This is a genomic window from Pseudomonas neuropathica (assembly GCF_051174785.1).
GTDB lineage: Bacteria > Pseudomonadota > Gammaproteobacteria > Pseudomonadales > Pseudomonadaceae > Aquipseudomonas > Aquipseudomonas neuropathica_A.
This window is the reverse complement of the sequence record NZ_CP195111.1, coordinates 3,441,277-3,492,500: the sequence shown is the minus strand read 5'-3', so window position 1 is coordinate 3,492,500 and position 51,224 is coordinate 3,441,277. Positions and strand designations below refer to the sequence as shown.

Genomic DNA, 51,224 nt, shown 5'->3' with positions numbered 1-51,224 from the left:
CAAAAACATCCATATATAGCTAGAAAACACGATCCCTTCTATATAGAAGGGATCGTCAGAGCACCCCAGCCGCCTTCAACTCAGCCACCGCACCCGCCCCCAGGCCCAGCACACTCTGCAGAACCTCCAGCGTATGCTCACCCAATAAAGGAGGCGCTCGGCGATATTCAACCGGTGTCTGCGACAGACGAATCGGGCTAGCCACTTGGGGCACCATCCCCGCCAATGCATGCGGTAGCTTTATCGCCAGGCCACGCGCTTTTACCTGCGGATCCTCAAACACCTGCGACAGATCGTTGATCGGCCCACATGGAACCCCTGCCTGCTCCAACTCGGCAACCCACTCAGCAGTCGTCTTGAACACTGTCGCCTGGCGAATCAGCGGAATCAAAACCGCGCGGTTAGCCACCCGCAGCTTATTTGTCGCGAAGCGCGGATCATCCGCCCACTGCGGCTGCCCCGCCACTTCGGCAAACTTGCGGAATTGCCCATCATTACCCACGGTAAGAATGAAATCACCATCGGCCGTAGGAAAGTCCTGATAAGGCACGATGTTTGGATGCGCATTGCCTAGGCGCTTCGGGGCATTGCCCGTCGTCAGGTAGTTCATTGCCTGGTTAGCCAAACACGCAACCTGCACATCCAGCAAAGCCATATCGATGTGTTGACCACCACCGTCGTGATCGCGATGAGCCAGCGCCGCCAGAATCGCCACCGTCGAATACAAACCGGTGAGGATATCCGTCAACGCCACACCCACCTTCACCGGCCCGGCACCTTCATCACCTTCGGGACGACCGGTCAGGCTCATCAGCCCTCCCAGCCCCTGAATCATGAAGTCATAGCCGGCACGCCTGGCATAGGGCCCGGTCTGGCCGAAACCGGTAATCGAGCAGTAGATCAGATTCGGATTGATTGCCTTCAGCGACTCATAATCCAGACCATAAGCCGCAAGCCCACCCACCTTGAAGTTCTCGATAAGGATGTCCGACTTCGCCGCCAGCTCGCGCACCAGCTTTTGCCCTTCAGGGCGGGTGAAATCGATGGTCACCGATTGCTTGTTTCGGTTCGCCGACAGGTAATAAGCCGCCTCCGACGTATTCTCGCCATAAGCGTCCTTAAGGAAAGGAGGTCCCCAGGCGCGAGTGTCGTCACCATTACCCGGGCGCTCGACCTTGATCACTTCGGCGCCAAGGTCGGCGAGGATCTGCCCGGCCCACGGCCCGGCCAACACTCGCGATAGATCCAGTACCCGCAGATGCGACAGCGCGCCCATGGTCACTCTCCTATTAATAGAACGCCTGCAGACCGGTTTGCGCACGTCCGAGAATCAGCGCGTGGACGTCGTGAGTACCTTCATAGGTATTCACCACTTCCAGGTTGACCAGATGACGGGCCACGCCGAACTCGTCGGAGATGCCGTTACCGCCGAGCATGTCACGCGCCATACGAGCAATATCCAACGATTTGCCGCAGGAGTTGCGCTTCATGATCGAAGTGATTTCGACCGCAGCGGTTCCTTCGTCCTTCATGCGCCCCAGACGCAGGCAGCCTTGCAGGGCCAGGGTAATCTCGGTCTGCATGTCAGCCAGCTTCTTCTGAATGAGTTGAGTAGCGGCCAATGGACGACCGAACTGCTGACGATCCAGCGTGTACTGGCGAGCGGTGTGCCAGCAGAATTCGGCAGCGCCCAGTGCGCCCCAGGAGATACCGTAACGGGCGGAGTTGAGGCAGGTGAACGGCCCCTTCAGACCACGCACGTCGGGGAAGATGTTCTCTTCCGGCACGAACACGTTGTCCATGACGATTTCACCAGTGATTGATGCGCGCAGACCAACCTTGCCGTGAATCGCCGGAGCACTCAGACCTTTCCAGCCTTTTTCCAGAACGAAGCCGCGGATGTCGCCAGCATCGTCTTTGGCCCAGACCACGAACACATCGGCGATCGGGCTGTTGGTGATCCACATTTTTGCGCCGGTCAGGCTGTAGCCGCCGTCGACTTTACGCGCCCGGGTGATCATCGCGCCCGGGTCGGAGCCATGATTCGGCTCGGTCAGACCGAAGCAACCGATCCATTCACCGGAAGCCAGTTTCGGCAGGTATTTCTGTTTCTGTGCTTCGGTACCGAATTCGTTGATCGGCACCATTACCAGCGACGACTGCACACTCATCATCGAGCGATAGCCGGAATCGACACGCTCCACTTCGCGAGCAATCAGGCCATAGCTGACATAGTTGAGGCCGCTGCCGCCGTACTGTTCAGGTATGGTCGCGCCCAACAGGCCGACTTCACCCATTTCGCGGAAGATCGCCGGATCAGTTTTCTCATGACGAAAGGCTTCGAGGACACGCGGCGCGAGGCTCTGTTGAGCGAACTGCTCGGCGGTGTCGCGGATCATGCGCTCTTCTTCAGTGAGCTGTTGATCCAGCAGCAGGGGATCGATCCAGTTGAAGCTAGCTTTAGCGCCCATGAGTGTCCTCGCAAATCGGCTGAATTAACGTGGCATTGATCCTAGGCGCGGTTCGCCGTCGCGGCAAACGAGGATTTCGCATTCTGTTGTGATAATTTCTCACTCCGAAACGTCGCGACATGCCTTTTATGCGGCGCATTAGTGAGATTGACGTACATGCGCAGAAAGATCCCCAGCACCACCGCCCTGATCAGTTTCGAAGCCGCCGCGCGACATGAGAGCTTTACCCGCGCTGCCGAAGAACTTTCCCTCACTCAAGGCGCCATTTGCCGACAGATCGCCAGCCTTGAGGAGTTCCTCAGTGTGGAACTGTTCCGACGCTCGCGACGCGGGGTAAAACTAACCGAGGCAGGACTTTCCTACAGTCGCCGTGTCGCCACGCAACTGGATGCGGTTGAGCGCGACACCCTCTCAGTAATGGGCCAGCAAGGTACCAACGTGATCGAACTGGCGGTGGTGCCAACCTTCGGCACGCAATGGCTGCTGCCACGGCTCAAGGATTTTCAGCTCAAACACCCGGAAGTCACGGTCAACCTGACCAACCGCACCCGCCCCTTCCTGTTTGCCGATACCGAATTCGATGCGGCGATCTACTTCGGCGATGCTGATTGGTCCGGTACCGAATCCCACAGACTGATGGGCGAAAATCCGATGCCGGTGTGCAGCCCGGCCCTACTCGGTGACAAGACACATCTGACAGCCGAGGCAATCGCCGAGCTACCGTTGTTGCAGCAGACCACCCGCCCTTATGCCTGGCGGCAGTGGTTCAACTCGCAACAGCTGAATATCCCCCGCGACATGACAGGCCCGCGCTACGAGCTATTCTCCATGCTTGCCCAGGCCGCCATGCACGACATGGGCATTGCGCTGATTCCACCATTCCTGATTCAGCGTGAGCTGGCCGAGAAACGCCTGATGGTTGCCAACCCCCAGGCACTCTCCAGCATCAAGGCCTATTACCTGATGATTCCCGAACGAAAGGTCGAATCAGCGTCATTGAAGGCATTTCGTGACTGGTTGGTAACTCAGGCGCAAAGCTACAGCCTAGAAGGATAAAGACTCGCAGCGATACCTGACCTCGTAGTCAGAAAAACAAAAGCCCTACAGATATAAGTATTTGTCGCAATTGAACAGACTGTATCCGAAAGTCGTACAGACGTCCCACAAGCGCCTGAAAACGTGGCTTTGAGCCTCCATTGGCGACTCATTACTGCCTATTCACGCCACCGATGAGAAATTTTTCGATATTCGGCCAGAATCCTTACAAGGCACGGCCTGCAAGGGATTCAGCCGGCCATCTGCGACATTCGGTCACGGGATGACTTGTAGTTAATTTTCCGTCACCCGTCATAATCCCTTGAAGGGCATAAAGTTCGCCTGCAAAATGCCGCGCCCCGCCCTGATTTGGCGGGATCGTGCTGATCGGCCGCCCCAGTCGCACCATCCGTAGTGCATGGGTTTACTCAATAAGATCACGTAGGAGATTTGACGTGCACATTGGTGTTCCTCTCGAAACCCAGACCGGTGAAACACGGGTTGCTGCAACCCCGGAAACCATTAAAAAGCTGATCAGCCAAGGTCATAAGGTCACTGTGCAAACCGGCGCCGGCGTAAAAGCCAGTGTGGTCGACAGTGCCTATGAAGCGGCAGGCGCAACCATTGGCAGTGCCAATGACGCGTTTGGCGCCGAGCTGATTCTCAAAGTGGTCGCCCCAAGCGATGCCGAGCTGACGCTGATCAAGCGCGGCACGGTGCTGGTGGGCATGCTCAACCCGTTCAACAACGAAACCATCGCGAAGATGGCCGAGTGCGGCATTACCGCGTTCGCCCTCGAAGCGGCGCCGCGCACCTCGCGCGCGCAGAGTCTCGATGTGTTGTCGTCGCAGGCGAACATTGCCGGCTATAAGGCTGTGTTGCTGGCCGCTCACCATTACCCTCGCTTCATGCCAATGCTGATGACCGCTGCGGGCACCGTGAAAGCGGCGCGCGTGCTGATTCTCGGCGCCGGCGTGGCCGGGTTGCAGGCAATTGCCACGGCGAAACGTCTGGGTGCGGTGATCGAAGCGTCCGACGTGCGTCCGGCGGTAAAAGAGCAGATCGAATCCCTCGGGGCGAAGTTCGTCGACGTGCCATACGAGACCGATGAAGAGCGTGAATGCGCCGTCGGTGTCGGCGGATATGCGCGGCCAATGCCGGCGAGCTGGATGCAGCGTCAGGCCCAGGCCGTGCACGAGCGCGCCAAGCAGGCTGACATTGTCATCACCACCGCGCTGATTCCTGGCCGCAAGGCACCGACGCTGTTGAGCGCGGAAACCGTGGCGCAGATGAAACCGGGCTCGGTGGTCATCGACCTCGCCGCTGCTCAGGGTGGCAACTGTCCGCTTACCGTGGCTGATCAAGTCGTGGTCGAGAATGGCGTGACCATTTGCGGCCCGACCAATCTGGCTGGTGAAGTCGCTGCAGACGCCTCGGCGCTGTACGCGCGCAACCTGCTGGACTTCCTCAAGCTGGTTTTCACCAAAGAAGGCCAGTTCGACGTCAACCTCGAAGACGACATCGTCGCCGCGTGCCTGATGTGCCGCGACGGCCAAGTCATCCGCAAAAACGCCTAAGCAGGGATTCAGACGATGGAAGAGCTTATCTCCCCCGGTATCTACAACCTGATCATCTTCGTGCTGGCGATTTATGTCGGTTACCACGTGGTCTGGAACGTTACGCCAGCGCTGCACACGCCGTTGATGGCGGTGACCAACGCTATCTCGGCGATCGTGATCGTCGGCGCCATGCTCGCGGCCGCACTGACCGTTACGCCGCTGGGTAAAACCATGGGCACCCTCGCCGTGGCACTGGCGGCGGTCAACGTGTTCGGTGGTTTCCTGGTCACCCGCCGCATGCTTGAGATGTTCAAGAAGAAAGCCCCGAAAGTAAAAGAAGAGGCGCCGAAGTAATGAGCATGAATCTCGTCACGACGCTCTACCTGATCGCGTCGATCTGCTTTATCCAGGCCCTCAAAGGCCTGTCGCACCCGACCACCTCGCGGCGCGGCAACCTGTTCGGCATGCTCGGCATGGCGTTGGCCATTCTCACCACCGTTGGCCTCATCTATAAGTTGGGTGCTGAACTGGCTACAGCCGGTATTGGTTACGTCATCGTCGGCCTGCTGATCGGCGGCACCGCCGGTTCGATCATGGCCAAACGCGTTGAAATGACCAAGATGCCGGAACTGGTCGCCTTCATGCACAGCATGATCGGCCTTGCGGCAGTGTTCATTGCCATCGCCGCCGTGGTGGAGCCGCAATCGCTGGGCATCGTTAAACAGCTGGGCGACTCGATCCCGGCGGGCAACCGTCTGGAGCTGTTCCTCGGTGCCGCGATCGGTGCAATCACCTTCTCCGGTTCGGTGATCGCGTTCGGCAAGCTCTCGGGCAAGTACAAGTTCCGCCTGTTCCAGGGCGCACCGGTACAGTTCGCCGGTCAGCACAAGCTGAATGCGGTGCTGGGCCTGGCGACGCTGGCACTCGGCCTGACCTTCATGTTCACCGGCAACCTCACCGCGTTCGCGCTGATGCTGGCACTGGCGTTCGTGATGGGCGTGCTGATCATCATCCCGATCGGCGGCGCCGACATGCCGGTGGTGGTGTCGATGCTCAACAGCTATTCGGGCTGGGCGGCGGCAGGTATCGGCTTCTCGCTGAACAACTCGATGCTGATCATTGCCGGTTCGCTGGTGGGCTCGAGCGGTGCGATCCTCTCGTACATCATGTGCAAGGCGATGAACCGTTCCTTCTTTAATGTACTGCTCGGCGGTTTCGGCAACACGGCTGATGCTGGCCCGGCCGGAGCAAAAGAAGCACGTCCGGTGAAATCCGGTTCGGCTGATGATGCGACCTTCCTGCTGACCAACGCCGACACCGTGATCATCGTGCCGGGCTACGGTCTGGCGGTAGCGCGTGCACAACATGCGCTGAAAGAGCTGACCGAGAAGCTGACCCATCGTGGTGTGACCGTGAAGTACGCGATTCACCCGGTGGCGGGTCGGATGCCGGGGCACATGAACGTTCTGCTCGCCGAGGCCGAAGTGCCTTACGACCAGGTGTTCGAGATGGAAGACATCAACTCCGAGTTCGGCCAGGCCGACGTGGTGCTGGTGCTCGGCGCGAACGACGTGGTCAACCCGGCGGCGAAGAACGATCCGAAGTCGCCGATTGCCGGTATGCCAATTCTCGAAGCGTTCAAGGCCAAAACCATCATCGTCAACAAGCGCTCGATGGCCAGCGGCTATGCCGGTCTGGACAACGAGCTGTTCTATCTGGACAAGACCATGATGGTCTTCGGCGACGCGAAGAAAGTCATCGAAGACATGGTCAAAGCGGTCGAGTAATCTATCGCTGCTGCACCGAACGCCCCGACTCGTCGGGGCGTTTTTGTTTGCGCAAAACGTCGGACAATTTGCCGCGTTGTTGCAGATCCAGTAACGGTGTTTTACTTCAAACCCGCTAAATAGACGCCTCGTTTGCGACCTTGGTAGCGGGACAGGCGCCCGTCAAATTCACTAGACTGCGCATCCTGCTACTCGTTGCCCGAGATAATAATCCATGTACCGTGACCGTATTCGCCTGCCTTTGTTGTTGGATAAAGTGATGAGCGCCGCCGACGCAGCTGCTCTGATTGAAGACGGCATGACCGTCGGCATGAGCGGTTTCACCCGCGCCGGCGAAGCCAAAGCCGTTCCCCACGCATTGGCCGAGCGGGCCAAGGTCACGCCGCTGAAGATCAGCCTGATGACCGGCGCCAGCCTGGGCAACGACCTCGACAAGCAACTGACCGAAGCCGGCGTACTGTCGCGGCGCATGCCGTTCCAGGTCGACAGCACCTTGCGCAAGGCAATCAACGCCGGCGAAGTCATGTTCATCGACCAGCACTTGTCGGAAACCGTCGAGCAACTGCGCAACCAGCAACTGAAGCTGCCGGACATCGCGGTCATCGAAGCCGTCGCCATCACCGAGCAAGGCCACATCGTGCCGACTACGTCGGTGGGCAACTCGGCGAGCTTCGCGATTTTCGCCAAACAGGTAATCGTCGAAATCAATCTGGCGCACAACGCCAACCTCGAAGGCCTGCACGACATCTATATCCCGACTTACCGTCCGACGCGCACGCCGATCCCGCTGGTAAAAGTCGATGATCGCATCGGCAGCACCGCGATTCCGATTCCGCCGGAGAAGATTGTCGCCATCGTCATCACTCAGCAGGCCGATTCGCCGTCCACCGTGTCGTCGCCGGATGTCGACACCAATGCCATCGCCGATCACCTGATCACCTTCTTCAAGCAGGAAGTCGACGCAGGGCGCATGACCAACAAGCTCGGCCCGCTGCAGGCCGGAATCGGCAATATTGCCAACGCGGTGATGTGTGGCCTGATCGATTCGCCGTTCGAAGAACTGACCATGTACTCCGAGGTGCTGCAGGATTCGACGTTCGACCTGATCGATGCCGGCAAGCTGAGCTTTGCGTCGGGCAGCTCGATTACGTTGTCGGAGCGGCGCAACAGCAACGTGTTCGGCAATCTGGAGAAGTACAAGGACAAACTGGTGCTGCGTCCGCAGGAGATCTCCAACCACCCGGAAGTGGTGCGCCGCCTGGGCATCATCGGCATCAACACGGCCCTGGAGTTCGACATCTATGGCAACGTCAATTCCACCCACGTCTGCGGCACGCGGATGATGAACGGCATCGGCGGTTCCGGTGACTTCGCGCGTAACGCGCATCTGGCGGTGTTTGTAACCAAATCGATCGCCAAGGGCGGCGCGATTTCCAGCGTAGTACCGATGGTCAGCCACGTTGACCACACCGAGCATGACGTCGACATTCTAGTGACCGAGGTGGGCCTGGCTGACCTTCGCGGCCTGGCGCCACGGGAGCGTGCGCGGGTGATCATTGATAACTGCGTACACCCGGACTTTCGTCAGGCGCTGAACGATTACTTCACGGCGGCCTGTGCAATCGGTGGTCACACCCCGCACATCCTGCGTGAAGCGTTGAGCTGGCACATGAATCTGGAAGAAACCGGGCGCATGCTCGCGGTCTGATCACACAGATAAACCGCCGACGCAAACACAGTTTGCGTCGGCGGACTTCCTCAAGCCTCCACCTCTGACAAAAACTGTACTGCTGTACCGGTCATTTCCTACAGGCGCCGCCTACCTTTTTGAGTGAATCGAGCAAAAATGCACCACTTTAGTGCGGATAGGTACAGTTTGTTCAATTTTGACCCGTACACCCCCATTAAACAGTTAACTGGTCACTCACAATACAGTTGAACTGTATCTAGAGAGACTTGGCAAACGAGAGGATCATGGGCACCAGTCAAACCACTACCTGATCCCGCCACAAGCGGAAGGATGTCAACCATGGAACGTACACTCAGTTCCGAACTGTTCTTCGAAGACAAAGCTGTAAACACCCAGGCTTCCCTGCCTCTGCGCGTTATCGCCAACCTGATGTTGTGGCAGCGCCGCATCTCCAGCCGCCATCAACTGGCTCGCCTGGATTCGCGTCTGCTGGCTGACGCCGGTATCAGCGAAGCGCAACGCTACGAAGAGCTGAGCAAGCCGTTCTGGCGCTAAGTAGCGTCGCTGGCTCTGGTCGTTAGACCCACCGCCAGCAACCCGAATTGAACAAGCAAAACCCGTCGTGGGAAACCACGACGGGTTTTGTCGTTTCCGGGAGTAGAAAATCCCGGTACACCTGCTGATACCGCCGACAGGTACAGTTTTATTTGATTTCAATCTGAACCAATACAATTTTGCTCGAGTGTATCTGCATCTCTTTCTATAACAGGCTCAACATGACCTTCCGCCTTCTCCGGTGAAAGGAATACGCCCATGAAAGACTTACAGGATGTTTCAGAAACTTCGAGCCTTCCGGTTGCTCGCCGGAACGCTCTGCGGCGCTTGTTTGGCGGTCTTTGGGAGTACCTGGAGCGCGCCAGAACGCGGCGAATGCTGGCTCAACTGGATGGCCGTGACCTCGCCGATCTTGGCCTCAGCCACGCCGATCTCCTCCATGAACTGGATAAACCCTTCTGGCGCTAGCATTCTGCCCACTGTGCGAATCTCGCTAAGCAGGCCTAATATCCACGCAGAACGTGGCGAATGCTGTGTCACTGGCGTCTGACTCCTCAGATACCGAGCCACCTCTCTCTACGGTTTATCCACAGGAGTTACATCATGTCCCGTCTTCGCCTGCTCAGTGCTGCCGCCCTGCTGGCCGTGGCTGCCAACGCCAGCGCCACCAGCTTCATCGTGACCACCGACGCCGTTGTCGGCGCTCTGAAATCCTCGTCCGACGCTACATCCGACGTCACCTCCTCGTTCCGTGACGACAAGATCGTTCTTGCCGCCCGTGACGACGCTGCCAGCTTCGTGGCCAGCGAAGGCGAAATCCGTGGGGTGAAACTGGAAAGCGCACTGGATCACATCCGTCACCAGGCGCCACAGCTGCAAGCTACCGACGCACAACTGGCTCAGGCCATCCTGACGATCTAAGCGCCAGGTACCACTCGGGACACGCCGGTCGTGTCCCGATGTTTCGGCGCTGGCTCTGGCCCGGGCATTGCGCTAGCCTTTCGGCTCACCAACAATTACCGAGTCCGATGCGCTTTCTTCCAAATCTACTGATTCCTTCCCTATTGTTCACCGCCTGCTGGACGGCGCCGGTCAATGCCTTTGATGCTTTCAACGCATCGACGCAAGGCACCGTCGTCAGTGGTTACGCCACCAGCATGGTGTCTTCCGCGCCTTTCGACCGTAAACTGCTGCTCGCCGCTCACGATGACGCGGCCGCGTTTGTTGCCAGTGATGGTGAATGGCGAGGTGCTCGTCTGGAATCCGCGCTGCATTACCTGCGCAAAACCCGGCCGAAACTTCATGTCAGCGACCTTGAACTGGCAGAAGCAATTCTCGTCCAATAGTTATCCTGTACCCCAGTTATCCTTGCCCTTCCGGAGTCGTTCCATGCGTAGCCCGCTGATTGCTGCCGCCCTTGGCCTGTTTTTATTGGCCGACGTGGCCCAGGCGCACACCCTGGTAGCCACCAGTAACATCATCGTTCGTGCCTCCCAGCGCACTATCGATTTCACCTCCGACACCACTACGTCGATTCGCGATTCGAAAATCATCCGTGAAGCCCACGACGACGCTGCCAGTTTCGTAGCGTCCAATGGCGATATCCGTGGCGCACACCTGGAAGCCGCGCTCAATACCTTGCGCACCCGCGTGCCGGAAGCGCGTGACGCCAGCGATCAGGTTCTCGCCGAAGCCATCCTCGCACTGTGAAGTCACTCGGCACCTGGCTGCTGGCCGGGGCGTTGTTGCTGCTTGGCAACAACGCCCACGCTGGCCTGCAATTGCGGCTCAAGACCGACGGTCTGAGCCCCGCCCAACAACAGGCCAGCCAGGCGCTGATCGATGAGGCGATGCAAAAGCTGCCGCCGAGCTTTATCGAGCGGCTGGATCGGCGCATCGATGTCGGCTGGACTGACGACATGCCTGCCAATGCCTACGGTCAGGCCACGCTGGTCTCTGAGCTTGATCTGAATCGAAAACTGCTCGCCGGTCTCACGGATGGCAGCGCCGCCAAAGAAAAAACCAATCGCCCCCACGGTACTGTGCGTCAGGAACTACTCGCCACGGTGCTGCATGAAATCACCCACATTTATGATCGCGCGCGCCTATGGCCGACTGCCGAGCGCACGCTGATCCAGCGTTGCACTCGACGCTTCAACAGCGCCGGGCTGATCGGCATTCCCGACGAGTGTCGCGGCCAGAACGGCCGTCGCTTCACCCTCAGTGACGACCCGCGCCTGCTCGACCTCGCCGGTTGGCAGCAATACGTCGGTCGCCGTGGCGAACGTGAACAACACAACAGGCAGATCGCCCGCAGCCCGGACCTGTACGAAATCTCCAGCCCCAAGGAGTTCGTCGCGGTCAACATGGAGTATTTCCTCCTCGACCCGAGTTACGCCTGCCGCCGTCCTGCGCTGTACCGCTATTACCAGCAACACTTCGGCTGGGCACCGCCGGCCAAGGACACCTGCAGCAAGACCTTCTCCTTCCTCAATGCCGGCAACGACTTCGCCAAACAACCTTTGGGGCAGGTCGATCCCGAGCGGGTCTATGCCGTCGATTACCTGCTGGCCGAAGCCAATCAGAACTGGGTCAGCCGCTGGGGTCACAGCATGTTGCGTCTGGTGATCTGTGCACCGGGCCGCCCGCGTGGGCCAGATTGCCGGCTCGATCTGGATCAGCATCTGGTGTTGTCCTACCGTGCCTTTGTCGGCGATGTACAGTTGTCGAGCTGGGATGGTCTGGTGGGCAAATACCCGTCACGGCTGTTCGTACTGCCGCTTGCGCAGGTCATCGACGAATACACCAAGACCGAGCTGCGCAGCCTCGCCTCAGTGCCTTTGAACCTGTCACGCGACGAGATCGAAGGCGTGGTTGAGCATGCCGCCGAAATGCACTGGAGCTACGACGGCAACTACTTCTTCCTGTCCAACAATTGCGCCGTGGAAGGCCTGAAACTGTTGCGCAGCGGCAGCAACAACGCGCAGCTCACCGGTCTCGATAGCATCATGCCCAACGGTTTGCTGGAAGTGCTCAAGGGCCGCGGTCTCGCCGATACCAGCGTATTGGATGACCCGAAAGAAGCGTTGCGTCTGGGCTATCGCTTCGACTCGTTCCGCGATCGCTATCAGGCGATGTTCGACGTGCTGAAGAAACAACTGCCGATCAAACAGACCACCGTTGAGGAATGGCTTTCACTCACTGCCGAAGAACGCCGTGAGTGGTTCGAGCGCGCCGACTTGCGCACCAGCGCCGCCCTGCTGCTGTTGGAGCAGGCCAGTTATCGACGTCAGTTGCTGCTGGCTCAGGATGAGGTCAAGCAGCGTTATCTCGGCGCGCGCGAGCTGGAAAACGGCGGTATGGACAAGGCAAACGCGACCTTGCAGGAAATTCTCGCCAACAGCGGCTTCCTCAGCCGTCCGGCGGAATTGCTCGACTCCAAGGGTTACGGATTGCCACATCCGACTGAGTTCAGTCGACTCGAAGCAGAGAGCAGTCAGCGGCAGAAGAAGCTGCTGGCACTGTCGGGTGATCTGGACGCCGAAGTGCGCAAGTTGCTGGAGCCGAAGCGGGCTGCGGAGATTGCCGCCAGCGAAGAGAATGTGAAGCAGATTGGCGCGCATCTGCGCAAACTGCACAAGGCCTCCGGCGGACTGGAGCTACCCTGAAAAAAAAGATCGCAGCCATTGGCTGCGGTCTTTTTTATTGCCTGCGGATCAATACAAAACGCCATCGAGAATTTCGTAGACGATGCCGGTGCCCACCGCGATCAGCACGATATCGCCTCCCGCCCGGCGCCATTCGTAACCCGGATACACCGGCAAACGACCTAACGCGCGATTATCCAGACGCTCGCCGTAATAGCCGCGCGGCAAAGGCCGGCCACGCTCCAGATGAATTCCCGGCGGCGGCGGTGCACCGCGTACAAAGTAGCCATGATTGTCACGTATGGTCTGGCGCACCGGCCCGAAGTCACGCGGCGGCGGGCCGCCACGGTGATCGTTCTGCGGGCCACGGTGGTCGTCACCGTGATTGTCGCCACGGTTATCGTAATGGCCCTGTTGCGGGCCGCCGTGGTCGTGATCATCGCGCGGGTCGGCACTGGCCAGCAGCGGCGTCGCGCTGATCATCAGCACGCCCAGTCCGGCAATCAGACGTTTCGGCATTTTCATCGGGTCTTTCCTCACGGCACAAACAGCAAAAAGGGCTGCAGAACGATGTTCTGAAGCCCTCGATCTTGCTCATTTAGTCTGTGCTTTGAGGTGCTAATTCCTCTGTATCAGGAACTTTACCTTCAGCTGACGCGGGCCTTACGCACGCCTTCGGAGAGTGCCGAACACAGGCTCAGTACACCGTCGACGGCTTGAGCTGGCGTGGTCGCGTTGGCAATGTGATCGATCAATGCCGAACCCACCACCACACCATCGGCCAGACGTGCGATGGACGCCGCTTGCTCCGGCGTACGGATGCCGAAACCGATGCTGATCGGCAGATCGGTATGACGACGCAGACGAGTCACCGCCTCTTCGACATGCTCCAGCGTCGCCGCGCCAGCACCGGTCACACCGGCGACCGACACGTAGTAAACAAAACCGGAGCTGCCATTGAGCACTTTCGGCAGACGCGCATCGTCTGTGGTTGGCGTGGTCAGGCGGATAAAGTCCAGACCGGCAGCCTGTGCCGGGTCGCACAGCTCGGCATTGTGCTCAGGTGGCATGTCGACGACGATCAGACCATCGACGCCGGCCTCTTTCGCCTCAGCAATGAAGCGCGGCACGCCGAACATGTGAATAGGGTTGAAGTAGCCCATCAGCACCAGCGGCGTGTCGCTGTTGCCTTCACGGAACTCGCGAACCATTTGCAGGGTTTTCACCAGGTTCTGCTTGGCGCCCAAGGCACGGATGTTCGCCAGTTGAATCGCCGGGCCGTCGGCCATCGGGTCGGTGAAAGGCATGCCCAGCTCGATCACGTCGGCGCCAGCACCCGGCAAACCTTTGAGGATCGCCAGCGAGGTGTCGTAGTCCGGATCACCGGCGGTGACGAAGGTCACCAGCGCGGCGCGGTTCTGTTCTTTGAGGTCGGCAAAACGGGTTTGCAGGCGGCTCATCAGTGTTTCTCCTGCTTCGACTGTTCCATATGGTGCATGACGGTCTGCATGTCTTTGTCGCCACGGCCGGAGAGGTTGACCACCATCAGGTGATCCTTAGGCAGCTTCGGCGCGCGCTTGAATACTTCGGCCAGGGCGTGGGCACTTTCCAGGGCAGGAATGATCCCTTCCAAGCGGCAGCATTTGTGGAACGCATCCAGCGCTTCGTCGTCAGTCACCGAGGTGTATTGAACGCGGCCGATGTCATGCAACCACGCGTGTTCAGGGCCGATGCCCGGATAGTCGAGGCCGGCGGAAATCGAGTGGGCGTCGATGATCTGGCCATCGTCGTCCTGCAGCAGGAAAGTACGGTTGCCGTGCAGCACACCCGGAACGCCGCCATTCAGGCTGGCCGCGTGCTTGCCGGTTTCGATGCCGTAACCGGCTGCTTCGACGCCGATGATCTCAACGCTCTTGTCATCGAGGAACGGGTGAAACAGGCCCATCGCATTGGAACCACCACCGATGCACGCCACAAGGCTGTCCGGCAGACGACCTTCCTGAGCCTGCAACTGATCGCGGGTTTCCTTGCCGATAACGGCCTGGAAGTCGCGAACCATCGCTGGATAAGGATGCGGGCCGGCCACGGTGCCGATCAGGTAGAAGGTGCTGTCGACGTTGGTCACCCAGTCACGCAGGGCTTCGTTCATTGCATCTTTCAGAGTACCGGTGCCGGCCACCACTGGAATCACTTCAGCGCCCAACAGCTTCATGCGGAAGACGTTGGCCTGCTGACGTTCGATGTCAGTGGTGCCCATGTAGATCACGCAATCCAGACCGAAACGTGCGGCCACGGTGGCAGTGGCCACGCCATGCATGCCGGCGCCGGTCTCGGCGATGATGCGTTTCTTGCCCATGCGCCGTGCCAGCAGGATCTGGCCGATGCAGTTGTTGATCTTGTGCGCGCCGGTGTGGTTGAGCTCTTCGCGCTTGAGATAAATCTTCGCGCCGCCGCAGAACTCGGTCAGGCGCTCAGCGAAGTACAGCGGGCTCGGACGTCCGACGTAGTCACGCTGGAAGTAGGCCAGTTCTTCTATGAACGCCGGATCTTCCTTGGCCGCTTCGTATTCGCGGGCCAGATCGAGGATTAAAGGCATCAGGGTTTCTGCCACATAACGGCCACCGAACGAGCCAAACAGGCCGTTATCGTCCGGGCCGTTACGCAGATCAGAGGTGTTCGAAGTCTGGGTCATGAGTCGCTCCAGGTGAATTCGGGTCAAAAGACAATGACGACCACTCTACCCCTGACGATCCAGACTGAAAACCGATAAGATCGCCACAACCCGTCAGGAAAACTCACAGATATCATGAGCCACGACCTTCCCCCGCTGAACGCCTTGCGCGCGTTCGAAGCAACCGCCCGTCTGAACAGTGTCAGCCAGGCTGCCGAGCAGCTTCACGTCACCCATGGCGCGGTCAGTCGTCAGCTCAAAGTGCTCGAAGAGCACTTGGGTGTCAGTCTTTTCGTCAAGGACGGGCGCGGCTTGAAACTCACAGATGCCGGCATGCGTTTACGCGATGCCAGTGGAGAGGCGTTTGACCGGTTGCGCAGTGTTTGCGCGGAGTTGACGCAAAGCACGGCGGATGCACCGTTTGTGCTGGGTTGCTCCGGAAGTCTGCTCGCGCGCTGGTTTATCCCGCGCTTGGGGCGATTGAATGCCGATCTGCCGGATTTGCGTCTGCATTTGTCGGCAGGTGAAGGCGATCTCGATCCTCGGCGTCCGGGACTGGATGCTTTGCTGCTGTTCGCCGAGCCGCCATGGCCGGCCGACATGCAGGTTTACGAATTGGCCGCAGAACGCATCGGTCCGGTCATGAGTCCGCTGTTTAGCGGTTATCAACGCCTGGAAACCGCGCCAGCCTCAGCACTGCTCAGTGAACCACTGCTGCACACCACCTCGCGGCCACAAGCCTGGCCGAGTTGGGCACAGCAAAGCGACCTCGACGCAAAAGCGTTGAAGCTCGGGCAAGGTTTCGAGCATTTGTATTATTTGCTGGAGGCCGCAGTGGCCGGTCTCGGCGTGGCCATCGCGCCGGAGCCGCTGGTAACAGAAGATTTAAAGGCTGGTCGCCTGGTTGCGCCGTGGGGCTTCTGTGAAACCCCGGCGCAACTGGCGTTGTGGCTACCCAAACGCGCCGCAGACGGGCGCGCTCGGCAACTGGCGCAATGGCTCAAGAACGAGCTGCGCCAGAACGATCACTCGCCGCGCTTGAACAGCAAGTAAGCCGCGAGCAGACCGATTGCACCGACCGCGACACCGGCGGTTGTCCACGGATGTTCCTGTGCGTAATCACGAGTGGCGATCCCGGTTTCGCGGGTTTTCACTTTGACTTCTTCATAGGCATCGCTGAGCAGGTGGCGCGAATGTTTCAGCGCACTTTCGGCATTGCTTTTCAGCGCCTTGAGGGTCTTGCGCGACTCGTCCGAAGCGTCGTCCTTCAGGCTTTCCAACGACTTGAGCAGACTCTCGATCTCGGCTTCCATGCTTTGCAACGAGGCTTTACGTAAAGAGGTGTTGGCCATGGTGGCTCTCCTGCATTGGTGATGAGTGGCGTGTGTTGGTTGGGACTTCAGCGGTTTGAGAAAGTGCAGAAAATCTGAACTTCGCCTGCGCGCAGCCGCCGAAATCAACAGTGCAGATTCACTGCTAGTCTCAATTCCACACGCCAAGGAGATCGCCATGAGTGACCATCACACGTACAAGAAAGTCGAGCTGGTCGGTTCGTCCACCAGCAGCATCGAAGACGCCATCAACAACGCGCTGGCCGAAGCCAACAAGAGCATCAAGCATCTTGAGTGGTTTGAAGTGGTCGACACCCGTGGCCACATCAAGGACGGCAAGGCTGCGCACTTTCAAGTGACGCTGAAAGTCGGCTTCAGGATTGCCAGCAGCTGAGTTTGGTCTAGTCTTCTGAACTTGCGCGCTGGCCGAGTGCCATAGGAATGGCAAAGCGCTACAGGGTGAGCGCATCGGGTGGATGACCTGATGCCCGCCTCTTTCAATCCGACCAGGGAGTGCGACCGATGAAGAAGTTCATGTTGGCAGTAGGTTTGTTGAGCCTTGCGGGTGGTGCGTTTGCTGCCGGCAAGCCATGTGAAGAGCTGAAAAGCGAGATTGCGGCGAAGCTGGATGCCAAGGGCGTTTCCGGGTATTCGCTGGAGATTGTCGACAAGGGTGCGGCCGCTGACGGCAAGGTCGTTGGCAAATGTGAAGGTGGCGCCAAGGAAATTGTCTACAAGCGCGGCTGATCGTGACTGAAATGCAAAAGCCGACGTGAAGGCGTCGGCTTTTTTGTGCCTGCGATTTGGGGCTTTTGGTGTGTTTGAAATCGAACCCCCTCACCCCAGCCCTCTCCCCCTAGGGGCGAGGGGGAAAGGGAGCCGATCGGGGGCTGTTCAAAACCTGAGTTCGACTCGATTTTTCAGGTCGATGTCGAGCGCGAGAACACCTCAATCAGTCCCCTCTCCCTCCGGGAGAGGGTTAGGGTGAGGGGCTTTTCAGCCCTTCATCACTTGCGCGAGCAACTCGTACGAATGCACACGATCAGCGTGTTCATACAAATCGCTGGTAAAAATCAGCTCATCGGCCTGAGTCTGCTCAACCAGCACCTCAAGCTTCGCGCGGATCTTCTGCGGGCTGCCCACCATCGCCAGCCCAAGAAAATCACCCACAGCCTCACGTTCATGCGGCAACCACAGGCCATCCATGGTTTTCACCGGCGGACGCTGCACCAGGCTCTGCCCGCGCATCAACGCGAGAATGCGCTGGTACACCGAAGTCGCCAGGTAATCGGCCTGCTCATCGGTATCCGCCGCCACCAACGGCACGCCGAGCATTACGTACGGTTTGTCGAGCACCGACGACGGCTTGAAGTGATTGCGATAAACGCGGATCGCCTCGTGCATGAAACGCGGGGCAAAATGCGAGGCGAAGGCGTAAGGCAAACCGCGCTCACCGGCCAGTTGCGCACTGAACAGGCTGGAACCGAGCAGCCAGATCGGCACGTTGGTACCGGTGCCCGGCATGGCGATCACACGCTGATCCGGGGTACGCGGGCCGAGGTAGCGCACCAGTTCGGCGACGTCTTCGGGGAAATCATCGGCGCTGCCGGAGCGTTCACGGCGCAGCGCCCGAGCAGTCATCTGATCGGAACCGGGCGCGCGGCCCAGACCGAGGTCGATCCGCCCTGGATACAGGCTTTCCAGTGTGCCGAACTGCTCGGCGATCACCAGCGGCGCATGGTTGGGCAGCATCACGCCGCCGGAGCCGACGCGAATGGTCGACGTCCCGCCCGCCAGATAGCCCAGCAAAACCGAGGTCGCGGAACTGGCGATGCCGTCCATGTTGTGGTGTTCCGCCACCCAGAACCGCGTGTAGCCGAACTTTTCGGCATGCTGAGCCAGGTCCAGCGAGTTGCGCAGCGATTGCGCCGGGCTGCCGTTCTCGCGCACCGGCACAAGATCGAGGGTAGAAAATTTTACGTCGGACAGTTGCTTCATAAACCTGCGTCTCCGAGTCAGGAGGCAGGTTGATGATACGAACGAAACCTGCCGAATTCATAAGCGTGTTTTATGCAATGAGGGCATATACCCGAGTTTCAATAGCCGAGTCGAAATTTCCTACTAAAAAAGTCAACGATTCAACCGGGCTGAACTTTGTTCCGGCGTCTATCCTCAGAAGCCTTGCAAGCAAAAACCACAACGACGCGGCGTTTCCGCGCCAGAGACGAGGAGGAAGACATGGCTATCGTGAAGAAAGCATCGGCACATTGGGCGGGTGATCTGAAAACCGGTATCGGCTCGATTTCCACTGAAACCGGCGTACTCAGAGAAGCCCCATACGGTTTCAAGGCGCGCTTCGAAGGCGGCAAGGGCACCAACCCGGAAGAACTGATCGGCGCGGCGCATGCCGGTTGTTTTTCCATGGCGTTTTCGATGATTCTGGGCGATGCGGGGCTGAAGGCCGACAGCATCGACACTCAGGCTGAAGTGACCCTTGATCAGGTAGATGGCGGCTTCGCGATCACAGCGGTGAAGCTGATCCTGAAGGCGAAAATCCCTGGGGCGACTCAGGCGCAGTTTGAAGAGCTGAGCAACAAGGCCAAGGAAGGGTGCCCGGTGTCCAAGGTACTTAATGCGAAGATTACTCTAGACGCCTCGCTGGTCAGCTAATTTGTCGCTGGCTGATCTGACGCCTTCGCGAGCAGGCTCGCTCCCACAGGGATTCGTGTGGCACACAGGCCCAATGTGGGAGCGAGCCTGCTCGCGAAGGCGATTTCGAAATCGCCACAGGTCTGAACCAAAAATACAAGTTGTGAGCGAAGTCAGAACCCTCGCTGTAAAAGTATGGTCGAATCGATGACAGCAGCTTCAGCGCACGCCCGTGCGCGCTGCCTCAGGGAGCTTCACTCATGAAACGTATTGGCTTGGCGATCCTCTGCAGTGCACTGGCCACCTCGGTAATTGCGGCACCCAAAGACTGCGAAGAACTCAAGAAAGAGATCGAAGTCAAGATTCAGGCCAAAGCAGTGCCGTCCTACACACTGGAAATCGTAACCAAGGAAGAAGCCGCAAAACATGACATCGCCATGGTGGTCGGTTCATGTGAGAGCGGCACCAAAGCGATCATCTATCAGAAGAACGACAGCTGAGTCGCCTCAGATAATGCAGTTGTACTCGCGATCCTCGGCGACGATTTCGCGTTTGGTGTTGTACAGCCGGGCGCTCGGTGTGAACCCCAGCGACCGCCCCTCCAGCACATAACGCTGCCCGGCCTCGAAATGGTCATAGCGGATGTACAGGTAGCACAGCCGCTCCACCGGCCCGTTCATCAAGCTGCCGCCACCACCAAACACTTCGAAATCGAAGCGCACGCGCAATTCATGGCTGCCCGGGGTGACCTGAAAGTAGCGCCCGTCATTCAGTCGCTGTTTGTCGAGGCGCTCGGCCATCAGCACTTTACCGCCGGGTGTCGGCGTTGAAAAATCGACCCAGGCCATCTGCGGATCGACCGGGGGCAATGGCGTCTGACAACCGGCCACGAGGCTGGCAGCAAGCAACAACAGCAACTGGCGCATGATGAATACCCACAGATCTGAATACTCAGCATAGCGCCGATCAGGTGCGCTGGCAGCCTGCCGGCGTGCCCTGGCCTACCACTTTGCGCTGCTCGTCATAGAGCTTGGCCCATGGCCGGAAGCCGATACTGCCGGCCTGTAACTGATAACGCTGGCCGGCGTTGAAATCCTTGAATTTCACGCTCAACTGGCAATCACGCCACAGCGGCTCGGCGTCGGGACCGATGTTGGTCGCTTCTACCGGGAATTGATAACGCACCTTCAACTCGTGGCTGCCTGGCTGCACTTCGAAGTAACGTTTGTCGTCGGTCACGCTGCTATCGACCTTCAGCGCTTGCAACGACGTGTCCTGCTGCCGGGCATCAAGGTCGATCCAGGCTTGCGAAGGGTCGGGGTCGGGCATTCCAAAACTGGCACAACCGGCCAGTGTCAGCAGGCCCCCTGTCAGCATCAACATGCGCATAGCGGTGCTCCTTTAGGCGGGATAGTCTTGCGGGCAGACTCTCCGGGGGATTTCTTATTTTGATCAGGCCGTTTCCAAGCCTTGGGTTACTTGATCGCGTTTTTCGGGTTTTGTTTCCGGGTGTGTTGTTTTTGTTGCTCAACGGTTGCGCCAGCGTCAGCTATTACGCTCAGTTGGCCAGCGGTCAGTTGCAATTGCTGCGGGCGCGGGAGCCGGTGGAAAAAGTCGTTGCCGACCCCAGCCGCGACGCGAAACTGCGCACACACCTGGCCCAGTCACAAAAAGCCCGGACGTTCGCCAGTGAGCAACTGCACCTGCCGGATAACCAGAGCTATCGCCTTTACGCCGACATCCATCGCCCGTATGTGGTGTGGAATGTGTTTGCCACGCAGGAGTTCTCCCTGACGCCACAGAACCATTGCTTTCCGATTGCCGGGTGTGTGGCCTATCGCGGTTACTACAGCCAGAGCGCGGCGCGCGGCGAAGCGGCGATCCAGCGATTGCAGGGCATGGACGTATCGATTGGCGGTGTCGAGGCCTACTCGACATTGGGCTGGTTCAACGACCCGATCCTTAATTCGATGATGGGCTGGGGTGATGAACGCCTGGCCACGCTGATCTTTCATGAGCTGGCGCATCAACGCTTCTATGTAAAGGACGACACCGAGTTCAACGAGTCCTTTGCCACGTTTGTCGAGCAGGAAGGTACGCGGCAGTGGCGGGCGTTTCGCGGGTTGCCGGTGGACACCGACTCACGGTTGAAGCAGCGCGATCAGTTTATTGAATTGGTACTCGATACCCGCTCACGGCTGGAGAAGCTTTATACACAGCCATTAGCGGCCGAGCAGATGCGCGAACGCAAAGCAACCGAGTTCGAACAGTTTCGCCGGGACTATCGGGTGAAGCGAGACACCCAGTGGGCTGGGGACAAGCGTTATGACGCTTGGGTGAATGCGCCGTTGAACAATGCGCGATTGCTACCGTTTGGGCTCTATGACCAGTGGGTGCCGGCGTTTGCAGCGTTGTTCAAAAAGGTAGGGGGGGATTGGCTGAGGTTTTATGCGGAGGTGGAGAGGTTGGGTCGGTTACCGGTGACTGAGCGAAAGGCGGCACTGAAAGCAATGGCACAATCCTAATGATCTCGGGGGCACAACAGGCCCCTTCGCGAGCAGGCTCGCTCCCACATTGGATCTGTGTGCCACAAGAATCCCTGTGGGAGTGAGCCTGCTCGCGAAAGCAATTTGATCAGCGCTGCAAAAAGGCCTGATGCAAATCGTCCAGCGTTTCAAAGTGATAAGCCGGCGCCTCGGCATTCAACTCTTCAAAACTGCCAAACCCATAACCGACCGCCGCTGCATCCAAGCCATTGCTGCGCGCGCCGATCAGGTCGTGCTTGCGATCGCCGATCATCAGCGTATTCGCCGGATCCAGCCCTTCTTCCTTCACTAGATGCGCAATCAGCTCAACCTTGTTGGTCCGCGTGCCGTCCAGCTCGCTGCCGTATATCACCTTGAAGTGCCGGGCGAAGTCGAAGTGCCGGGCAATCTCGCGGGCGAATTCCCATGGCTTCGAGGTGGCGATATACAGCTGCCGGCCCTGCCCGCTCAGGGTTTCCAACAACGGGGTAACGCCCTCGAAGACACGGTTTTCATAAAGGCCAGTGACCTTGAAGCGCTCGCGGTAGAAATTCACTGCCTGCCACGCCTTGGCCTCATCAAAGCCGTAGAACTGCATAAACGCCTGCAACAACGGCGGGCCGATGAAGTGCTCCAGTCTGGTCAGGTCCGGCTCATCAATCCCGAGCTTGGCGAGAGCAAACTGAATGGAACGGGTGATGCCCTCACGCGGGTCGGTCAGGGTGCCATCGAGGTCGAACAGTACGGTCTGGTAATGCATGAGAAATCCTGATCAGGTGTAAGGCGATTCAGAGTTGGTCGTAGCCTTCGGCCAGATGCAGTTCCTTGAGTTTCACGTAGTTCGCCGCGCTGTAGGTGAAGAAGGCTTTTTCCTTGTCGGTGAGTTCTCGCACCTGTTTCACCGGACTTCCCACATAAAGGAAGCCACTTTCAAGACACTTGCCCGGCGGCACCAGACTACCGGCGCCGATGATCACATCGTCTTCGACCACCGCGCCGTCCATGACAATGCTGCCCATGCCGATCAATACGCGGCTGCCGACAGTGCAGCCATGCAGCATGACTTTATGGGCGATGGTCACGTCGTCGCCGATCAGCAGCGGGAAGCCGTCCGGATTGAACGGGCCGGCGTGGGTGATGTGCAACACGCAGCCGTCCTGGACGCTGGTGCGCGCACCGATACGGATGCGGTGCATGTCGCCACGGATCACGGTTAGCGGCCAGACCGAGCTGTCTTCGCCGATTTCGACGTCGCCGATAACCACCGCCGAGCCGTCGACAAATGCGCCTTTGCCAAGGCTTGGGGTGTGATTCTGGTACTTGCGAACGGACACGATAATTTCTCTCTCTGTCGCCGATAGCTGCGGTGAATGCCGATTGTAATTAAGATGGTTGCATGTTTCCCCAGCCAAGGTGCCAACCGTGAGCGTGAACAACCCTCTGCTGCAGTCCTACGACCTGCCACCGTTCTCCACGATCCGTGCCGAACACGTCCTGCCCGCCATCGAAACGATCCTGGCCGACAACCGCGCCGCCATTGCCGAAATCCTCAAGACCCAAGTCCAGAATCCAACCTGGGCCGGTCTGGTGTTGGCGATGGACGAACTCAATGATCGACTCGGCGCCGCCTGGAGCCCGGTCAGCCACCTCAATGCCGTGTGCAACAGCGCCGAATTGCGCGAAGCCTACGAGTCGTGCCTGCCAGCCCTGAGCGCCTATTCCACCGAGATGGGCCAGAACCGCGAACTGTTCCAGGCCTATGAAGCGCTGGCCAACAGCCCGGAAGCCGCCGGCTTCGACGTGGCGCAAAAGACTATTCTGGAACACGCCCTGCGTGACTTCCGTCTGTCGGGTATCGACCTGCCGGAAGCCGAGCAGAAGCGCTATGCCGAAGTGCAGAGCAAACTGTCCGAGCTGGGCAGCCGCTTCTCCAATCAATTGCTCGACGCCACGCAGGCGTGGACCAAGCACGTCACCGATGAAGCCGCCCTCGCCGGCCTGACCGATTCGGCCAAGGCGCAGATGGCGGCCGCCGCACAGGCCAAAGGCCTCGATGGCTGGCTGATCACCCTGGAATTCCCCAGCTACTACGCGGTAATGACCTACGCGCAAGACCGTGCGCTGCGTGAAGAAGTCTACGCCGCCTACTGCACCCGCGCCTCGGACCAAGGCCCGAATGCCGGCCAGAACGACAACGGCCCGGTGATGGAAGAGATCCTCGACCTGCGTCAGGAGCTGGCCAGACTCTTGGGTTTCGCCAGTTTCTCCGAACTGAGCCTGGCGACAAAAATGGCTGAATCCAGCGATCAGGTGCTGAGCTTCCTGCGTGATCTGGCCAAGCGCAGCAAACCGTTCGCCGCACAGGATCTGCAACAGCTACGTGCCTATGCCGCCGAACAGGGCTGCGCCGACCTGCAAAGCTGGGACAGCGGTTTCTACGGCGAAAAGTTGCGTGAACAACGCTACAGCGTCGCCCAGGAAACCCTGCGTGCATACTTCCCGATCGATAAAGTGCTGGGCGGTCTGTTCGCCATCGTCCAGCGTCTGTACGGCATCGAAATCGCCGAACAGAAAGGCTTCGACACCTGGCACCCGGACGTGCGCCTGTTCGAGATCAAGGAAAACGGTCAGCACGTCGGCCGCTTCTTCTTCGATCTCTATGCCCGCGCCAACAAGCGTGGCGGTGCGTGGATGGACGGCGCACGCGACCGTCGCCGTACCGTCGACGGCGTGCTGCAAAGCCCGGTGGCCAATCTGGTGTGCAACTTCACCCCGGCCGACAGTGGCAAACCTGCGCTGCTGACCCACGATGAAGTGACCACGCTGTTCCACGAATTCGGTCATGGCCTGCATCACCTGCTGACCCGCGTTGATCACGCCGGTGTTTCCGGCATCAACGGCGTGGCGTGGGACGCGGTCGAGCTACCGAGCCAGTTCATGGAAAACTGGTGCTGGGAGCCGGAAGGCCTCGCGCTGATTTCCGGTCACTACGAAAGCGGCGAGCCACTGCCCCAGGACCTGCTGGAAAAAATGCTCGCAGCGAAGAATTTCCAGTCCGGCCTGATGATGGTCCGTCAGCTGGAGTTCTCGCTGTTCGACTTCGAACTGCACGCCACCCATGGTGACGGCCGCAGCGTGCTGCAAGTGCTCGAAGGCGTGCGTGACGAGGTGTCGGTGATGCGTCCACCCGCCTACAACCGCTTCCCCAACAGTTTTGCGCACATCTTCGCCGGCGGTTATGCGGCGGGTTACTACAGCTACAAGTGGGCTGAGGTGCTGTCGGCGGATGCCTTCTCGAAATTCGAAGAGGACGGCGTGCTCAACGCAGAAACCGGTCGCGCCTTCCGCGAAGCGATTCTGGCGCGCGGTGGTTCGCAGGCGCCGATGGTGCTGTTCGTCGACTTCCGTGGCCGTGAGCCATCGATTGACGCACTGTTGCGCCACAGCGGCCTGAGTGAGGACGCGGCAGCATGAGTGAGGCACCTGTGATTACCAAGAAACGCTTTATCGCCGGGGCGGTGTGCCCGGCGTGCAGCGAGCCGGACAAGTTGATGATGTGGAACGAGGACAGCGTGCCGCACCGTGAATGTGTGGCTTGCGGTTACTCCGACACGCTCAATGAACAAGGACTTTCGGTGCCGAAAGAGTTGGGCACGCGGGTCAACACCAGCGCGCTGAACAAACCCGCGCCGGACAAGACCGTGCAGGCCGTGCAGTTTTTCCCCAACCCGAAACTGAAAAAGAAGCCTGACCAGCCCAATTGAGCCGTGACGACCTCGCACCGAATCAGCGGTGCGAGGTGGTATCTATCTAATGCCTTGCCCTTGCGCTTTCTCCGTAGGCTGAATTTTTTCAACCTGCGGTCAAGGAAGACGCGATGCCTACCAATCCCCTGCTACAACGCTGGCAACTGCCGGCCTGGTCCGACGTGAAGGCCGAGCACCTGGCACCCGCCATCAATGCCATCGTGGCCGATAATCAGCGGATCATCGCCGAAGTGATCGCCACCCAGACCGACCATCCCAATTGGGATGATCTGGTGGTGGCCATCGCCGAAGCCGACGCACGGCTCGCTGAAACCATGGGCATCATCGACGTGCTCTCGACGGTCAAAAGTGCTGATGTCGACTGGATAGAGCAAAGCGCTCTGTGCAGCATTACTGCGGCACGCTATCGGGTGCAGAAGTCTGCCAACCTGGAGCTCTATCACACCTATCAACGTCTGCAGCAGAGTTCGATTGCCGACAGCTTCGATGACTTTCGCAAAGCGTCTTTGGCCAAGACTCTGCGCACTTTTCGTCTGTCGGGCATCGAATTGCCCGCCGAACAGCAACAGCGGTTAACCGCGATAAACCTCGACATCGAACTTCAGGAGCAATTGTTCCTGATCAATCTGGAGCGCAGCAATGCCGCCTGGAGCAAACAGATTGACCAGGCAGCGACGCTCGATGGCTTGTCAGCCGCATTCAAGGATCGGCTGGCGCTCAATGCGCGTCGAACGGGAAAAAGCGGCTGGTTGCTGACGCTGGATCGCAACACTTACGAATACATCATGAAAAATGCGCGAGACCGGGGTTTGCGCGAAGAGTACTTCCGCGCTTATTGCACCCGGGCCTCGGATCAAGGACCGCATGCTCTTCAGTTCGACAACGGTCCGGTCTTGCAAAAGTTACTCGGGTTACGCCATGAAAAAGCCAGGTTGCTGGGTTTCGAGAGCTTCGCCCACCTGCGGCTTGCAAATCACATGGCCAGCTCGCCCGCTCAGGTCGAACATTTTTTAAAGCAACAGATCGAGCACAATCGCGCCGCACTGGATCAGGACATGCAGGCGCTCCAAGCATTCGCCACAACGCAGGGCGTCGCAGAACTGCAGGCCTGGGATTTCGAGTTTTTTGCTGAGCAATTACGCCAGCTACGCTCGGCGAACACACTGAAAGGACTTCGCGAGTATTTTCCGCTGGATGAAACGCTGCGCCGGTTCTGCCAGTTCAATGAATACGTGTTCGGTATCAAATTGGCCGAGCAGCAAAACCTCAGCCATTGGCACGAGGATGTGCGCCTGTTGGAAGTCAGCGAATACGATCAGGTGATGGGGTACATCTACTTTGATCCGTTTCATCGTGAGGACGCCCCTGACTTTGCCTTGACCAATACCGTGCGCAACCGACGCATCAATGCCGAGGGCCGGCCGGCGCTGCCGATCGCCATCCTTCACTGCAACTTCCCGTCCGCGACCAGCGAGCATCCCTGCCTGCTTTCACACAAAGACCTGCGCGTGCTTTTCCATGAGTTCGGGCATTGCCTGCAACAGGTGCTGACCCGCTCGCCCCATCACAACCTGTCGGGAATCTCGCAACTGGGGCGTGATACGGGCGAGTTCGCCGGGCAACTGTTCGAACAATTAAGTCTTTCAGAGGAGCTGCTTCAGTGGCTGTCAGTACATTACAAAACCCGTGCCCCACTAAGCCGCACACGGCTAACGTCAGCGCTGGCCGCCATCGCGACGCACACCAGCCGCGATACCGCCACGCTGCTGCTTGAGGCCTTACTCGATCTGGAATTGCACCGCAGCGAGGAAAATGGCCGAAACGCGCAACAGTGCTTCGCAGCGGTGCAGCAACAAATACCGCAGCTGCAACTACCCGCCTATTGCCGCTTTGCCAACAGTTTCGATTATCTGGTGACCGGTTACGAAGCCTCGGTCTACGCCTACAAATGGTCAGGCGTACTGGCCAGCGAAGCGTTCACGCGCTTTGAGCGCGATGGAGTATTCAATGCGCAAACCGGCCGGAAATTGCGTGAAGCGTTCTTCTCCGGTGATTCGACTTCGCTGCTCGGCGCGCTGGAGACCTTTATGGGTCAGCCGGTAGCTGCTGATCTGGCAGCGCAACCGGACTGACGCGCCGATCACTCGACGTGGGCGGACTTGAACCAGCTTTTCATCGAACAGGTGGCGAAAGCACTGGTACTGCAATCGCCATTGGCCAGCGCCGTGCGCAATTTGTCGACATCCACCTGCATCATGTAACGAATACCATCCTTGAAGTGAGTACTGTCACCGAAACCGCCTTGGGTCATTTCGCTCAAGGCATCCTCTTTGCTCCAGCCCTGAATCACCACTCGATACATCGCCGACATCAGGCCGGTGCGGTCAGAACCGTGCTTGCAATGCATCAGCACCGGGCCATTGGCTTCGGCAGCCTGAATCGCACGCAGGGTTTTGAGCACGTCAGCGTCGTCGACATGATTGGTGCGGTAGGGCAACTGGACCTGGTTGATGCCAGGTTCGGACAGCCAACTGCTATCGGCTTCTGGAAGAAAGTTGATTACCGTGGCGACTTTGAGATTTTTCAGCAGTGGCACCGCACCGCCGTCAGGCAAAGCGCTGCGGTACAGGGTCGGCGACATCTGGAACAGGTTGTATTGCACTTCGACCGTCTGCGCCCAATCAGCCGGGCGGCCAGTGGCGGCGCCGGCAGCGGCCTGGACTGGCATCAGCGGCAACAGAGCGAAAAGCGACAGGCAGAAAACACAAAGAAAACGCACTCGGGACATGCTGGAGTAACCGTGTCGGAATTCATCGATGAGAGGAAACGCAGCATCGGCGTTGAGCGGTCAAAGCCCTGTGAGGCGCCTGTCAAAGAAACGTGAATCCGCACGCTTTCCAGCACTGTCTAAAGAAAACCGGTGTTTTTTCCGCTGAATCGGTTTATCCGGAAGCTTAGCCTGCTACCATTTGTCACAGCATGTTGCAGACGCGCCCCCTTTTTCCGGGGCAAACCGATATCGTCGCGACGAAAGATCCTCAAGCCGTTCGCAGAAACGGCTGTCCCCTAATGCCTGATGAGGTGCACCCCCATGTCTGATGCAGATCGAGACAACCCGCGGCGTGAGTTTTTGCGCAAATCCCTGACCCTGATCCCGGTGGTCACCCTGGCCGGCACCGGTCTGGGTAGCAGCGTCCTGCAAGCAGCGCCTGAAGCGGCACCGGCCGCACCCGCGCCGCAACCACTTCGCACGGATGCCGGCGTATATCAGCCAAGCTATTTCACCGCCGAAGAATGGGCATTCATCAATGCCGCCGTCGCGCAATTGATCCCCAACGACGCCCAAGGCCCGGGCGCGCTCGAAGCCGGCGTGCCGGAATACATCGACCGGCAGATGAACACGCCATACGCCGCCGGTGCCCTTTGGTACATGCAAGGCCCGTTCAATGCCGACGCCGCTCCGGAGATGGGCTGGCAGAGCAAACTGGTGCCCAAAGAGATCTATCGCCTCGGCATCGCCGCCACGGACCAGTGGGCAAAATCCCTCAACGGTAAAGTATTTGCTGAGCAAGACAGCGCTACCCGAGACGATTTGCTCAAGCAACTCGAAGCCGGCAAACCTCAGTTTGACGCCGTTCCAGCGAAGATTTTCTTCAATCTGCTGCTGCAAAACACCAAGGAAGGGTTCTTCTGCGACCCGATCCACGGTGGCAATAAAGGCATGGTCGGCTGGACCATGATCGGCTTCCCCGGCGCCCGCGCCGATTTCATGGATTGGGTGGAACGCAACGAGCAATACCCCTTCCCGGCAGTTTCGATACGCGGCGAGAGGGCATAAGCATGGCAACGGTAATGAAGAAGGTAGACGCGGTTATCGTCGGTTTCGGCTGGACCGGCGCGATCATGGCCAAAGAGCTGACCGAAGCGGGCCTCAACGTGCTGGCGCTGGAGCGCGGGCCGATGCAGGACACTTACCCCGACGGCAACTATCCACAGGTGATCGACGAACTCACCTACAGCGTGCGCAAAAAACTCTTTCAGGACATCTCGAAAGAAACCGTCACCATCCGTCACAGCGTCAACGACATCGCCCTGCCGAACCGCCAGTTGGGCGCGTTCCTGCCGGGCAACGGCGTCGGCGGTGCCGGCCTGCACTGGTCGGGCGTGCATTTCCGGGTCGACCCGATCGAGTTGCGCATGCGCAGCCACTACGAAGAGCGCTACGGCAAAAGCTTTATCCCCAAGGACATGACCATTCAGGACTTCGGCGTCAGCTACGAAGAGCTGGAGCCGTTCTTCGATTTCGCCGAAAAAGTCTTTGGCACCTCGGGCCAGGCCTGGACGGTGAAGGGTCAACTGGTCGGTCAGGGCAAGGGCGGCAACCCATACGCGCCGGATCGTTCCAACCCGTTCCCGCTGGAAGCACAGAAGAATACGGTGTCCGCACAACTGTTCGGCAAAGCGGCTACGGAAGTCGGTTACAAACCCTACAACCTGCCGTCCGCGAATACGTCAGGGCCGTACACCAACCCTTACGGCGCGCAAATGGGCCCGTGCAACTTCTGCGGTTTCTGCAGCGGCTATGTCTGCTACATGTATTCCAAGGCTTCGCCGAACGTGAACATTCTGCCCGCGCTGAAACCGTTGCCGAATTTCGAGCTGCGGCCTAACTCGCACGTGCTGCGGGTCAACCTCGACAGCACGAAATCCAAAGCTACCGGCGTGACCTACATCGACGGTCAGGGTCGCGAGATCGAGCAACCGGCGGATCTGGTGATTCTCGGCGCGTTCCAGTTGCACAACGTGCGTCTGATGCTGCTTTCCGGCATCGGCAAGCCGTACGACCCGATCAGCGGCGAAGGCGTGGTCGGGCGTAACTTCGCCTACCAGAACATGGCGACCATCAAGGCGTTCTTCGACAAGGACACCCACACCAACAACTTCATCGGTGCCGGCGGCAACGGCGTGGCGCTGGACGATTTCAACGCCGACAACTTCGACCACGGTCCGCACGGCTTCGTCGGTGGCTCGCCGATGTGGGTCAATCAGGCCGGCAGCCGACCGATTGCCGGCACGTCAAACCCGCCGGGCACCCCGGCCTGGGGCAGTGCGTGGAAGCGTGCGACCGCCGATTACTACACCCACCAAGTGTCGATGGACGCCCACGGCGCGCATCAGTCCTACCGTGGCAACTACCTCGATCTCGATCCGGTGTACCGCGATGCCTACGGTTTGCCGTTGCTGCGAATGACCTTTGACTGGCAGGAAAACGACATCAAGATGAACCGCTTCATGGTCGAGAAAATGGGCAAGGTCGCTGAAGCGATGGGGCCGAAAGCCATCGCGGTGATCGGCAAGAAAGTCGGTGACCATTTCAACACGGCGTCGTACCAGACCACCCACCTTAACGGTGGCGCGATCATGGGTACCGATCCGAAGAAGAGCGCGCTGAACCGCTACCTGCAGAGCTGGGACGTGCACAACGTCTTCGTTCCGGGTGCTTCGGCATTTCCGCAGGGCCTGGGTTATAACCCGACCGGTCTGGTCGCCGCGTTGACCTATTGGTCGGCGAAGGCGATCCGCGAGCAATACCTGAAAAATCCCGGCCCGCTGGTTCAGGTTTAAGGAGCGATGACCATGAAAAACCTCGTTATCGCGACCCTGGCGCTGCTCGGCAGTGCCGCAATCCATGCGACTGAAGTTGATCAAAGTTTGATCAAACAAGGCGAATACCTCGCCCGCGCCGGTGACTGCGTGGCCTGCCACACCGCCAAGGGCGGCAAGCCGTTCGCCGGCGGTCTGCCGATGGAAACGCCGATCGGCACGATCTACTCGACCAACATCACCCCGGATAAAACCGGCGTCGGTGAATACAGCTTCGAAGACTTCGATCAGGCCGTACGTCATGGCGTCGCCAAAAACGGTAGTACGTTGTACCCGGCGATGCCGTATCCATCCTACGCCCGCGTCAGCGAAGGCGATATGAAAGCGCTGTACGCGTACTTCATGCACGGCGTCGAACCGGTGGCGCAAGAGAACAAGGCCAGTGATATTCCATGGCCGTTGAGCATGCGCTGGCCGCTGATGGGCTGGCGCTGGATGTTTGCGCCGAAGGTCGAGGACTATAAAGCGAGCGGTGACGATGCCGTCATCAGCCGGGGCGCCTACTTGGTCGAAGGCCTCGGCCATTGCGGTGCCTGCCATACGCCACGTGCGCTGACCATGCAGGAAAAATCCCTGAGCGCTGCCGACGGCAGCAACTTCCTCGCCGGCAGTGCGCCGCTGGAAGGCTGGATCGCCAAGAGCCTGCGCGGTGATCACAAGGACGGTCTGGGCAGTTGGAGCGAAGAGCAACTGGTGCAATTCCTCAAGACCGGTCGCAGTGATCGCAGCGCGGTGTTCGGCGGCATGAGCGATGTGGTCACCCACAGCATGCAGTACATGACCGACGCCGACCTGACGGCGATTGCCCGCTACCTCAAGTCACTGCCGGCCATTGATCCGAACGATCAGCCGCATCAGTACGATGAGAAAGCCGCCAAGGCGCTGTGGAACGGTGATGACAGTCAGCGTGGTGCTGCGGTGTACATCGACAACTGCGCCGCGTGCCATCGCACCGATGGCCACGGTTACACCCGGGTGTTCCCGGCGCTGGCGGGCAATCCGGTGCTGCAATCGGAAGACCCGACGTCGCTTATCCACATCGTGCTCAAGGGCGGTACGTTGCCGGCGACGCACACGGCGCCCTCGACCTTCACCATGCCGGGCTTCGCCTGGCGCCTGTCGGATCAGGAAGTGGCGGACGTCGTCAGTTTCATCCGTGGCAGTTGGGGTAACAAAGGTGCGCCGGTTAGCGCCAAAGAAGTTGCCGGCTTACGCAGCGACGATATGAAAACAACGTCCACTGATGATCTTGGCCAAGTAACCGAACATCATTAACAACAGAAACCCTGCATGAATCATTCATGCAGGGTTTTTAATATGCGTATTGCAACAGGTTTTTATCTTAAGGATTGACGATACTTACATAGGCCTTGGCCAGTGCAATCAACTTCGCCTTGTCATCGTTATCAATATCACCATCGCCGTCGACATCTTTCTTGTTGGTGCGAATCGTGAAAGTCTTGCCACGGTCGCTGGACACCGCTTCCATGTAGATCGAATCCACCAGGGTCTCGGTGGACAGCTCTTGCTCGGCGTTCCAGCCCAGTTCCTTACGCGCCAGTTGCATCGAAACAATGGTGTTGGGTTCAGAAGCACTTGGCAGCATCATTTGTACAAATACGCCGCGCTGATTGAGATAAGACATGACTTAAATCCTTTTAACCTGATTACCGGACAACAGTCCGGGGGAAGTGCGAAAGACTATATTCGATAACTTGGCGCGACAATGGAACATATGTATCTCGGGTTGTACTTGACCTTTGCACATATATTAACTTTGCCACTCAGCAGTTATCCCAACGCTGAACGGTACTGGATTGCATCGGCTGTGCTCAGGTACTGTATGCATATACAGATCAGGAGCCTGCCCAATGATCAATTCTCTCCCGCCCCGTGGTCGCGGCACCGCCAGCAACCCACACAACCGCTTCGCGCCGAACCGTTCGGTGGCCGAGGATGACGGCTGGTATCAGGAAGTGCCAATGACCCAAGGCACCGAGGTGATGATCGAAACCGCAAAAACCATCATCACTCGCAACACATCTCCGGATCTGCCCTTTGACCGCTCGATCAATCCTTATCGCGGCTGCGAACACGGCTGCATCTATTGCTACGCACGGCCCAGCCACGCCTATTGGGACATGTCGCCCGGGCTGGATTTCGAAACTAGGCTGATCGCAAAAACCAATGCCGCCCAGGTGCTGGAAGAACAGCTCGGAAAAAAAGGCTATCAATGTGCGCCGATCAATCTGGGCTCCAATACCGATCCGTATCAGCCAATCGAGCGCGAACACAGAATCACCCGCCAGACCCTCGAAGTGCTGCTGCGCTACAAGCACCCGGTAACCATCGTCACCAAAGGCTCGCTGATTCTGCGCGACCTCGATCTGCTGACCGAGCTGGCGCAGCAACGTCTGGTCGCGGTGATGATCAGCCTGACCACGCTGGACGACGAACTCAAACGCATCCTCGAACCGCGCGCCGCTGCACCCAAAGCGCGGTTGCGCGCCATTCGGGTCATGCGCGAAGCCGGCATTCCGGTCGGCGTGCTGTGTTCGCCGATGATCCCGATGATCAATGACAGCGAAATCGAAAACCTGCTCAACGAGGCCCACGCAGCGGGCGCGCAAAGCGCGGCCTACATGATGTTGCGCCTGCCGCTGGAAGTGGCGCCGTTATTCGAGGAGTGGCTCGCCGCGCACTATCCGCAGCGAGCCACGCATGTGCTGAGCCTGATCCGCCAGAGCCGTGGTGGCGAGCTCTACGACAGCCGTTTTGGCGCACGCATGCGCGGTGAAGGGGTGTTCGCCGACCTGCTCGCGCAGCGCTTCGCCAAAGCCATCAAGCGTCTGGGCATGAATCATCGCGAAGGCTACAACCTCGATTGCACTGCCTTCTGTCCGCCGGGTCGCCAGATGTCGTTGATTTAGCGACAATTGGCCTATGGTTGAGGGGTTGGAATCCTTCCGCCGAAATCACCCAGTCACGTTTTTTGTGACCTGGAACACACGTTCTAGAGCGTTTGATTCAGTTTGAGTTAAGTTTCGGCGGCTACCTTGTTCATCGAGTGACTGACGGGTCGGGATGACCCGGATAGTTTTAAACAGCCACTGGCTTCATACCGGAATACCGGGGAAGACTCCCTGAATCCGCCTAAGAGGATGAATCATGAGTGACAAGGATAAACAGCCGTTGGCTGCGTCGGCGCAAACCCCTGAAGCGGAATCCGCCGATGCAGCGCTGCGACAGATCGTTGACGGCTTTTTGCATTTTCATCATGAAGTTTTTCCCCAACAGGAAGAACTCTTCAAGAAACTCGCCACGGCCCAGGCGCCAAAGGCGATGTTCATCACTTGCGCCGACTCGCGCATCGTCCCCGAACTGATCACCCAGAGTTCGCCGGGCGATCTGTTCGTGACCCGTAACGTCGGCAACGTCGTGCCGCCCTACGGCCAGATGAACGGCGGCGTGTCCACCGCGATCGAATACGCGGTGCTGGCGCTGGGCGTGCAGCACATCATCATTTGCGGCCACTCCGATTGCGGCGCCATGCGTGCGGTACTCAACCCGGACAGCCTGGAAAAAATGCCGACAGTCAAAGCCTGGCTGCGCCACGCTGAAGTCGCGAAAACCATGGTGCACGACAACTGTCACTGCGCCGACGAAAAAGAAAGCATGCCGATCCTCACCGAGGAAAACGTCATCGCCCAATTGCAGCACTTGCGTACCCATCCTTCGGTAGCCTCGCGCATGGCGAACGGTCATCTGTTCATCCATGGCTGGGTCTACAACATCGAAACCAGCGAAATCAAAGCTTACGATGCGGATCAGGGCCGTTTCCTGCCGCTCGACGGTAGCCATCCGATCCCGGTGGCGACGCCCAAAGCGCGCTTCTAAATCTTCCTAACAATCTGTGTGGTTTGACGCCGGCCGCTGTTTCAGCGGTTCGGCGAAGCCATGCCTGAAGAAAACTTCGGGAGAATCGCCATGCGTGCGGCTCAATTGAAAGCGGTGTTGCCACGGGAGCTGCTCGCTTCAGTGGTTGTGTTTCTGGTCGCCTTGCCGCTGTGCATGGGTATCGCGATTGCGTCTGGGTTGCCGCCAGCCAAGGGTTTGATCACCGGGATCATCGGTGGTCTGGTAGTCGGTTGGCTGGCGGGTTCGCCGCTACAGGTCAGTGGGCCGGCGGCGGGCTTGGCGGTGTTGGTGTTCGAGCTGGTGCGCCAGCACGGCATCGAGATGCTCGGGCCAATTCTATTGCTCGCCGGTTTTCTGCAACTGGTGGCCGGGCGCTTGAAGCTCGGCTGCTGGTTTCGGGTTACGGCGCCAGCGGTGGTCTACGGGATGCTGGCGGGGATTGGTGTGCTGATCGTGCTGTCGCAGGTGCATGTGATGCTCGATGCGTCACCGAAGCCCTCGGGCCTGGATAACCTTACGGCGTTCCCGGCGGCGGTAGCGCAGGCCTTGCCGTCGTTTGGCTGGCAGGCCGGGTTGCTCGGGTTGTCGACGATTGCGGTGATGTGGCTGTGGGAAAAATTCCGCCCACATTCGTTGCGCTTCGTTCCGGGTGCCTTGCTCGGTGTGGGTCTGGCGACCGGGGCAAGTCTGTTGCTCGCTTTGCAGGTCAAGCGCGTTGAAGTACCGGCGAATCTAGCGGAAGCCATTGATTGGCTCAAGCCTGCAGACTTGCTTAGCCTGGCCGATCCGACATTGCTGATCGCGGCGTTCGCGGTGGCGTTTATCGCCAGCGCGGAAACCCTGTTGTCCGCTGCAGCGGTGGATCGCATGCACAGCGGCGTGCGATCGGACTTCGACCGTGAACTGTCGGCGCAAGGTGTCGGCAACATGCTCTGCGGTCTGCTCGGCGCGCTGCCGATGACCGGGGTGATCGTGCGCAGCTCGGCCAATGTCCAGGCCGGTGCGACCACGCGTTACTCGACGATCTTCCATGGCCTGTGGCTGCTGGCGTTCGTGTTGTTGCTGTCGAGCGTGCTGCAAAGCATTCCGGTGGCGAGCCTGGCGGGCGTATTGGTGTACACCGGTTTCAAACTGGTCGATCTCAAAGCGTTTCGAGGTTTGGGTCGTTATGGGCGCATGCCGATGTTCACCTACGCGGCGACAGCGCTGGCGATCATCTTCACTGACCTGCTGACGGGCGTGTTGATCGGTTTCGGTCTGACGATGTTGAAACTGGCGTTCAAGGCTTCGCGATTGAAGATCAGCCTGATTGATCTGCCACAGGATGGAGAGATGGAGTTGCGTCTGGTCGGTGCGGCAACGTTCCTCAAAGTGCCGGCGCTGACACAGGTGCTAGGCAGCATTCCTCACGGCACGACGGTGCATGTACCGCTGAATAATCTGAGCTACATCGACCATTCGTGTCTGGAGTTGCTGGAGGAGTGGGGCCGGGCGAATGCGGCGAAGGGGTCGAAGCTGTTGATCGAGTCGCGCGGGTTGAAGCGCAGGCTTGAGGGACGGATTCGAACTAACACTGGCATCGGTGCGGCCGGCTAGATAATCCATTGTCAACACAAACCCTGTGGGAGCGAGCCTGCTCGCGAAAGCGGTGTATCAGCCAACAGAGATGTTGAATGATCGAGCGCATTCGCGAGCAGGCTCGCTCCCACATTGGATCTATGGCGTATGAGGCTTACGCAGCAGGCTGATCGAGTTCCAGGCCCACACCCAGTCGGCGACCCATGCACGGCCAGCGTTTCCACGCGGCGCCGGTGTCCGGGCTGCTGAGTTTTTCGCGGTAGACCTCTACCGACTCCAGGGCAAAACTCTCATCGTTGAGCATCTCGTCAATGGCGTGATGCACCGCTTCATCCAGTTGGTTGGCAAATTCCTCACCGATCAATTGGTGAGCAATCAAGTTGGCGACCGTCATGTCCAGGGGGATCAGTGGCTGGCCGAAATGCTTGATGTACAGGTCGTTGACCTCTTCGACAAAACGGTGTGCCAGATAGGCTTCGTCGAGCAGGCTGTCCAGGCCAACGTGCCCGGCCATGATGGCTGGCGGCTGGAGGAAATACTGCTCGGCGATTTTCAGCACCGGTTTGATCTGAGATTCGATTCCCGCTTCCCTGGCGACTTCATTGGCTGCATCCAGCAGGTCTGGGACTTCATCGATGTAGGCGGCGACAAAACGCGTCAGCACGCCCTGGGCGTCGGCTTCCGGCAATTGGATCGCCGGGTGTAAATGAGGCAGCTTGCTTTCCAGCTGACGGGTCAGCAGGCCGGTGTCTTTTTCGTGTTGTTGGGCTTTTTGGATCTGCTCGCGCAATGCGGCGGTGTTCATGAAAACTCCAGGGAACAAGGCAATGAAATAGGGAAGACATAACTTAGCTGGCTTACGAAAAATGCTAAGACGCATTTGTCATAATTATTTCATCCTTGATGCGCCTGCGTTATATCGGTTTGCCACCATTCGTCTGCATCCTTCTCCATTCGTGCCCTTGAACGCAAGTCCCCGCTGTTTCAGTTGATTTACGTCCCCACATTGCAATTTCCCGTCGCTGTCTATACTCGCCAGTGAATGGAGTTAGCTGATGACGCCCGACTGCACCCGCAGCAAGGCCCGGCGATTCAAGTTCGTAGTCTGATGCAGCCGCTCCCTTGCCGCAGGCGAAAGCCGGCGGGATAACAAGAACGATAAGGGGAACCCGCAATGATGCGACATCCACACGTCTGGATGGGCCTCCTGTTGTGGTCGATTTTCAGCCAGGCCAACGCCGCCTGGACTGTGAATATGGCGCCTGGAGCGACTGAAATCAGTCACGCAGTATTCGACCTGCACATGACCATTTTCTGGATCTGTGTGGTGATCGGGATCATCGTCTTCGGCGCCATGTTCTGGTCGATGATGGTGCACCGCCGTTCTACCGGGCAGGTCGCCGCAAAATTCCACGAAAGCACCGGCGTCGAAATCATGTGGACCGTCGTGCCGCTGCTGATTCTGGTGGCCATGGCCGTACCGGCGACCGCCACCCTGATCAAGATGTACGACACCAGTGAGCCGGACATCGATATCCAGGTCACCGGTTATCAGTGGAAGTGGCACTACAAATACCTGGGCCAGGACGTCGAGTTCTTCAGCAACCTGGCCACCCCCGGCGAGCAGATCCACAACAAGGAAGCCAAGGGCGAACACTATTTGCTTGAGGTCGACAAGCCATTGGTGCTGCCGACCGGGGCCAAGGTGCGCTTCCTCGTAACCTCCGCCGACGTGATCCACTCCTGGTGGGTGCCGGCGTTTGCGGTCAAGCGCGATGCGATCCCGGGGTTCGTCAATGAAGCCTGGACGCGTATCGACAAACCCGGGCTTTACCGTGGTCAGTGCGCCGAACTGTGCGGCAAGGATCACGGCTTCATGCCGATCGTGGTCGAGGTCAAAGACAAGGCCGACTACGAGAAATGGCTCGCCGAGCGCAAAGCCGAGGCCGCGCAGCTTAAGGAGCTGACCAGCAAGGAATGGACCCTCGACGAACTCAAGGAACGTGGCGACAAGGTCTACCACACCACCTGCGTTGCCTGTCACCAGGCCGAAGGCCAAGGCCTGCCACCGATGTTCCCGGCACTCAAGGGCTCGAAAATCGCCACCGGTCCGATCAAGGACCACCTGAGCATTGTTTTCCACGGCAAGCCCGGCACCGCCATGGCGGCGTTCGGCAAACAGCTGTCGGAAGTCGATATCGCAGCAGTCGTGACCTACGAACGTAACGCCTGGGGCAACAACAAGGGCGACATGGTCACGCCAAAAGAAGTGCTGGAGCTGAAACAGGCGGAAAGCAAATGAGCCGGTCTATCGCGTACCTCGTGAACCGGCCGGGGCACCACGCCCCGGCCCGCCCCGCCCACTCACGTAAAGGAGACCGGCCATGAGCGCTGTCATCGATGACCACGGTCATGCCGACCACGCCCACGGCCCCGCCAAAGGCCTGATGCGCTGGGTGCTGACCACCAACCACAAAGACATCGGCACGCTGTACCTGTGGTTTGCGTTCCTGATGTTCCTGCTCGGCGGCTCGTTCGCCATGGTGATCCGCGCCGAGTTGTTCCAGCCCGGTCTGCAGATCGTCGAACCGGCGTTCTTCAACCAGATGACCACCATGCATGGTCTGGTGATGGTTTTCGGTGCGGTGATGCCGGCGTTCGTCGGCCTCGCCAACTGGATGATCCCGCTGATGGTCGGCGCGCCGGACATGGCCCTGCCACGGATGAACAACTTCAGCTTCTGGCTGTTGCCGGCGGCGTTTCTGCTGCTGGTCTCGACCCTGTTCACCCCCGGTGGCGGGCCGAATTTCGGCTGGACCTTTTACGCACCGCTGTCGACGACCTACGCGCCGGAAAGCGTGACCTTCTTCATCTTCGCCATCCACCTGATGGGGATCAGTTCGATCATGGGCGCGATCAACGTGATCGCGACCATTCTCAACCTGCGCGCCCCCGGCATGACCCTGATGAAAATGCCGCTGTTCGTCTGGACCTGGCTGATCACCGCGTTCCTGCTGATCGCGGTGATGCCGGTGCTGGCCGGGTGCGTGACGATGATGCTGATGGACATCCACTTCGGCACCAGTTTCTTCAGTGCTGCCGGCGGCGGTGACCCGGTGCTGTTCCAGCATGTGTTCTGGTTTTTCGGGCACCCTGAGGTGTACATCATGATCCTGCCGGCGTTCGGCGCGGTCAGCCAGATCATCCCGACCTTCGCGCGCAAACCGCTGTTCGGCTACACCTCGATGGTCTACGCCACGGCGAGCATCGCCTTCCTGTCGTTCATCGTCTGGGCGCACCACATGTTCGTGGTCGGCATTCCGTTGGTGGGCGAGCTGTTCTTCATGTACGCGACCATGCTCATCGCGGTGCCGACCGGAGTGAAGGTGTTCAACTGGGCCAGCACCATGTGGCAAGGCTCGATGACCTTCGAGACGCCGATGCTGTTCGCGGTGGCGTTCGTGATCCTGTTTTCCATTGGTGGCTTCTCCGGGCTGATGCTGGCCATCGCCCCGGCAGACTTCCAGTATCAGGACACCTACTTTGTGGTCGCGCACTTCCACTATGTGCTGGTGCCGGGGGCGATCTTCGGGATCTTCGCCTCAGCCTATTACTGGCTGCCGAAATGGACCGGGCACATGTACGACGAAACCCTCGGCAAGCTGCATTTCTGGCTGTCGTTCGTCGGCATGAACCTGACCTTCTTCCCGATGCACTTCGTGGGACTGGCGGGGATGCCTCGACGGATTCCGGACTACAACCTGCAGTTCGCCGACTTCAACATGGTCTCGTCGATTGGCGCGTTCATGTTCGGCGCCACGCAGATCTTCTTCCTGTTCATCGTGATCAAGACCATTCGCGGTGGCGAGCCTGCGCCGGCCAAGCCGTGGGACGGTGCGGAAGGTCTGGAGTGGAGCGTGCCGTCACCGGCGCCGTATCACACCTTCACCACACCGCCGGAAGTGAAATGAACAGAGATCTCCCACAAGGGATCTGGTGCGAGGCATGAACCATGGCTGACTCGATCTCGATGAAAAAACTCGTCACCCGTCTGCTCGGTGTAGTGGTGGCGATGTTTGTCTTCGGCTTTGCCTTGGTGCCGATCTACGACGTGATGTGCAAAGCCTTCGGCATCAATGGCAAGACCGCCGGACAGTACGAAGGCGAGCAAGTGGTCGACACTTCGCGCCAGGTGCGCGTGCAGTTTCTCTCGACCAACACCGCCGATATGCCATGGGACTTCTACCCCAAGCACGACGAACTCACCGCCAACCCCGGCGCGGTCAACGAGATGATTTTTATCGCGCGTAATCCCACCGACAAACCGATGAGTGCGCAAGCCGTGCCGAGTATCGCGCCGAGCAACGCCGCGGCGTATTTCCACAAGACCGAATGCTTTTGTTTTACCCAGCAGGTGCTGCAGCCCGGTCAGCAGATCGAGATGCCGGTGCGCTTCATTGTTGACCGCGACATGCCCAAGGATGTGAAGCACCTGACGCTGTCCTACACGCTGTTCGATATCACCGCCCGACATCCGCCGGTGGCTGTAAACACTGGCGGTTGAGCGTGCCCGATAAGGAGAACAATAAATGGCAACTCATGAGCATTATTTCGTTCCGGCCCAAAGCAAGTGGCCGATCATTGCCACGGTCGGGATGCTCGTCACCGTGTACGGCCTGGCCACCTGGTTCAACGATCTGAAGGCCGCGCGCCCGGAATCCCACGGCCCGCTGATCTTTTTCGTCGGTGGCCTGCTGGTGGCGTACATGCTGTTCGGCTGGTTCGGCACGGTGATCAAGGAAAGCCGCGCGGGACTTTACAGCGCACAGCTGGATCGCTCGTTCCGCTGGGGCATGAGTTGGTTCATCTTCTCCGAGGTGATGTTCTTCGTCGCCTTCTTCGGTGCGCTGTTTTACGTACGGCACATCTCCGGTCCGGCGCTCGGCGGTGAAGGGCCGAAAGGCATCGCCCATATGCTCTGGCCGAACTTCCAGTTCACCTGGCCGCTGCTGCACACGCCGGATCCGAAACTGTTCCCGCCGCCGAAAGAAGTCATCAGCCCGTGGGGCCTGCCGCTGATCAACACGATCTTGCTGGTCAGTTCCAGCGTGACCATCACCATTGCCCACCATGCCTTGAAGAAGGGCCATCGCGGCGCGCTGAAAATCTGGCTGGCGATCACCGTGTTGCTGGGCTGCGCGTTTCTCGGTTTCCAGGCTGAGGAATACATTCACGCTTACCACGAACTGGGGCTGACCCTCGGTTCGGGCATTTATGGCGCGACGTTCTTCATGCTCACCGGATTCCACGGCGCCCACGTGACCATCGGCACGATCATTCTGTTCGTGATGCTGATGCGCATCATGAAGGGCCACTTCGATAACGAGCACCAGTTCGGCTTCGAAGCGGCAAGCTGGTATTGGCACTTCGTCGACGTGGTGTGGATCGGCCTGTTTATCTTCGTTTACGTACTCTGAGGATCAGCATTACCAAGGCGCATGCGACACCAGTTGGCCGCTGTAAAAACCCCAGGCGATCAAGCCGACGGTGACGGCGGCCAATGCCACCCGAACACTCAAGGCGATGACCAGGCGATTCGAGCTGCTGTCGTCCTTGACCAGGAAAAACAGGCCGCTGAACAGGCTGATCACCGTGGCAATCAGCATCAGGACGATCGCTGTTTTGAGCATGGGAAGAACTCCGGGGGACAGGCGATGCAGTTGAGTATAGCGAGCGCAAAGACTGACTTTGTGGCGCAGCCATGAAGCGCTTTCGTCCGGGCGTTATACCGACCGTAGCGGTGGCGTTGTTGCTGCCGCTGCTGGTGTCTTTAGGCTTCTGGCAATTGAGCCGTGGCGCCGAGAAAACCGCCCTGCTCGCCAGCTACGCCGAACGCCGCGCGGCCGAACCGATGGCTAGCACTGAGTTGCTGAGCAGCGCCGATCCGGCTTATCGCCGTGTGCATCTGCACGGCCTGTTCGATGCCGCACACAGCTTGCTGCTGGATAACCGCCAGCGAAACGGCAAGGTCGGCGTCGAGTTGCTGCAACCGTTTCAGGATCAACGCAGCGGTTTGTGGCTGCTGGTCAATCGCGGCTGGTTGCCGTGGCCGGATCGCCGCGTGCCGCCGCAATTCACCACGCCCACTGATGCGTTGAATGTCGATGCCTGGGTCTACGTCGCACCCGGCGCGACTTTCCAGTTGCACGCCGATCCGGTCAGCAACAGCTGGCCGCAAACCGTCACCACCGTCGAGCCGGCCAAGCTGTGGCAAACCCTTGAGCGCGACGGCTTCGCCTACGAATTACGCGCCGAACCCGGCCCGGCCAGCTACGAGGTCGATTGGCCGGTGGTCGCCATGGGCCCGGAAAAACACCTCGGTTACGCCGTGCAGTGGTTCGCCATGGCCACCGCCCTGCTCGGCCTCTACATCTACTTGGGCCTGCACAACGCAAAGGAGAAACACCATGGGAACGGCCATGAATCCACCCAGCATGTCTGAGGCGAAACCCGCCGCCAGCCGCCGTCGCGGGCGCATTCAGTTGTTGCTGATCGTGCTTGGCGTGGTCGGCCCGATGCTGCTCGCCACCGGTATGTACAAATTGCAGTTCTGGGTGCCGGAAGGTCGCAGCTATCACGGCGAACTGATCGGCAACGGCCAGACCCGCGCCGATCTCGGCGTGCAGGCCGATGAAGAACGCTGGCAGATGCTGGTCACCGCGCCGAAAGATTGCGCGGTGGATTGCCAGCAACTGGTGTATCTGGCGCGGCAGATCCAGATCGGCCTCGGCCGCGAAGCCGGGCGCGCTAGCCATGCCCTCGCCGTGGCGCAACCGGTGAGCGCCGATTACGAGGCCAAGCTGACCCGTGAATATCCACAGCTGCAACGCTATCCGCTGGACGCCACCACGTTCAGCAAAACCACGGGCGACAAAGCCACGCCGCAACTGTGGATCATCGACCCGCACGGCAACCTCGTGCTGCGCTACGAGCCGAATGTGAAAGGCAAGGATCTGCTCAACGACCTGCGTCATCTGCTGAAACTGTCGAACATCGGATAAGGGCATCGTCATGGCCAAACCTGGATTTCGCCTCGCGCTGTTTGCCACCCTGCTGGCACTGATTGTGGTGCTGCTCGGCGCCTATACGCGCCTGACCCACGCCGGCCTCGGCTGTCCGGACTGGCCAGGCTGCTATGGGTTTATCAGCGTGCCGAAAAGCGAAGCGCAACTGGCCCATGCCGAACTGCATTACCCCGACTCGCCGGTGGAGGCGCACAAGGGCTGGAACGAAATGATCCACCGCTACTCCGCCGGCACCCTCGGCCTGCTCATTTCGGTTCTGGCCGGGCGCGCGTGGGTCAATCGGCGTCATCCGGGGCAGCCGTTGAAGCTGCCGCTGTTTTTGCTGGCGGTGGTGTTTGCGCAAGCGGCGTTCGGCATGTGGACAGTGACGCTCAAGCTCTGGCCGCAGGTGGTCACCGGGCATTTGCTCGGCGGCTTTGCGACGCTGAGCCTGTTGTTTTTGCTGACGTTGCGATTGTCCGGCGTGCTGCCGGCGCTGACCGTGCCCAAGCGTTTGCAATATTGGGCGACGGCGGGATTGTTGTTGGTGATCGGCCAGATCGCTCTGGGCGGCTGGGTCAGTTCCAACTACGCGGCGGTGGCCTGCATCGACTTCCCCACTTGCCACGGGCAATGGCTGCCACCAGCGGATTTCGCCAACGGTTTTCACCTGACCCAACACATCGGCCCGAATTATCTGGGCGGCCAACTCGACAGCGATGCGCGCACAGCGATTCACCTGACCCACCGTATCGGCGCTCTGCTGGTGACGCTGGTTCTGCTCGGTCTGGCCTGGCAATTGAAAGTGGTCGGCATGACACGGCTGGCCGGTCTGGTGCTGATCGCCCTCGCCGCACAGATCAGCCTCGGCATCAGCAACGTGCTGTTCCATCTGCCGTTGCCGGTGGCGGTTGCGCATAACGCCGGCGGTGCGGCGCTGTTGCTGACCATGGTGCTGGTCAATTACCACGCGCGCACCAGTCTGGTCCGGGTCAAACAACCGGTGCTCGCACGCTGGCGTCTGATCCCGCGTAAACACGCGGCCGCGCCCATCACCATAAAAGGAGAAACGCCGTGGCGATTCTGATTGGCGAACGCCCGCATCAGGCGATCTGGCGAGATTATCTGGAACTGACCAAACCGAAAGTCGTGGTGCTGATGCTGATCACTTCGCTGGTCGGCATGTTCCTCGCAACTCGCGCCGGGGTGCCGTGGACGGTGCTGGTGTTCGGCAATCTGGGGATTGCGTTGTGTGCCGGCGGCGCAGCGGCGGTCAACCATGTGGTGGATCGGCGCATCGATGCGGTGATGGCGCGCACGCACAAACGGCCATTGGCCGAGGGCCGGGTTTCACCGGCGGCAGCGCTGACGTTTGCACTGGTGCTGGCGCTGCTTGGTCAGGCCTTGTTGCTGACCTTCACCAATCCGCTGACCGCTTGGCTGACCCTGGCCTCGCTGCTCGGTTATGCGGTGATCTACACCGGTTTCCTCAAACGTGCGACGCCACAGAACATTGTCATCGGTGGCCTCGCTGGCGCCGCCCCGCCACTGCTCGGCTGGACAGCTGCCACCGGCCACGTCAGCGCCGAACCGTTGCTGCTGGTGCTGATCATCTTCGCCTGGACCCCGCCGCACTTCTGGGCACTGGCGATCCATCGCAAAGAGGAATACGCCAAGGCTGACATCCCGATGCTGCCGGTCACCCACGGCGAGCACTACACCAAAGTGCATATTCTGCTCTACACCTTCGCGCTGCTGGCGGTGAGTCTGCTGCCGTACGTGATCCACATGAGCGGCATGCTCTACCTGATTTGCGCGCTCGCTCTCGGCGCAAGGTTTCTGCAATGGGCCGTGGTGCTGTACCGTGGCACTCGGCCGCACGCGGCGATCAACACCTTCAAGTACTCTATTTGGTACTTGTTCCTGTTGTTCATCGCCCTGCTCGTAGACCACTACTTACTGTTGAACCTATGACTCGAACCCAGAAAACCGTCTTCATCCTCGTCGCCGTGATCGCGCTGATCCTCGGCCTGACCGTCAACAAAGTGCTGAGCGGCAAGGGCCAGGGCGACCCGACTGCGCTGATCGACGCCGGCATTATTCTGCTGCCGCAGAGCCGCAACCTGCCGGACGTGACGATGACCGATCAGGACGGCAAACCGGTGGCGATCAACGAGCTCAAAGGTAAGTGGAGTCTACTGTTCTTCGGCTACACCTTCTGCCCGGACATCTGCCCGACCACCCTCGCCCAGTTGCGGCAAATCAAGAGTGAACTGCCGAAAGACGCTGTGGACAAGTTGCAGATCGTGCTGGTCAGCGTTGACCCGAACCGCGATAACCCGAAGCAGTTGAAGCAGTACCTGGGCTACTTTGATCCGCAGTTTGTCGGCCTGACGCCGACTTCGATTGAAGAGCTGCAGAAGGTCGCGAACGCGGTGAGTATTCCGTTTATTCCGGCGGATACCAGCAAGCCGAATTACACGGTGGATCACAGCGGGAATCTGGCGGTGATCGGGCCGGACGGGACGCAGCGGGGGTTTATTCGGGCGCCGTTGAATAACGCCAAACTGGTCGCGCAGCTGCCGGTGATGCTCAATCGCAAGTGACGGGTCAAAAGCCAAGAGCCCCTCACCCTAACCCTCTCCCGGAGGGAGAGGGGACTGAATGGGGGATGGTGAAGAAATACGCCGACTTGTAAGCGCTGTATTGAATCCATAATCGCCAGGATCGCTCAGGTCGTTGTGCTGTGCCGAACCCATAATCGACTCGATCTTTCAGGTCGATGCATAGCGCCAGACACCTCGGTCGGCCCCCTCTCCCTCTGGGAGAGGGCTGGGGTGAGGGGAAGCTTCACAGCAGGTCCAAAGCCAGACACCAGACACAAAAAAGGGGACGCACATGGCGTCCCCTTTTTCATTGCAGCAATCTAAATCAGAACGCCGGCAGCACCGCACCTTTGTACTTCTCGGTAATGAATTTCTTCACTTCCGGGCTGTGCAGCGCAGCAGCGAGTTTCTTCATCGCATCGCTGTCCTTGTTGTCCGCGCGGGACACGAGGATGTTCACGTACGGCGAATCATTGCCTTCGATCACCAGCGCATCCTTGGACGGATCGAGCTTGGCTTCCAGCGCGTAGTTGGTGTTGATCAGCGCCAGATCGACCTGGGTCAGCACGCGCGGGATGGTCGCGGCTTCCAGTTCGCGGATTTTCAGGTCTTTCGGGTTGGTCGCGATGTCTTTGACGGTCGACAGGATGTTGGTCGGGTCCTTCAGGGTGATCACGCCAGCCTTGGCCAGCAGCAACAGCGCACGGCCGCCGTTGGTGGCGTCGTTCGGAATTACCACGTTGGCACCGCTTGGCAGATCCTTCAGATCCTTGAGCTTGCTCGAGTAAGCGCCCAGCGGCTCCAGGTGCACGCCGGTAACGGCGACCAGGTTAGTACCCTTGGCCTTGTTGAACTCATCGAGGTACGGCTGGTGCTGGAAGAAGTTGGCGTCCAGGCGCTTTTCCGCGACCTGTACGTTCGGCTGAATGTAGTCGGTGAAGACCTTGACCTTCAGATCCACACCTTCTTTGGCCAGGGCCGGCTTCACGAACTCGAGGATTTCCGCGTGCGGCACCGGGGTGGCGGCAACGGTCAGGGTTTCGGCGTGGGCCGAGAATGCTGCAACGGCAGCAAAAGCAGCGATCAGTTTTTTCATTCAGCTAACTCCTTATGAGGCGCCCGTCTGGCGCCTGCCAGCGAATGGCCGGCTCATCTGTTCAATACAAAACCGCTTATTTGCGCGAGAAATGCACGACCAAACGGTCGCCCACCATTTGCAACACTTGCACCAGAATCAGCAGCAACACCACGGTGACGATCATCACGTCAGTCTGGAAACGCTGGTAACCGAAACGGATCGCCAGGTCGCCCAGACCACCGGCGCCAACCACACCGGCCATTGCCGTGTAGGACACCAGTGTAATCGCCGTCACCGTAATCGCCGCGAAGATGCCCGGACGGGCTTCCGGCAACAAGGCGTTCATGATGATCTGCCGCGTGGTCGCGCCCATCGACTGGGTCGCTTCGATGATGCCGCGATCGACTTCACGCAGCGCGGTTTCCACCAGACGCGCGAAGAACGGTGTCGCACCGACCACCAACGGCGGAATCGCACCGGCCACGCCCAGCGACGTGCCGGTGATCAGCACGGTGAACGGGATCATCACGATCAACAGAATGATGAAAGGCAACGAACGCAGGATGTTCACCGCCAGCGACATGAACGCGTAGAGGCCACGGTTTTCCAGCAACTGACGCGGGCTGCAAAGGAACAGCAACACGCCCAGCGGCAGGCCGAGCAACACGGTGAACAGCAGCGAACCGCCGAGCATCAGCATCGTGTCGCCGGTGGCCAGCCAGATTTCGTACCAGTCGATATTGGTGAAGAAACTGATCAGGTCTTCCATTAGCGCAATACCTCCATGTGAACGTCAGCGGCGGTGAAGCGGGCGAACGCCGCTTCCATGTCGCCACCGGTGACGGCGAGGGTCAATTGCCCGTAAGGAATGTCTTTGATGCGGTCGATGCGACCCGCAAGGATGCTGTAGTCGACGCCGGTTTCCCGGGCGACGGTACCGAGCAGCGGCGCGTAGGTCGCTTCGCCCTGGAAGGTCAGACGCACGATGCGCCCCGGCACGTGAGCGAAGTCATCGCGCTGCTCGCTCTCGTCGATCTGCTCGCTTTCCTGCACAAAACGCTTGGTGGTCGGGTGCTGCGGATGCAGGAACACATCGGCTACCGAACCTTGCTCGACGATTACGCCCGCGTCCATCACTGCCACCTGGTCGCAGACGCGACGGATCACATCCATCTCGTGGGTGATCAGGACGATGGTCAGTTTCAGTTCGCGGTTGATTTCGGCCAGCAATTGCAGGACCGACGCGGTGGTCTGTGGGTCGAGGGCACTGGTGGCCTCGTCGCACAGCAGAATCTTCGGCTTGGTTGCCAAGGCGCGGGCGATGCCGACGCGCTGTTTCTGACCGCCGGACAATTGCGCCGGGTACTTTTTCGCGTGGTCGGACAGCCCGACCCGCGCCAGCAACTCGGCGACACGCTGGTCGATCTCGCTGCCCGACAGTTCGCCGGCCAGGGTCAGCGGCAACGCAACGTTGTCGGCTACGGTCTTGGAGGCGAGCAGGTTGAAGTGCTGGAAGATCATCCCGACTTGCTGGCGGAAACGGCGCAGGCCGTTGGCGTCCAGCGCGGTGACTTCTTCGCCGTCGACGATGATCTTGCCGCCACTGGAGTTCTCCAGGCGATTGATCAGACGCAGCAGGGTACTTTTGCCCGCGCCGGAATGACCGATCAGGCCGAACACCTGCCCGTTCTCGATGGCGAGACTGGTCGGGTGCAGCGCGGGAATATCCTTACCGGCGACGCGGTAAGTCTTATGGACGTTTTGAAACTCGATCACGTAGCGAACCTTGTGGGGCGCGTTAGAAAAGGATCAGCGGTTAGCCGGGCGCGCATTTTAGCCTGTCCGTATAGAGGTTCTTAGCATTTATTTCGCAATTAACCTTCGATTTGGCAATAACAAGATCAAAGGTCATAAAAAAGGAACGTCCAAAGCAGCCCATCAGTCATTAAGTAAGCGACTTGAAAACCCTGGGTGCCGTGCCCGGGAACCACTCAAGAGTCCCCGGCCAGCATCGGGGTCAACCGAGGAGTTTACGACTGATGAGCAAGAAGCCTACGTCCGACAAAAGCCAGATGGCCGGAACCGATGCCCCGGATCGCGCCAACACCAATACCAAACTCGACAGCCTGGAGAAGTTTCGCTCCGACGCCACCGGCCAGGCCCTGCGCACCAATCAGGGCGTGAAGATCGCCGACAACCAGAACACCTTAAAGGCTGGCCCGCGTGGGCCGTCACTGCTTGAAGACTTCATCATGCGGGAAAAGATCACGCATTTTGACCATGAACGCATTCCCGAGCGCATCGTTCACGCGCGCGGCACTGGCGCGCATGGCTTCTTTCAAGCCTACGAGAACCATTCGACGCTGACCAAGGCCGGTTTCCTACAGGATCCGGGGAAAAAGACGCCGGTGTTCGTGCGCTTTTCCACGGTGCAGGGCCCACGCGGCTCCGGCGACACCGTGCGTGACGTACGCGGCTTCGCGGTGAAGTTCTTCACCGATGAAGGCAACTTCGATCTGGTCGGCAACAACATGCCGGTGTTTTTCATTCAGGACGCGATCAAGTTTCCCGACTTCGTCCACGCGGTGAAACCCGAGCCGCATAACGAAATCCCTACCGGTGGCTCGGCGCACGATACGTTCTGGGACTTTGTGTCCTTGGTGCCGGAATCAGCGCACATGGTCATCTGGGCGATGTCCGACCGGGCGATCCCGAAAAGCCTGCGCAGCATGCAGGGCTTCGGCGTGCACACCTTCCGGCTGATCAACGCCGAAGGTAAATCGCGCTTCGTCAAATTCCATTGGCGCCCTACCGCAGGCACTTGTTCGCTGGTGTGGGACGAGGCGCAGAAGCTGGCCGGTAAAGACACCGACTACCACCGTCGCGACCTCTGGGAAGCGATCGAGATGGGCGACTACCCGGAATGGGAACTCGGCGTACAGATCATCGAGGAGGAAAACGAGCACGACTTCGATTTCGATATCCTCGACCCGACCAAGCTGATCCCCGAAGAAATCGTGCCGATCACGCCGCTGGGCAAGATGACGCTGAACCGCAACCCGGACAACTTTTTTGCCGAGACCGAGCAGGTCGCGTTCTGCCCTGGCCACATCGTGCCGGGCATCGACTTCTCCAACGACCCGTTGCTGCAAGGTCGGCTGTTTTCCTACACCGATACGCAAATCAGCCGACTCGGTGGACCGAACTTTCATGAGTTGCCGATCAACCGCCCGGTGGCGCCGTTCCACAACGGCCAGCGCGATGCGCAACACCGTACGGTGATCGACAAGGGCCGCGCCTCCTATGAGCCGAACTCGATTGATAGCGGCTGGCCGAAAGAAACCCCGCCGGCCGCGCAGGACGGTGGTTTCGAGAGTTATCCAGAACGAATCGATGCCAACAAGATCCGCCAGCGCAGTGAGTCGTTCAGCGACCACTTCTCCCAGGCGACGCTATTCTTCAACAGCATGAGCGATCACGAGAAGGAGCACATCATTGCCGCTTACAGCTTCGAGCTGGGCAAGGTGGAGCGTGAGTTCATCCGTGCGCGGGAAGTGAACGAGATTCTGGCTAATATCGATCTGGAACTGGCCAAGCGTGTGGCGGCTAATCTGGGTCTGCCGGCACCA

At 59.2% G+C, this 51,224-nt stretch carries 54 protein-coding genes (1 of these 54 running past the window's edge); 36 read left to right on the top strand and 18 right to left on the bottom strand.

Translation table 11 applies throughout. The features are described from left to right. Positions 1-55: 55 nt before the first annotated feature. Complete coding sequence (locus ACRRSD_RS15990) at positions 56-1,276, bottom strand: CaiB/BaiF CoA transferase family protein (protein ID WP_435034251.1); 1,221 nt, start codon at positions 1,274-1,276, stop codon at positions 56-58. Between the two features lie 13 nt (positions 1,277-1,289). Beyond that, positions 1,290-2,471 (bottom strand): acyl-CoA dehydrogenase, encoded by a 1,182-nt coding sequence (locus ACRRSD_RS15985; protein WP_422609114.1) that lies wholly within the window; start codon positions 2,469-2,471, stop codon positions 1,290-1,292. A 156-nt stretch (positions 2,472-2,627) separates the two neighbouring features. On the opposite strand from ACRRSD_RS15985, the gene ACRRSD_RS15980 reads away from it, so the two are divergent. The 11 genes from ACRRSD_RS15980 (at position 2,628) to ACRRSD_RS15930 (ending at position 12,765) form a co-directional block, all read left to right on the top strand. Continuing rightward, a complete protein-coding gene (locus tag ACRRSD_RS15980) occupies positions 2,628-3,527 on the top strand; it encodes a LysR family transcriptional regulator (protein WP_435034250.1) in 900 nt (299 codons plus the stop codon). 434 nt (positions 3,528-3,961) lie between these two features. Then, positions 3,962-5,083, top strand: coding sequence for a Re/Si-specific NAD(P)(+) transhydrogenase subunit alpha (locus tag ACRRSD_RS15975; protein WP_007911649.1), 1,122 nt, complete (start codon positions 3,962-3,964; stop codon positions 5,081-5,083). A 15-nt stretch (positions 5,084-5,098) separates the two neighbouring features. Beyond that, the gene (locus ACRRSD_RS15970) at positions 5,099-5,419 is read left to right on the top strand and encodes an NAD(P) transhydrogenase subunit alpha (RefSeq protein WP_003187417.1); all 321 of its coding nucleotides are present in this window, start codon (positions 5,099-5,101) and stop codon (positions 5,417-5,419) included. Further along, on the top strand, positions 5,419-6,852 hold the full coding sequence (locus tag ACRRSD_RS15965; RefSeq protein WP_103306483.1) for an NAD(P)(+) transhydrogenase (Re/Si-specific) subunit beta: 1,434 nt from the start codon (positions 5,419-5,421) through the stop codon (positions 6,850-6,852). Before ACRRSD_RS15970 ends, ACRRSD_RS15965 begins: the two co-directional genes overlap by 1 nt. A gap of 214 nt (positions 6,853-7,066) precedes the next feature. Then, positions 7,067-8,560, top strand: a complete 1,494-nt coding sequence (locus tag ACRRSD_RS15960) for an acetyl-CoA hydrolase/transferase family protein (RefSeq protein WP_435034249.1) — start codon at positions 7,067-7,069, stop codon at positions 8,558-8,560. A gap of 321 nt (positions 8,561-8,881) precedes the next feature. Next, entirely contained in the window at positions 8,882-9,097 is a 216-nt protein-coding gene (locus ACRRSD_RS15955) for a DUF1127 domain-containing protein (RefSeq protein WP_007911656.1), read from the top strand. Between the two features lie 258 nt (positions 9,098-9,355). Further along, positions 9,356-9,565: a DUF1127 domain-containing protein gene (locus ACRRSD_RS15950; protein ID WP_435034248.1), complete on the top strand. Its 210-nt coding sequence runs from the start codon at positions 9,356-9,358 to the stop codon at positions 9,563-9,565. Between the two features lie 135 nt (positions 9,566-9,700). Beyond that, positions 9,701-10,018 carry a DUF2388 domain-containing protein gene (locus tag ACRRSD_RS15945; RefSeq protein ID WP_007911658.1) on the top strand — a complete coding sequence of 106 codons (318 nt, stop codon included), beginning with the start codon at positions 9,701-9,703 and terminating at the stop codon, positions 10,016-10,018. Positions 10,019-10,125: 107 nt separating this feature from the next. After that, the gene (locus tag ACRRSD_RS15940; RefSeq protein ID WP_122596922.1) at positions 10,126-10,443 is read left to right on the top strand and encodes a DUF2388 domain-containing protein; all 318 of its coding nucleotides are present in this window, start codon (positions 10,126-10,128) and stop codon (positions 10,441-10,443) included. 43 nt (positions 10,444-10,486) lie between these two features. Further along, positions 10,487-10,807 (top strand): DUF2388 domain-containing protein, encoded by a 321-nt coding sequence (locus ACRRSD_RS15935; RefSeq protein ID WP_034152281.1) that lies wholly within the window; start codon positions 10,487-10,489, stop codon positions 10,805-10,807. After that, entirely contained in the window at positions 10,804-12,765 is a 1,962-nt protein-coding gene (locus tag ACRRSD_RS15930) for a DUF4105 domain-containing protein (protein ID WP_435034247.1), read from the top strand. Before ACRRSD_RS15935 ends, ACRRSD_RS15930 begins: the two co-directional genes overlap by 4 nt. Before the next feature lie 48 nt (positions 12,766-12,813). Here the strand turns inward: ACRRSD_RS15930 and ACRRSD_RS15925 are convergent, their stop codons facing one another. From ACRRSD_RS15925 to trpB, 3 genes are all read right to left on the bottom strand, one after another. After that, positions 12,814-13,269 (bottom strand): anti-virulence regulator CigR family protein, encoded by a 456-nt coding sequence (locus ACRRSD_RS15925; RefSeq protein WP_102902595.1) that lies wholly within the window; start codon positions 13,267-13,269, stop codon positions 12,814-12,816. A gap of 122 nt (positions 13,270-13,391) precedes the next feature. Further along, positions 13,392-14,204, bottom strand: a complete 813-nt coding sequence (gene trpA, locus ACRRSD_RS15920; RefSeq protein WP_435034246.1) for a tryptophan synthase subunit alpha — start codon at positions 14,202-14,204, stop codon at positions 13,392-13,394. Beyond that, positions 14,204-15,436: a tryptophan synthase subunit beta gene (trpB, locus tag ACRRSD_RS15915; RefSeq protein WP_435034245.1), complete on the bottom strand. Its 1,233-nt coding sequence runs from the start codon at positions 15,434-15,436 to the stop codon at positions 14,204-14,206. Before trpB ends, trpA begins: the two co-directional genes overlap by 1 nt. Positions 15,437-15,550: 114 nt before the next feature. On the opposite strand from trpB, the gene ACRRSD_RS15910 reads away from it, so the two are divergent. Beyond that, positions 15,551-16,468, top strand: a complete 918-nt coding sequence (locus ACRRSD_RS15910) for a LysR family transcriptional regulator (protein WP_435034244.1) — start codon at positions 15,551-15,553, stop codon at positions 16,466-16,468. Here ACRRSD_RS15910 and ACRRSD_RS15905 read toward each other — a convergent pair. After that, positions 16,441-16,767, bottom strand: a complete 327-nt coding sequence (locus ACRRSD_RS15905; RefSeq protein ID WP_007911686.1) for a DUF883 family protein — start codon at positions 16,765-16,767, stop codon at positions 16,441-16,443. The two genes, ACRRSD_RS15910 and ACRRSD_RS15905, sit on opposite strands and share 28 nt — an antisense overlap. A 157-nt stretch (positions 16,768-16,924) precedes the next feature. On the opposite strand from ACRRSD_RS15905, the gene ACRRSD_RS15900 reads away from it, so the two are divergent. Continuing rightward, positions 16,925-17,140, top strand: coding sequence for a dodecin (locus tag ACRRSD_RS15900; protein ID WP_003220389.1), 216 nt, complete (start codon positions 16,925-16,927; stop codon positions 17,138-17,140). 128 nt (positions 17,141-17,268) lie between these two features. After that, a complete protein-coding gene (locus tag ACRRSD_RS15895; protein WP_435034243.1) occupies positions 17,269-17,493 on the top strand; it encodes a DUF1161 domain-containing protein in 225 nt (74 codons plus the stop codon). A 249-nt stretch (positions 17,494-17,742) separates the two neighbouring features. On the opposite strand, the gene ACRRSD_RS15890 is transcribed toward ACRRSD_RS15895, so the two are convergent. Continuing rightward, entirely contained in the window at positions 17,743-18,744 is a 1,002-nt protein-coding gene (locus tag ACRRSD_RS15890) for an LLM class flavin-dependent oxidoreductase (RefSeq protein WP_435034242.1), read from the bottom strand. A gap of 240 nt (positions 18,745-18,984) precedes the next feature. Here ACRRSD_RS15890 and ACRRSD_RS15885 point away from each other — a divergent pair, with 240 nt between their 5' ends. Both ACRRSD_RS15885 and ACRRSD_RS15880 read left to right on the top strand, forming a co-directional pair. Beyond that, the gene (locus ACRRSD_RS15885) at positions 18,985-19,416 is read left to right on the top strand and encodes an OsmC family protein (RefSeq protein ID WP_016983453.1); all 432 of its coding nucleotides are present in this window, start codon (positions 18,985-18,987) and stop codon (positions 19,414-19,416) included. A gap of 239 nt (positions 19,417-19,655) precedes the next feature. Then, entirely contained in the window at positions 19,656-19,895 is a 240-nt protein-coding gene (locus ACRRSD_RS15880) for a DUF1161 domain-containing protein (protein WP_435034241.1), read from the top strand. A 6-nt stretch (positions 19,896-19,901) separates the two neighbouring features. Here ACRRSD_RS15880 and ACRRSD_RS15875 read toward each other — a convergent pair whose 3' ends face one another. Both ACRRSD_RS15875 and ACRRSD_RS15870 read right to left on the bottom strand, forming a co-directional pair. Next, positions 19,902-20,321, bottom strand: coding sequence for a hypothetical protein (locus tag ACRRSD_RS15875; protein WP_435034240.1), 420 nt, complete (start codon positions 20,319-20,321; stop codon positions 19,902-19,904). A gap of 40 nt (positions 20,322-20,361) precedes the next feature. After that, on the bottom strand, positions 20,362-20,784 hold the full coding sequence (locus ACRRSD_RS15870) for a hypothetical protein (RefSeq protein ID WP_435034239.1): 423 nt from the start codon (positions 20,782-20,784) through the stop codon (positions 20,362-20,364). Positions 20,785-20,843: 59 nt separating this feature from the next. Here ACRRSD_RS15870 and ACRRSD_RS15865 point away from each other — a divergent pair, with 59 nt between their 5' ends. Next, positions 20,844-21,920: an aminopeptidase gene (locus ACRRSD_RS15865; RefSeq protein WP_435034238.1), complete on the top strand. Its 1,077-nt coding sequence runs from the start codon at positions 20,844-20,846 to the stop codon at positions 21,918-21,920. A 109-nt stretch (positions 21,921-22,029) separates the two neighbouring features. On the opposite strand, the gene ACRRSD_RS15860 is transcribed toward ACRRSD_RS15865, so the two are convergent. Together ACRRSD_RS15860 and ACRRSD_RS15855 are read right to left on the bottom strand one after the other, a co-directional pair. Then, positions 22,030-22,680 (bottom strand): HAD family hydrolase, encoded by a 651-nt coding sequence (locus tag ACRRSD_RS15860; protein WP_435034237.1) that lies wholly within the window; start codon positions 22,678-22,680, stop codon positions 22,030-22,032. A 28-nt stretch (positions 22,681-22,708) separates the two neighbouring features. Next, positions 22,709-23,254, bottom strand: coding sequence for a gamma carbonic anhydrase family protein (locus ACRRSD_RS15855; RefSeq protein ID WP_435034236.1), 546 nt, complete (start codon positions 23,252-23,254; stop codon positions 22,709-22,711). A gap of 88 nt (positions 23,255-23,342) precedes the next feature. Between ACRRSD_RS15855 and prlC the strand changes: the two genes are divergently transcribed. From prlC to ACRRSD_RS15840, 3 genes are all read left to right on the top strand, one after another. Beyond that, positions 23,343-25,394, top strand: coding sequence for an oligopeptidase A (prlC, locus tag ACRRSD_RS15850; protein WP_435034235.1), 2,052 nt, complete (start codon positions 23,343-23,345; stop codon positions 25,392-25,394). Beyond that, on the top strand, positions 25,391-25,684 hold the full coding sequence (locus tag ACRRSD_RS15845; RefSeq protein WP_095049521.1) for a YheV family putative zinc ribbon protein: 294 nt from the start codon (positions 25,391-25,393) through the stop codon (positions 25,682-25,684). The genes prlC and ACRRSD_RS15845 overlap by 4 nt, the downstream gene beginning before the upstream one ends. A gap of 113 nt (positions 25,685-25,797) precedes the next feature. Continuing rightward, positions 25,798-27,819: a M3 family metallopeptidase gene (locus ACRRSD_RS15840; RefSeq protein ID WP_435034234.1), complete on the top strand. Its 2,022-nt coding sequence runs from the start codon at positions 25,798-25,800 to the stop codon at positions 27,817-27,819. Positions 27,820-27,827: 8 nt separating this feature from the next. Here ACRRSD_RS15840 and ACRRSD_RS15835 read toward each other — a convergent pair whose 3' ends face one another. Then, positions 27,828-28,475 carry a phosphatase domain-containing protein gene (locus tag ACRRSD_RS15835; protein ID WP_435034233.1) on the bottom strand — a complete coding sequence of 216 codons (648 nt, stop codon included), beginning with the start codon at positions 28,473-28,475 and terminating at the stop codon, positions 27,828-27,830. A 303-nt stretch (positions 28,476-28,778) separates the two neighbouring features. Between ACRRSD_RS15835 and ACRRSD_RS15830 the strand changes: the two genes are divergently transcribed. Genes ACRRSD_RS15830 through ACRRSD_RS15820 form a run of 3 tightly spaced genes read left to right on the top strand, consistent with a single transcriptional unit; the run spans position 28,779 to position 32,626 of the window. Beyond that, complete coding sequence (locus tag ACRRSD_RS15830) at positions 28,779-29,525, top strand: gluconate 2-dehydrogenase subunit 3 family protein (protein WP_435034232.1); 747 nt, start codon at positions 28,779-28,781, stop codon at positions 29,523-29,525. 2 nt (positions 29,526-29,527) lie between these two features. After that, on the top strand, positions 29,528-31,312 hold the full coding sequence (locus tag ACRRSD_RS15825) for a GMC family oxidoreductase (RefSeq protein ID WP_435034231.1): 1,785 nt from the start codon (positions 29,528-29,530) through the stop codon (positions 31,310-31,312). 12 nt (positions 31,313-31,324) lie between these two features. Next, positions 31,325-32,626, top strand: coding sequence for a c-type cytochrome (locus ACRRSD_RS15820; RefSeq protein WP_435034230.1), 1,302 nt, complete (start codon positions 31,325-31,327; stop codon positions 32,624-32,626). Positions 32,627-32,693: 67 nt separating this feature from the next. Here the strand turns inward: ACRRSD_RS15820 and ACRRSD_RS15815 are convergent, their stop codons facing one another. Further along, positions 32,694-32,996: a hypothetical protein gene (locus ACRRSD_RS15815; RefSeq protein WP_435034229.1), complete on the bottom strand. Its 303-nt coding sequence runs from the start codon at positions 32,994-32,996 to the stop codon at positions 32,694-32,696. A gap of 226 nt (positions 32,997-33,222) precedes the next feature. Between ACRRSD_RS15815 and ACRRSD_RS15810 the strand changes: the two genes are divergently transcribed. The 3 genes from ACRRSD_RS15810 to ACRRSD_RS15800 all read left to right on the top strand — a co-directional run bounded on the left by ACRRSD_RS15810 (position 33,223) and on the right by ACRRSD_RS15800 (position 36,865). Next, positions 33,223-34,281 (top strand): PA0069 family radical SAM protein, encoded by a 1,059-nt coding sequence (locus tag ACRRSD_RS15810; protein WP_435034228.1) that lies wholly within the window; start codon positions 33,223-33,225, stop codon positions 34,279-34,281. Between the two features lie 238 nt (positions 34,282-34,519). Continuing rightward, positions 34,520-35,248 carry a carbonic anhydrase gene (locus tag ACRRSD_RS15805; protein WP_064116616.1) on the top strand — a complete coding sequence of 243 codons (729 nt, stop codon included), beginning with the start codon at positions 34,520-34,522 and terminating at the stop codon, positions 35,246-35,248. A 90-nt stretch (positions 35,249-35,338) separates the two neighbouring features. Next, the gene (locus ACRRSD_RS15800) at positions 35,339-36,865 is read left to right on the top strand and encodes a SulP family inorganic anion transporter (RefSeq protein ID WP_435034227.1); all 1,527 of its coding nucleotides are present in this window, start codon (positions 35,339-35,341) and stop codon (positions 36,863-36,865) included. 136 nt (positions 36,866-37,001) lie between these two features. Here ACRRSD_RS15800 and ACRRSD_RS15795 read toward each other — a convergent pair whose 3' ends face one another. Beyond that, complete coding sequence (locus tag ACRRSD_RS15795; protein ID WP_122596900.1) at positions 37,002-37,652, bottom strand: hypothetical protein; 651 nt, start codon at positions 37,650-37,652, stop codon at positions 37,002-37,004. A 369-nt stretch (positions 37,653-38,021) separates the two neighbouring features. On the opposite strand from ACRRSD_RS15795, the gene coxB reads away from it, so the two are divergent. The 4 genes from coxB (at position 38,022) to ACRRSD_RS15775 (ending at position 42,324) form a co-directional block, all read left to right on the top strand. Next, positions 38,022-39,149: a cytochrome c oxidase subunit II gene (coxB, locus tag ACRRSD_RS15790; protein ID WP_435034226.1), complete on the top strand. Its 1,128-nt coding sequence runs from the start codon at positions 38,022-38,024 to the stop codon at positions 39,147-39,149. Between the two features lie 82 nt (positions 39,150-39,231). Beyond that, on the top strand, positions 39,232-40,818 hold the full coding sequence (ctaD, locus tag ACRRSD_RS15785) for a cytochrome c oxidase subunit I (protein ID WP_064389745.1): 1,587 nt from the start codon (positions 39,232-39,234) through the stop codon (positions 40,816-40,818). A 41-nt stretch (positions 40,819-40,859) separates the two neighbouring features. Then, entirely contained in the window at positions 40,860-41,411 is a 552-nt protein-coding gene (locus ACRRSD_RS15780) for a cytochrome c oxidase assembly protein (RefSeq protein WP_103302941.1), read from the top strand. A gap of 25 nt (positions 41,412-41,436) precedes the next feature. Continuing rightward, on the top strand, positions 41,437-42,324 hold the full coding sequence (locus tag ACRRSD_RS15775; RefSeq protein WP_401167632.1) for a cytochrome c oxidase subunit 3: 888 nt from the start codon (positions 41,437-41,439) through the stop codon (positions 42,322-42,324). A gap of 9 nt (positions 42,325-42,333) precedes the next feature. Here the strand turns inward: ACRRSD_RS15775 and ACRRSD_RS15770 are convergent, their stop codons facing one another. Beyond that, on the bottom strand, positions 42,334-42,537 hold the full coding sequence (locus tag ACRRSD_RS15770; protein ID WP_127925322.1) for a twin transmembrane helix small protein: 204 nt from the start codon (positions 42,535-42,537) through the stop codon (positions 42,334-42,336). A gap of 71 nt (positions 42,538-42,608) precedes the next feature. On the opposite strand from ACRRSD_RS15770, the gene ACRRSD_RS15765 reads away from it, so the two are divergent. The 5 genes from ACRRSD_RS15765 to ACRRSD_RS15745 are packed head-to-tail and all read left to right on the top strand — an operon-like array spanning position 42,609 to position 46,517. Continuing rightward, entirely contained in the window at positions 42,609-43,349 is a 741-nt protein-coding gene (locus ACRRSD_RS15765; RefSeq protein ID WP_435034225.1) for an SURF1 family protein, read from the top strand. Beyond that, complete coding sequence (locus ACRRSD_RS15760; protein WP_435034224.1) at positions 43,315-43,908, top strand: hypothetical protein; 594 nt, start codon at positions 43,315-43,317, stop codon at positions 43,906-43,908. Before ACRRSD_RS15765 ends, ACRRSD_RS15760 begins: the two co-directional genes overlap by 35 nt. A gap of 10 nt (positions 43,909-43,918) precedes the next feature. Then, positions 43,919-44,998, top strand: coding sequence for a COX15/CtaA family protein (locus tag ACRRSD_RS15755; RefSeq protein ID WP_435034223.1), 1,080 nt, complete (start codon positions 43,919-43,921; stop codon positions 44,996-44,998). Next, positions 44,986-45,885: a heme o synthase gene (gene cyoE / locus ACRRSD_RS15750; protein ID WP_077575206.1), complete on the top strand. Its 900-nt coding sequence runs from the start codon at positions 44,986-44,988 to the stop codon at positions 45,883-45,885. The genes ACRRSD_RS15755 and cyoE overlap by 13 nt, the downstream gene beginning before the upstream one ends. Continuing rightward, positions 45,882-46,517 carry an SCO family protein gene (locus tag ACRRSD_RS15745; RefSeq protein ID WP_007911741.1) on the top strand — a complete coding sequence of 212 codons (636 nt, stop codon included), beginning with the start codon at positions 45,882-45,884 and terminating at the stop codon, positions 46,515-46,517. Before cyoE ends, ACRRSD_RS15745 begins: the two co-directional genes overlap by 4 nt. A gap of 325 nt (positions 46,518-46,842) precedes the next feature. On the opposite strand, the gene ACRRSD_RS15740 is transcribed toward ACRRSD_RS15745, so the two are convergent. The 3 genes from ACRRSD_RS15740 to ACRRSD_RS15730 all read right to left on the bottom strand — a co-directional run bounded on the left by ACRRSD_RS15740 (position 46,843) and on the right by ACRRSD_RS15730 (position 49,371). Beyond that, entirely contained in the window at positions 46,843-47,613 is a 771-nt protein-coding gene (locus ACRRSD_RS15740; protein WP_435034222.1) for a MetQ/NlpA family ABC transporter substrate-binding protein, read from the bottom strand. Between the two features lie 76 nt (positions 47,614-47,689). Beyond that, positions 47,690-48,364: a methionine ABC transporter permease gene (locus ACRRSD_RS15735; protein ID WP_016986455.1), complete on the bottom strand. Its 675-nt coding sequence runs from the start codon at positions 48,362-48,364 to the stop codon at positions 47,690-47,692. Then, positions 48,364-49,371 (bottom strand): methionine ABC transporter ATP-binding protein, encoded by a 1,008-nt coding sequence (locus ACRRSD_RS15730; protein WP_435034221.1) that lies wholly within the window; start codon positions 49,369-49,371, stop codon positions 48,364-48,366. Before ACRRSD_RS15730 ends, ACRRSD_RS15735 begins: the two co-directional genes overlap by 1 nt. 260 nt (positions 49,372-49,631) lie before the next feature. On the opposite strand from ACRRSD_RS15730, the gene katE reads away from it, so the two are divergent. Continuing rightward, a protein-coding gene (gene katE / locus ACRRSD_RS15725) for a catalase HPII (RefSeq protein ID WP_435038509.1) crosses the window boundary here: on the top strand, positions 49,632-51,224 show its 5' portion. It continues 549 nt past the right edge of the window; 1,593 of the gene's 2,142 nt are visible here — the first part of the coding sequence; its start codon is at positions 49,632-49,634; the stop codon falls past the right edge of the window.

Bases quoted from the DNA above. Each gene is read 5' to 3' on its own strand.
- ACRRSD_RS15990 (WP_435034251.1), bottom strand. From the start codon at position 1,276: ATGGGCGCGCTGTCGCATCTGCGGGTACTGGATCTATCGCGAGTGTTG.
- ACRRSD_RS15985 (WP_422609114.1), bottom strand. From the start codon at position 2,471: ATGGGCGCTAAAGCTAGCTTCAACTGGATCGATCCCCTGCTGCTGGAT.
- ACRRSD_RS15980 (WP_435034250.1), top strand. From the start codon at position 2,628: ATGCGCAGAAAGATCCCCAGCACCACCGCCCTGATCAGTTTCGAAGCC.
- ACRRSD_RS15970 (WP_003187417.1), top strand. From the start codon at position 5,099: ATGGAAGAGCTTATCTCCCCCGGTATCTACAACCTGATCATCTTCGTG.
- ACRRSD_RS15965 (WP_103306483.1), top strand. From the start codon at position 5,419: ATGAGCATGAATCTCGTCACGACGCTCTACCTGATCGCGTCGATCTGC.
- ACRRSD_RS15960 (WP_435034249.1), top strand. From the start codon at position 7,067: ATGTACCGTGACCGTATTCGCCTGCCTTTGTTGTTGGATAAAGTGATG.
- ACRRSD_RS15955 (WP_007911656.1), top strand. From the start codon at position 8,882: ATGGAACGTACACTCAGTTCCGAACTGTTCTTCGAAGACAAAGCTGTA.
- ACRRSD_RS15950 (WP_435034248.1), top strand. From the start codon at position 9,356: ATGAAAGACTTACAGGATGTTTCAGAAACTTCGAGCCTTCCGGTTGCT.
- ACRRSD_RS15945 (WP_007911658.1), top strand. From the start codon at position 9,701: ATGTCCCGTCTTCGCCTGCTCAGTGCTGCCGCCCTGCTGGCCGTGGCT.
- ACRRSD_RS15940 (WP_122596922.1), top strand. From the start codon at position 10,126: ATGCGCTTTCTTCCAAATCTACTGATTCCTTCCCTATTGTTCACCGCC.
- ACRRSD_RS15935 (WP_034152281.1), top strand. From the start codon at position 10,487: ATGCGTAGCCCGCTGATTGCTGCCGCCCTTGGCCTGTTTTTATTGGCC.
- ACRRSD_RS15925 (WP_102902595.1), bottom strand. From the start codon at position 13,269: ATGAAAATGCCGAAACGTCTGATTGCCGGACTGGGCGTGCTGATGATC.
- trpA (WP_435034246.1), bottom strand. From the start codon at position 14,204: ATGAGCCGCCTGCAAACCCGTTTTGCCGACCTCAAAGAACAGAACCGC.
- trpB (WP_435034245.1), bottom strand. From the start codon at position 15,436: ATGACCCAGACTTCGAACACCTCTGATCTGCGTAACGGCCCGGACGAT.
- ACRRSD_RS15910 (WP_435034244.1), top strand. From the start codon at position 15,551: ATGAGCCACGACCTTCCCCCGCTGAACGCCTTGCGCGCGTTCGAAGCA.
- ACRRSD_RS15905 (WP_007911686.1), bottom strand. From the start codon at position 16,767: ATGGCCAACACCTCTTTACGTAAAGCCTCGTTGCAAAGCATGGAAGCC.
- ACRRSD_RS15900 (WP_003220389.1), top strand. From the start codon at position 16,925: ATGAGTGACCATCACACGTACAAGAAAGTCGAGCTGGTCGGTTCGTCC.
- ACRRSD_RS15895 (WP_435034243.1), top strand. From the start codon at position 17,269: ATGAAGAAGTTCATGTTGGCAGTAGGTTTGTTGAGCCTTGCGGGTGGT.
- ACRRSD_RS15890 (WP_435034242.1), bottom strand. From the start codon at position 18,744: ATGAAGCAACTGTCCGACGTAAAATTTTCTACCCTCGATCTTGTGCCG.
- ACRRSD_RS15885 (WP_016983453.1), top strand. From the start codon at position 18,985: ATGGCTATCGTGAAGAAAGCATCGGCACATTGGGCGGGTGATCTGAAA.
- ACRRSD_RS15880 (WP_435034241.1), top strand. From the start codon at position 19,656: ATGAAACGTATTGGCTTGGCGATCCTCTGCAGTGCACTGGCCACCTCG.
- ACRRSD_RS15875 (WP_435034240.1), bottom strand. From the start codon at position 20,321: ATGCGCCAGTTGCTGTTGTTGCTTGCTGCCAGCCTCGTGGCCGGTTGT.
- ACRRSD_RS15870 (WP_435034239.1), bottom strand. From the start codon at position 20,784: ATGCGCATGTTGATGCTGACAGGGGGCCTGCTGACACTGGCCGGTTGT.
- ACRRSD_RS15860 (WP_435034237.1), bottom strand. From the start codon at position 22,680: ATGCATTACCAGACCGTACTGTTCGACCTCGATGGCACCCTGACCGAC.
- ACRRSD_RS15845 (WP_095049521.1), top strand. From the start codon at position 25,391: ATGAGTGAGGCACCTGTGATTACCAAGAAACGCTTTATCGCCGGGGCG.
- ACRRSD_RS15840 (WP_435034234.1), top strand. From the start codon at position 25,798: ATGCCTACCAATCCCCTGCTACAACGCTGGCAACTGCCGGCCTGGTCC.
- ACRRSD_RS15835 (WP_435034233.1), bottom strand. From the start codon at position 28,475: ATGTCCCGAGTGCGTTTTCTTTGTGTTTTCTGCCTGTCGCTTTTCGCT.
- ACRRSD_RS15830 (WP_435034232.1), top strand. From the start codon at position 28,779: ATGTCTGATGCAGATCGAGACAACCCGCGGCGTGAGTTTTTGCGCAAA.
- ACRRSD_RS15825 (WP_435034231.1), top strand. From the start codon at position 29,528: ATGGCAACGGTAATGAAGAAGGTAGACGCGGTTATCGTCGGTTTCGGC.
- ACRRSD_RS15820 (WP_435034230.1), top strand. From the start codon at position 31,325: ATGAAAAACCTCGTTATCGCGACCCTGGCGCTGCTCGGCAGTGCCGCA.
- ACRRSD_RS15815 (WP_435034229.1), bottom strand. From the start codon at position 32,996: ATGTCTTATCTCAATCAGCGCGGCGTATTTGTACAAATGATGCTGCCA.
- ACRRSD_RS15810 (WP_435034228.1), top strand. From the start codon at position 33,223: ATGATCAATTCTCTCCCGCCCCGTGGTCGCGGCACCGCCAGCAACCCA.
- ACRRSD_RS15805 (WP_064116616.1), top strand. From the start codon at position 34,520: ATGAGTGACAAGGATAAACAGCCGTTGGCTGCGTCGGCGCAAACCCCT.
- ACRRSD_RS15800 (WP_435034227.1), top strand. From the start codon at position 35,339: ATGCGTGCGGCTCAATTGAAAGCGGTGTTGCCACGGGAGCTGCTCGCT.
- ACRRSD_RS15795 (WP_122596900.1), bottom strand. From the start codon at position 37,652: ATGAACACCGCCGCATTGCGCGAGCAGATCCAAAAAGCCCAACAACAC.
- coxB (WP_435034226.1), top strand. From the start codon at position 38,022: ATGATGCGACATCCACACGTCTGGATGGGCCTCCTGTTGTGGTCGATT.
- ctaD (WP_064389745.1), top strand. From the start codon at position 39,232: ATGAGCGCTGTCATCGATGACCACGGTCATGCCGACCACGCCCACGGC.
- ACRRSD_RS15780 (WP_103302941.1), top strand. From the start codon at position 40,860: ATGGCTGACTCGATCTCGATGAAAAAACTCGTCACCCGTCTGCTCGGT.
- ACRRSD_RS15775 (WP_401167632.1), top strand. From the start codon at position 41,437: ATGGCAACTCATGAGCATTATTTCGTTCCGGCCCAAAGCAAGTGGCCG.
- ACRRSD_RS15770 (WP_127925322.1), bottom strand. From the start codon at position 42,537: ATGCTCAAAACAGCGATCGTCCTGATGCTGATTGCCACGGTGATCAGC.
- ACRRSD_RS15765 (WP_435034225.1), top strand. From the start codon at position 42,609: ATGAAGCGCTTTCGTCCGGGCGTTATACCGACCGTAGCGGTGGCGTTG.
- ACRRSD_RS15760 (WP_435034224.1), top strand. From the start codon at position 43,315: ATGGGAACGGCCATGAATCCACCCAGCATGTCTGAGGCGAAACCCGCC.
- ACRRSD_RS15755 (WP_435034223.1), top strand. From the start codon at position 43,919: ATGGCCAAACCTGGATTTCGCCTCGCGCTGTTTGCCACCCTGCTGGCA.
- ACRRSD_RS15745 (WP_007911741.1), top strand. From the start codon at position 45,882: ATGACTCGAACCCAGAAAACCGTCTTCATCCTCGTCGCCGTGATCGCG.
- ACRRSD_RS15740 (WP_435034222.1), bottom strand. From the start codon at position 47,613: ATGAAAAAACTGATCGCTGCTTTTGCTGCCGTTGCAGCATTCTCGGCC.
- ACRRSD_RS15735 (WP_016986455.1), bottom strand. From the start codon at position 48,364: ATGGAAGACCTGATCAGTTTCTTCACCAATATCGACTGGTACGAAATC.